Here is a 57,671-nt window from a genome sequence, read left to right as displayed (position 1 = left end):
AACGGTGTCTGTAGGATAGAGGATAATTCCGCCTTGTTGTATAATTTCGAATGCTTTATGGACTTCGTCGTTCATTTTAATTTATGAATTAATGATTAACTTATTACTTTTGCAATGTATAATTATTTACAAATATAAGCATAATGACAAAAATTAAAAAAATAGCAATTATTACGATTCATACTTTTGGATATGTAGATTTTATAGTAGATCGACTGAATTCAATGGAAAACGTTGACTTGACTTATGTTAATATTGACTTAATTCCATTTTCATACAGAAATAAATTTTCTAGAATCAGTAATTTTTTTTTTAAATTATTTTTAAGTCAAGGTTTAAAAGAAAAAAACAAAACCAATTTCATTAAGAAAGTAATTAAAGACAAAAACATAATATTTGATCAGGTAATGATTTTCAGACACGATAAATTCCAAAAGGACGCGCTAATTTATTTGAAGGAAAATACAATTGAGATGACCTGCTTTTTATTTGATGGAATTGAAAATTATAAAGGACAGAAAAAAACACTGTATTTGTTTGATACTGTTTATAGTTATGATAAGAATGATGTTCAAAAATATAATTTTCAATTTTTGACCAATTATATTTATGATGATGAAATTCAAAAGGAAACTAAAGTGCAAACAGTTTTCAATATTTCTTCATTTGACAAAAGAGTCCTGTTTTTAGAAAAACTGGCATATTACTTAAAAGATAAAAATATTTCTTTCCGTTTTATTGTAAAAAGAAAGAAAATATGCAATCGCAATAATATTGAAATTGTTGATCAATACTTGCCATTACATGAAGTTAAAAAAATAATAGCTAAAAGTTCAGTCTTGATCGATATACAAAGAGGAAATCAAAGTGGATTAAGTTTTCGTGTTTTTGAAGCACTGGGATACCAAAAGAAGTTAATTACTAGTAATGCGGATATTGTTAATTATGATTTTTATGATAAAAATAACATTTGGGTTATTTCAGAAACTAATTATGAAATACCAACTGCCTTTTTTGAAACTGATTATCAAGAGATTCAGACTGATATCTTAAATAAATATAAGTTAAGTAATTGGATTTCAGTAGTTTTTAAAATAAATTAATACCTACATTTAGCTTTGGTTTTTAGGTACTTTTTAAGTTGCTTTGTATTGCTAAAAGTGTATTTTTACATAGAAAATATAAGGTAATAAAAAGCAAATGAGATTAATACATTTTACTGCTTCAAAAGTTTGGAGAGGTCACGAACAAATGATAATTGATATTTATGAATCTTTTAGAGATAACGAATTTGCTAAAGATCAATTAATTGTTTGTCCAAATGATTCTGAAATCTACAAAATTGCTAAAGATCGAAATTTAAACGTAAAAGGATTTGATTACAAGTCGGAATATGATTTTAAATTCGCTAAAAAATTCAAGCAAATTGCATTAGAGTTTCAATCTAACATTATTCTAATGCACAATAGTAAATCACATACTTTAGCTGTTTTATCATGCATTTTTTATGGTTTAGATGTTCCATTAGTGTTGTTTCGAACTTTAATTAAAAACGTAGGGACTAATTTTTTCAGAAAATACAAATACAATTATAAAGGGATAAAAAAAATTATCTGTATTTCGGAGCCTGTGGTTGAGATTCTTAAATTATCCATAAAAGATCATTCCAAATTAACAGTTATTGGTAGTGTAGTTGATACCGCTAATTTTCTTCATAATGTAAAAACAGGGTACCTTCACAAAGAATTTAATATTCCAGCAGATTTTAAGATTATAGGCAATGTATCGGCATTTTGTAAAGTAAAAGATCATTATACCTGGGTTAATACTGCCGAAGAACTTTATAAAAGAGGATTAAAAGCTAAGTATTTTTTGATTGGCGATGGTTCAATGGAGCAAGAAATCAAAGAGTACGTGAAATCAAAAGGTTTAGAAAATGAAGTTATATTTACTGGTTTTAGAAATGACATAAATAGGTGTCTACCGGAGTTTGATTTGTTCTTATTTACCTCAAATAATGAAGCTACTGGAGGTGTTATTCTCGAAAGTTATGCCTGTAATGTTCCAGTTGTGGCCTCTAGGGCTGGCGGAATTCCCACAGTGTTAATTGACAATGAAACTGGTTTGTTAGCAGAAGTTGGAAATTCAATCGATTTTGCCAATAAGGCAGAGGCTTTAATTAATGATAAAGTAATGCAGGATCAATTTGTCTTGGCAGGTGCTGCATTTTTATTAGCAACTTCTACAAGATTAATAATTGGGACAAAAATATTGAATGTATTGAATGAAGTTTTAGTTCTTTAATAATTACATTTAGCTCTAATATAATAAAGTATGATTTACGGTATATTTATAGTGGTTTTCATTATTGTTTCCTTTTTGGCTTTTTTAAATTTTCAGTTTAAATTACTTTCTTCCGCTTCAAAAAAAGTAAGAATCCTGGAATATCATTCCATTTCAATTGACGGTTTTGAAGATCAAATTACCATCAGCAAAGAGAAAATAATAGAACAGTTTGACTATTTGAAGAACAACCATTACACGATACTCTCTTTATCAGATTTTGAAGAATTAAATAATAAAAAACAGTCATTGCCACCTAGATCTGTCGTACTTACTTTTGATGACGGCTTTTTAGATAATTACAGTGAGTTATATCCTTTGCTGAAGCAGTATAACTTTAAGGCAGTTTGTTTTATTGTTTTGGGAAGAATAGGACAAAAAGCAGATTGGAATGGAAAATTTGTCTCTGATAATATGATCATGATGAGCAAGCGGCAATTATTAGAAGTAAGTTCTCATATCGAATTAGGCTATCATACTTTTAAACATGATAATTATGCGGACTTAACTTTAGAAGAAATTGAGAAGGATCTTCAATTGTGTCAAGAAGTAATTAAAAAGGAGGGTTTAAATGTGATCCCAGCATTAGCATACACTTATGGCGGATATTATAGAAAGAAAGGAATTAAACAAGATCAGTTCTTTAAGTTGCTTGAAAAATACGGTATAAAATACGGTCTTAGAATCGGCAATAGGATAAATGTATTTCCTTTTAAAAATAAGTATCTCATTCAGCGTATAGACATTAGAGGCAGAGATACAATGGAAGATTTCAAAAAGAAATTGATTTTTGGTAGAAAGAAGATATTTTAACAATTATAAACTTTCATTTTTTTTAGCGTTGCATTCTAATTTAATAGCCGTGTAACGATTTACGTAATTTTTTAATCTTAACTTGTTTTTAAACAGTTCGGTCCTTTAATTTTAATTTACTTCTTAAAGTGGATTTATTTATTATTTCTATTAGGTCGTTTTCAATTTCTTATAATCTCTAACTGTATCTAAAAAGCTAGATTCCTTCGTTAATTATTGCCGCTGTATTTGTGGTTCAATTTCTAAAGGTGATAGAAGAATTTCCCAAGACACTTTTTTTTATCAATTAAAATGCCTTGTGGATTTTTTTTGTTCATTTCCATAAATTACAGATTTATACAGTTCTAAAGTTTTTTTAGCCATGATAGTGCTGGTATAATTAGTAATTAGCTTCTCTCTCGAAATTGCAGTGAATTTTGGAATTAATTCTTCGTTTTCAAACAGATAAAATATTTTTTCTGACACCTTTTTGAAATCGTATACTGGAGCCAAAAGACCATTTACTCCATCTGTAATAATTTCCGAAATTCCACCTACGTTGGTGCTGATAACTGGTTTGCAATGATAAAAACTTTCATAAATAACTAATGGTAATCCTTCACTTTGCGAAGTAATTAGTAGGGCATCAAATTGTGGAATAAAATTAGAAGCATGTGGAGTAAATCCTAAAAAGCAAATGTGGTTTTCTAATTCTAATGCTGCAACCATTTTTAAAAGATTCTCAGTTCTATCTGTAAAAGTGCCGATTTGAACAAAAAAGAAGTCTGTTCTTTTTTGTTCGTTAACAATTTCGTTAACGACCTCAATTAATGTTTCAAAATGTTTTGCTCTGATATGATTACCGATTATACCAATTATTTTTACAGATGGATCAACAGTAAATTTTTCTCTCAACAAAAAAGGAGTTTGCGTATTTTTAGTACTAATATTGGTCCCGTGGTAAATCGTTACTAACTTTTCTTTATCAATTATTGATGCCGCCGTGATTCTTTTAGTCTCTTCTGAAACGCATAAATATTTTTTAATTTTAGAATAATTATATTTATAGAGTGTCCCCTTTTTATTTTTGATAGGAAACGATGTCTTCTTGCTGAAAACAAAAGGAGGTAAACTGGCAAATTTATCAGCAATAATCGCTAAAACAATCGCTGATGGATCATGAAGATGGATAATATCAGCCTTATATTTTTTGCTTAGTTTTATTATTTTTAATACAAAACGGACATCTAGATTAATAGCTAAAGGAGCTGTTTCTGTTGTAATATTGGTTTTAGAAAGGCGCTGATGAAAAAGTTCGTCTTTTACGCATAACACTACATTTTTTACTTCTGGATTTGATGCTGCCAACTCGAAACATAGATTTTCGATGTGGTTTTCACCGCCGCCCCAACTTTTAACTGCTGAAATATGTAAAATTGTCATTCTTTTATTATTATTTAAAACTGCGGTTTTTAGTTATTTGTATATCGATTCTTCACTTAAATTCCCACTCCGTTTGCTGATAAATACGCAACAAAACACCCATTGTATACTCAAAGACCGATGCCAAAAAGCGGAATTAGTAAAAATTTTTGGGTAAAATTACATTAAATTTTTTAAGTGTTGAATTCAATACTTACTTTTGTCATTCAATTCTTCTTTTTATGAAATATATCTTTAATCCTTCTTACCAATCTTCTGAGAAACTAATTAGAACTTGTGTCGCTAATTTTGATGCAGCAGGAAAGCTATTTGGAGATGGTCAAAGAAATAAGATTAAACTGTTTGATTTAGCTGATATAACGATTAATATCAAGTCTTTTAAAATACCAAATCTAATTAATCAGGTGGCGTATAAGTATTTTAGAAAATCAAAGGCCAGACGCTCATTCGAATATGCTATTCGATTGATTGAAAATGGCATTGGAACACCACAACCAATCGCTTACGCTGAAAATTTTAAATTCTCCGGTCTTGAACAAAGCTTTTACATCAGTGAGCATCTTCAGTCCGATCTAACTTTTAGAGAATTAGTGCTGCATCCAGAGTATCCCGATCATGAAAATATTTTGCGGCAGTTTACTAAATTTACGTTTGATTTACATGAAAAAGGCATTGAATTTCTGGATCATTCTCCAGGTAATACTTTGATTAGAAAGGGGATTGGGAATCAATATGAATTTTTCTTGGTGGATCTAAACCGAATGAATTTTCACGGCGCGATGGACTTTGAGCTACGCATGAGAAATTTTAATCGGCTGACGCCAAAAATTGAAATGTTGGCGGTGATGAGTGATGCGTATGCAAAACTATATCATAAAAATTACGATGTTGTTTTTGCTAAAATGTGTTTTTATACCAATGATTTTCAGACCAAATTTCACAAGAAGATTGTGTGTAAAAAGAAATTATTGTTTTGGCGATAGCGAATTTTTATTCCAAAGTTGGTCTAATTCTAGGTATCGAATATAAACGGAATTGGCATTTAGGTAGCAGATAATCAATCCTTTCTTTCCATCAAGAAATCCTAATCGCGCAATATAATTGAACATAAAATTATATGTGGGATGTAAAAAGCGCAATAAAAAGGAAGGCTTTTGATTTTTAAGAAACTTTTCCTGTGCTTTAAGTTTTCCGTAGCGGATGGTTTTTGCTTTATACCCATCATAACTGGAATAGGAATAATGAACGAGTTTGTTTTTCAGAATACCTACTTTTCCCTGTACTTTTAATTTTTCGTGTACAAGTCTATCTTTACTGTATTCAGCATTGTTTTTATTAAAAAGTCTAAATATTTTATCCGTTTGATTTCCGCTGAAATGCAGTACTTTTTCTTGAAACATAAAGGTACGTTGGAAAAGAAATGCCGCAATTGTTTCGTTATTTTTCACAGTCGTTAGTACTTCTTTTTTTAATGCAGGAGTTAGTCGTTCATCTGCATCAAGAAATAAAATCCAATCGTTTTTGGCTTGAGATATAGCAAAATTTCTTTGTGAAGAATAATTTTCAAACTTATGTTGGATAAAAGTCACCTTTTTAAATGATCGACAAATGGCTTCAGTTTGATCTGTGCTGAATGAATCCACGACAATAATTTCAGCAGCAAAATCCAAATCAGCTAATAGAGCCTTGATTTGGTTCTCCTCGTTTAGAGTGATTATTAAAACTGAAATTTCAGTATTGGAATTATGATTCATTGCCTTTTGTCTGTTTTACAAAAATAGATTATTCTCTGGAACTTCAAATTTTAGAGTTACTTGTTATTTTAAATGTGTTTTTAAAAAAGTGCTTAATTTAGGATAAATTAACTCTGGAGTAAACTCTCTGTAAAATTCAGCCGTTTCTTTTTTTATAATTTTAGCAGATTTTCCTCTAAATAGATTGGGTTTAAATTCTTGAAGGTGCAGTGAAATATGATTAATACCATCTTCAAAAGTAGCCCATCCTTTTTTATCAATCCAGGGGGAAAAAACAATAAAGGAAGGTTTTTCTAAAGCTTTTGCCATATTTATAGCGCCACCATCATTACCAATTATTAGGTCACAGGAATCCATTATGGCAATAAACTCACGTATGTTTTTTCCTAAAGCTGTTGGGTAGATCTTAGATTTAGTTGCTTCTGTACATCCATCGTAAATTATTTTTGCTGCTTCATTTTGCTGTGGCATATAATTAAAGAGCAAATTAACATCACCTTTTGCAGCTATAAAATCAATCAGTTTTGACATATAGTCTAGTGGATAGGTTTTATCCAAACTACTTCCAATTATGCTAAGCATGATTGTTTTTTTTGACCTATTTATTGCTTGTGATTCAAAAAGCGAAGTTGCAAATTCTTTTTCCTTTTGTGAAACATAAATTCTAGGGAAAGTGTCTAATTTAATATCGAGATGCAGAGGATCTAGTAAGGACAAACGCTGCTCGATGATCAAACCTAAATTTGTACTTGATGTTTTTTTTCTTTTGACAGTATCGGTGTAAAGGAAGTCTCTTCCTTTTTTCCAATAGGAAATTTTTTGTTTTGCACCCGAAAATAGTACTACCAGCCAGCTTTCTAACTTGGAATAAGCATCGATAACGATATCATATTTTTCGGCACGAATGGATTGTAATAATTTAAAATATTCCCATTTGCTTATTTGATGCTTTTTTTCAAAAAGCACTAAATTATCAAAACTAGAATTGCCTTCTACAACGGCTCTTGTAGATTCATATACCATATAGTCTATTTGAGCATTTGGATACGCTTTGCGCAAATTATCGCATAATAGGGAGCTTACTAAAACATCTCCAATCATCTTTTGCTGAATTACAAGTATTTTCATTTGACGTGAAGTTAGAAAAATTATACTTTTGTTTTCAAGTAATTCATCGCACGAGGACTAATCCATGTTTGGTTTTGCAACACATTGAAATAATAAACAGTTAGGTTTTTAAGCATTAAAGGGTTCACTTTTAACTTTGGTATAAAAAATAGAAACACACTTATAAGGGACAATAATGTTTTCTCAATCAGTACCCCTATAAGCAATGCACTATGTAAATATAGTTGAATTGCTGGTGGAAATTGATTGCTAATATAAACATGTTTCGAAATGATTACTTCTGTTTTTGTGAGTGCTTTTGTCTTAACATTTAATCGGGAAGCACCACCATGTTGATGGAATATCGTTGCTTTTTTAGTGACAGCTACTTTTCCTCCGGAATCAGAAACTTTTTTGCAAAGGTCTACATCCTCAAAATACAGCCAGTAATCTTCATTCCAGCCTTTTATTTTGTCAAACCAGTTTCTACTTATGAACACCACGGCTCCTGTTACCCAATCTGGGTAAAACAAATCCGTTGCAGTGTTGAAACGTTTTTCCAGTTTTGTTTTATTCCACTTTCTGAAAAACGATCGTGAAATACCAAAAAAGCGACCCAAAGCCGGAAATAAATTATTCTGTTTGTAAAAAACATTATTTTCATTTATTTGCAAACAAGATAGAATTCCAATTTCAGGATGTGAAATAGCAGTTTGCAAAAGAACCTCTAAAGCTTCAAGAGTGAGTTTTGTGTCTGGATTCAAAAAAAGGAAATGGTTTCCCTGAGCCATACTTGCACCAAAGTTACAGCCATTAGAGAAACCATTATTACCAGAATTTTCTATAAATGTAAAACCAGAATACTTTTGTTTAAAAACAGGGAATTGCCCATCATTAGAAAAATTATCAACAATTATAACTTCAAAAGATAAAGTGTTAGAATTGATGGCCTCAATAGAGACTAAACAGTCATCTAAGGCTTTCCAACCGCGGTAATTAACTATAATTATTGAAATATCCAATAGGTGTTTTTTATAAGTTTTTTTAAGGAAAAGCGGATTAAACGGCTACGTTATATTCGCGCAATGCATCATTCAAAGAGGTTTTTAAATCAGTTGATGCTTTTCTTTGTCCGATGATCAAAGCACATGGAACTTGAAAATCTCCTGCTGGAAATGATTTAGTGTAACTGCCCGGAATTACTACTGAGCGCGCTGGAACAAAACCTTTCATTTCAACTGGAGTTGCACCAGTAACATCAATAATTTTTGTAGACGCAGTCAAACATACGTTTGCACCGAGAACCGCTTCTTTACCCACATGAACTCCTTCAACAACAATACAACGAGAACCTATAAAAGCACCATCTTCAATAATAACGGGAGCTGCTTGCAACGGTTCTAGAACACCACCAATTCCTACGCCACCGCTTAAGTGAACATGCTTGCCTATTTGTGCGCAACTTCCTACTGTTGCCCATGTGTCCACCATAGTTCCTTCGTCAACATAAGCACCTATGTTTACATAACTTGGCATCAAAATTACACCACTTGATATGTATGCTCCATAACGCGCGACTGCATTGGGAACTACGCGAATTCCTTTTTCGGCAAAGTCTTTTTTTAATAACATTTTGTCGTGATATTCAAAAATACCAGAATGTAACGTTTCCATTTTTTGAATAGGGAAATACATGACAACCGCTTTCTTTACCCATTCGTTTACTTGCCAGCTCTCAGCTACTGGTTCAGCCACACGTAATTTTCCAGTGTCAAGTAATTCAATAACTTCTCTGATAGCATCAGTTGTTGTCGTTTCTTGTAACAAAGCACGGTTTTCCCATGCTTGTTCTATAATCGGTTGTAATGGATTCATGTCTAAAAATTTTTAGCCAAAGATAGGATTTTTAACTAAAAGCAAAAAAGCAAAATGAGTTGAAAATGTTACAGATTTAACTTCTTGTTTGATTGTCTTTATACAAGAAGTAAGTTTAGATTTTACTTTGTAAAAATTTATATCTTTGTATAGTAAACGAAAGTATCATGGAAACAATTATATTAGAATTTCAACCAAGAATAAAAGCTAAAATTTTAGAGTTATTGAGTTCGTTTTCATCTGATGAATTAAAAATTGTTCAGGAAGATCCTAATTTCGATGAGAACAAGGAAAAACTAGATATTGCATATGCTAAACTCAAAAGCGGAAATGAAAAATTGTATACAGTTGAAGAAGCTGATGCAATTTTAGACAAAATATTTTCTGAATATGATAGTTAATATCTCAAATGAATTTTTAAAACTATTGACAGATCAGGTTCGTTACATTTATAAGGATAAGCCTAGAGCAGCTTTGAAATTCAGAAAAGATTTACTTAAAAATATTAAAAAAGATTTAAAACACCCCTTTCATTACAAAAAGTCAATTTATTTTGATAGTGAAAATATAAGAGATTACGTTTTCAAGGGCTATACTTGTGTTTATGAAATTAATGTAGTACAAAACACCATTTTTGTTTTCGGATGTATCAAATATAAAGATTCACTTTAGGTTTTATAAATCATCATTTTTACCTTTGATAAAAAATATAGATAAATGCCAAGAATTCTATCCATAGATTACGGACAAAAGCGAACCGGAATAGCTGTTACGGATGAAATGCAAATCATAGCTTCTGGATTAACAACGATTCCATCTGTAACTGCAATTGCTTTTTTGAAAGATTATTTCTCCAAAGAAAAAGTTGAAGCGGTACTTATTGGGGAGCCTAAACAAATGAATGGAGAACCTTCAGAAAGTGCTTCCATCATTAAGGGTTTTGTAACCCATTTCACTAACCATTTTCCGGATATGAAAGTGATACGGGTAGATGAACGATTTACTTCAAAAATGGCTTTTCAATCTATGATAGATAGCGGACTAAAAAAGAAACAAAGACAAAATAAAGCACTTATCGACGAAATTTCAGCAACGATAATGCTACAAGACTATTTAACCCGAAAAAGGATTTAAAACAGCGAATAAATACCTTGTTTTCTGCTAAAACGGTTTGATAAATGTAACTTTTTAGTCTAATTTTATGCTTTTTTTAGGAATTATATAATTTATCTTTGCACTATAAAACCATGTTATGTCTGATACAACCATACGTACAAATAGTGAAGTAGTTCTTATAGGTGCCGGAATTATGAGCGCCACCTTAGGCTTAATCTTAAAAGAATTACAACCAGATCTAAAAATTGAAATTTACGAAAGATTAGATATTGCTGCTGCCGAAAGTTCTGATGCTTGGAACAATGCAGGAACAGGTCACTCTGCTTTTTGTGAGCTTAATTATACTCCTGAAAGTGCTGATGGCAGTATTGATCCTAAAAAAGCAATTAGTATTGCAGAATCTTTTGAGATTTCTCGACAGTTTTGGGCTTATTTAGTGAAGCAAAATAAAGTTCCATTTCCTGAAAATTTTATTAAAAGTATCCCTCATCTGAGTTTTGTTTGGGGCGAAAAAAATGTAGACTATCTTAAAAAAAGATTTGAAGCTTTACATTCAAATCCTCTTTTTAAACAAATGGTTTTTAGTACTGATTTTTCAGAATTAAGCAAATGGATGCCTTTAGTTATGGAAGGCAGAAAAGATTCAGATAAAGTAGCCGCCACTTCGATGGCAATAGGTACCGATGTGAATTTTGGAGAGTTAACCCGGAGCATTTTTGGTTATTTAACAAAATTAGAAGGCGTAACCATTCATTTCAACCATGAAGTTCAAAAATTAAAACAACGAGAGGATAAATCTTGGAGAATAAAAATTACTGATTTGGCTTCAGGCCAAAAAAGGAAAGCATACACTAAGTTTGTTTTTATTGGAGCTGGTGGAGGCTCTTTACCCTTATTAGAAAAAGCAGATGTTCCTGAAGGAAAAGGGTATGGTGGATTTCCGGTAAGTGGACAATGGCTTAAATGTACTAATCCGGAAGTGATTGCAAAACACCAAGCCAAAGTGTATGGAAAAGCAAGTGTGGGTGCGCCACCAATGTCTGTTCCTCATATTGATTCCCGAATGATAAATGGAGAGAGACAGTTGCTTTTTGGTCCTTTTGCTGGTTTTTCCACTCGATTTTTAAAAAATGGTTCGTATTCTGATTTGCCTTTATCCATAAAAAGTGATAATATTATACCAATGATTGCTGCCGGTATAAAAAATATTCCGCTTACAAAATATTTGATTGAGCAAGTGCGTCAGTCTCCAAAAGACAGGATCAATGCTTTGAGAGAATATGTTCCAGGCGCTAAATCAAAAGACTGGGTTTTAGAACGAGCGGGACAACGGGTACAAGTTATCAAGAAAGATGAAAAAGGAGGTGGGATTCTGGAGTTTGGTACAGAAGTGATTACTACGGCCGATGGATCTTTATCTGTTTTGCTGGGTGCATCTCCCGGTGCATCAACTGCTGTTTCAATTATGGTAGATTTAATTGGAAGGTGTTTTAAGGAGCAATTTGAAACTCCGGAGTGGCAAGAAAAATTAAAAATAATGATTCCTTCTTATGGTCAAAAGTTGAATGATAATCCTATTTTATTAGAAGAAGTTAGGAAAGAAACGGCTGCTGTTTTAAAACTGAATAATTAGAAATTTTACAAAATAAATAAGAGGCGTTGAATGGTAGACTTTATCTACTTTCAGCGCCTTTTTCTTTAATAATTTTTGTCGTTTTGACGATGCTTTGAGATAAATTAATCAACCAAATTAATTGTTCTATTACCAATTGCGCTTCCTGCATTTTCAATTGGAATGCTTCTTCATCAATAGGAAATCCTTCTTTTAGTTCTTTTTCTCGAATGCTCTTTAATTCTGAAAACCGCATCGCTAAATCTTCTTTTGGAAGATTTTCTTGTAGGTTGTGGTTGTCTTTAAGTAATGAAATGGCATTGTCTAGGTTTTTAAGAACAGTATCAACCACTACATTAAACGCTTCAGAAGCGCTTGTGGTTTTATGGGATTGAATGTAAGTGCCTAAAGAAGCTAAAGAGGATAGTAACGAGTGATTTAAAACTGCTAGTTTATAAACTTGTGGCAATTGTTTTTGTTTGGATTTAGGTTCTTGTACCATTCTTTGAAACGAAGCCATCAAATTCCCAATTTCGATGAATGCATTTTTTCTTGCTAAACGATAGGAAGTAGAAATACTACCTTTTTTATTGTAAAAAATAGAAATTTCTTTTAGATAATCTTGATTCGCTTTGATCGCCTTTTCTAAATAAACAGGTACGTTTAAAAACTCCCAGGAAGGCCATAAGAAATGAGTTGCTAAAAAAGCTAATACAGCTCCTACAACGGTATCTAATATGCGGTACTGCACTAAATCGCCTATGTTTGGTGTGATTATTCCATAAATAAAGACAACATACATGGTTATAAAAGTTGCACTTACCTTATAATTTATTTGAGTAAAAGAGAATCCTAATAGCATACAAATTATGGAAAGAATACTAATGACACTGATATCCTTGACGACAAAAAGTATCCCAAAAGCAATTAATCCTCCAAAAAAAGTACCAATTATTCGATGTAAAGAACGGGCTTTTGTTAAGCCATAACCAGGTCTCATAATTACAATTACGGTCAGTAAAATCCAATATACATTGTGAAACGGTAAAAATTTTCCAATAATAAAACCTACCATCAATGTTATTGTTAACCGCAAGGAATGTCTAAAAATTGTTGATGAAAAACTAAAGTTTTCGGTTAGTGTAATCAACGGATAATACTGAGGTGTTAGAAATTTCTCTAAATCCTTATCAAGGCCTTTCAAATCCTGTGAGTTAAAATTAAGCGTGAAGGCACGTTCTACAATTTTTATTTTCTCTACTTGTTTTTCAGCATATTGTAACATGGTTGTTAACATAAAAACACCTTCAGAGGCAGTATTTTTTTTTAAATCATTTTCATAATCTGCAATGGCAAGTTGCAAGGAATTCAAATCACGCAGCAACGTATTTTTTGAAAGATACTTCGTGTGCTTTTTAACACTTTTGGATAATAGCTTTAAACTTGCTGCCAAATTGTAAGCCAAACGTTGATAGCTTAATAAAACATTTGGATGATCATCAAATTTTTGATGTAATTTATCATGATCGAATGCCGTGGATAAAGCGAGTTCAAGAATTTCAACTAATGAAATAAAAACCAAAAGCATTTTACGATTTTGATTAGAAGAGCCGGAAGTAGTATGACTACTAATGAGAACTTCCCTTATGTTTTGATGAATGGCATTTAGTTCAACCTGAAGATGCAATTGTTTTTCTATTATCGATTTTTTATCAGCATTTACAGTCCACAAATCACCCCGAAGTTTCAAGTATTTAGCAGTTAGTTTTATACAATCAGCAATTTGTAATTCGATATAGCGATGTGGTCTTACGTAATGAAAAATAAGGGAAATTAAAAGGTAAAATAAACTACCGGCAAGAATTAAACCTGAATGCACTACCATTGTCCAGCCTGTGTTGATGCTGGCAAAGGCCAATGACACAGAAATTAAGCAAGAGAAAGAAACCATGGTGGCGCGTTGACCATAAACGGATATCATCGATATAAGGAAAATCAATAAAGCTAAAAAAGGATAGAAAATCCACGATAAAGGATAAACAATATTAACTAGTAGATTAATACCAGATACCAGCAAAGCGGTGACAAGAATACCATTTATTTTGTGTTTTAAACTACTTGGGATATCACTTGGATAAGTAAAAAATGCACCAAGAGCCATGGCGAAACCCATCTCAAATTTACCTAAATAGGAAAATACTACAACAGGAATGACTGCCGCTATAGTAACTTTTATAGCATTGGTAAAATAAGTGCTGTCGGTAAATTTTCGTATTTTGTAAAACATATAATCGTATCGATGCAAAGGTAAGATTTGTATGAATTATACAAAGGATAAACGGATGTCTTTTGCCTTAAATTGTAAATATTAGCTAATTATTAACGGAGGATTATTCATTGTCTATTTTTTTACTATTTTTGCAAACTGAATCAAATGGGAATATATTCCAATTTCAGAAGATAATTTTTAATACAACACGATGATTTTACCAATTATAGGATATGGCGATCCAGTTTTAAGAAAGACAGGAGAAGTTGTTTCAAAGGAACATCAAAATTTGAAAGAAACGATTGCTAACATGTACGACACAATGTATAATGCTTACGGTGTTGGACTTGCTGCGCCACAAGTAGGATTAGCGCTTCGTTTATTTGTAATTGATACCACGCCTTTTAGTGATGATGAAGAATTAGAAGACGCGGAACAAAAAGAACTTAAAGGTTTCAAAAAAACGTTTATCAATGCAAAAATGATAAAAGAGGAAGGCGAAGAATGGAGTTTTAATGAAGGCTGTTTGAGTATTCCCGATGTGCGTGAAGATGTTTCTAGAAATCCAACGATAACAATTGAATATTGTGAAGAGGATTTTGTAATGAAAACCGAAGTTTTTGACGGGTTAATTGCTAGAGTAATCCAACATGAATACGATCATATTGAAGGTATTTTATTTACCGATAAGATATCGTCGCTAAAAAAACGATTGATTCAAAAGAAATTAAAAAATATCTTAGAGGGAAAAACGTTCCAAGATTACCGAATGAAATTTTTTGCCAAAAAAGGAAGATAAAAACACAGTATATAGCTTCTCTTGGTATGATTTTTGGTTTTAAACAGAAAAAATAGTAAGTCAAATTCTTAATAATAATTACAAAAAACATGAATTTAGAAAAAATATTAGCCATTTCAGGGAAACCGGGTTTATATGTATTGCAAGTACAAACGCGAACAGGATTTGTAGCCGAGTCATTAGTTGATGGTAAAAAAATCACAGTAAATTTAAAAAGTAATGTAAGCTTACTGTCGGAAATCTCAATTTATACGTATGAAGGTGAAAAACCATTAGCTGAAATTATGCAGAAAATCGCAGATAAAGAAAGCAAAGGGCAAGCAATTTCACATAAAGAAGATAATGCGAAATTAACTGCGTATTTTAAAGAAATTTTGCCGGATTATGATGAAGAAAGAGTGTATCCTTCTGATATCAAGAAAGTTTTAAACTGGTACAATATGCTTCAAGCAAAAGGATTAGTTACAGATGAAGCTCCAGTTGCAGTTGTTACTGAAGAAGTTGCAGCCGTTGCAGAAGAAACTCCTGAAGCTGAGGTGAAAGCTCCTGCTAAAAAAGCAAAAGCAAAAAAAGAGTAATTTTATACTACAATAATATTTAATCCTGTTCAGCTATTTTCTGAACAGGATTTTTTTATTTTTACCAAAAACAATTTCTGATGAATTCAAGACAAACCCAATTGCAAGCTTTCGAGAGATTACTAGATATTATGGATGAATTGCGTGAAAAATGTCCTTGGGACAAAAAGCAAACCATGCAAAGCTTACGTCATTTGACTATTGAAGAAACCTATGAATTAGGCGATGCAATTCTGGATAATGATTTGAATGAAGTCAAAAAAGAATTGGGTGATTTGCTGTTGCATATTGTTTTTTATGCTAAAATTGGAAGTGAAACCAATGATTTTGATATAGCCGATGTTTGCAATGAAATTTGTGACAAACTCATTCATCGTCATCCGCATATTTACAGTGATGTTGTAGTAAAAGATGAAGAAGAAGTAAAACAAAATTGGGAAAAACTTAAACTTAAAGAAGGTAAAAAATCTGTTTTAGAGGGTGTTCCAAGAAGTTTACCAGCTTTAGTGAAAGCAAGTAGAATTCAAGATAAAGTAAAAGGTGTTGGATTTGATTGGGAGGAATCGCATCAGGTTTGGGATAAGGTGCAGGAAGAATTGGAAGAATTGCAAGTTGAGGTTGAAGCAGGTGATCAGGATAAAATTGAAGCCGAATTTGGAGATGTTTTATTTTCGATGATTAACTACGCCCGATTTCTGAATGTAAATCCCGAAGATGCATTGGAACGTACTAATAAAAAATTCATCAAACGCTTTCAATATCTAGAAAGCAAAGCAGGCGAATTAGGAAAACCCCTAATGGACATGACTTTAGCTGAAATGGATATTTTTTGGGAGGAAGCGAAGAAGTTGTAGTATTCAGTGGTCAGTATTCAGTGTTCAGTCCCGATACTTCAGGATTAGTGTTCAGTTTTAAATAATTAAATTACCAATGTCAGAAAATAAAACCGAGTTAAAACGTTCTTTAGGATTAATAGATGCCACCAGCTTAGTTGCCGGTTCCATGATAGGATCTGGGATTTTCATTGTTACCTCCGCTATGGCAAGAGATATTGGTTCTGCCGCTTGGTTATTAGTGATTTGGATTGTAACCGGTTTGATTACGGTTGCTGCAGCATTAAGTTATGGTGAATTGGCAGGAATGATGCCTAATGCTGGTGGACAATTTGTGTACATTCAGCGTGCCTATGGAAGGCTAATTTCGTTCCTTTATGGTTGGACTGTTTTTACGGTGATTCAAACGGGTGTTATTGCCGCCATTGCGGTTACTTTTGCGAATTATGCAGCGATTTTTTTCCCTGTATTGGATAATGTTCTTTTTACTGTTGGCACAGGTTTTGTTTTTTCGTACCAAAAAGTTTTGGCCATATTCAGCATTATTTTGCTTACCTACATCAATACTAAAGGAGTTGAAAGCGGAAAAACGGTTCAATTGATATTCACATCTGCAAAATTGATTGCTCTTTTTGCCTTAATAATTTTAGGATTATATGTGGGTTTAAACACGACTATTTTGTCTGATAATTTTGCAAATATGTGGGAAGCAAGTAAAACAGTGGCTAATCCAGATGGAACGATCACAGTAACAAAACTAGCTGGAATGGCACTTTTAGGAGCTGCAGGGGCCACAATTATCAATTCACTTTTCTCGAGTGATGCTTGGAATAACGTAACTTTTATTGCGGGAGAAATAAAAGATCCCAAAAGAAATATTCCTCGTAGTCTCTTTCTAGGAACTTTAATTGTTACGGTTATTTATGTTTTAGCAAACCTGGCATACTTGGCCCTATTACCGCTTCAAGGAATTCCAGCCGTAGGTGATATCAGTAGTAGTGGAATTATGTTTGCTAGTAACGATAGAGTAGGAGCGGCTGCAGCAAGTATGATTATGGGCAATATAGGCGTTTTTGTAATGGCGGCACTCATTATGGTTTCTACTTTTGGCTGTAATAGTGGATTGATTCTCTCGGGAGGACGATTGTTTTTTGCTATGGCAAAAGATGGATTATTTTTTAAACAAGCCACTGAACTGAATAAAAATCAGGTTCCGGCTAAGGCCTTGTGGGTGCAATGCATTTGGGCTTGTGTATTGTGCGTTTCGGGAAAATTTGGGGATTTGCTAACGTATGCTACTTTTGCATCGTTGTTGTTTTATATCCTAACGATTTTGGGTGTTTTTATTCTAAGGGTAAAAGAACCAAATGCCGAAAGACCGTATAAAGCGTTTGGATATCCAGTTGTACCAGCGATTTATATTATAGTGACCTCGGCAATTTGCTTGACTTTATTGATTTATGATACGTTCAATACGGGATTAGGTTTGTGTATTGTAGCGCTTGGAATTCCGGTGTATTATTTTGTAATGAATAAGAAAGAGTAAAGCAGATTGAGTTAATCTGCTAATTTTTTTAGCGCATTGATATCTTTTAAAACAATTTTTTTACCTGTTAATTCGATTAAACCTGATTTTTTAAAATCAGATAATAAACGGATACAGCTTTCAGTAGCAGTGCCAATAATACTAGCCAATTCGTCTCTGGAAAGTTGAACTTTTAGTGATTCATCTTCGTTTTTTCCAAAAGTATCATGTAAATAAAGAAGTGTTTCCGCTAATCTTTCTTTTACGGTTTTCTGTGCTAAATTAACCATGTGGTCATCGGCTTCTTTTAGATCACCACAAATCGTTTTCATGACATTCATAGAAAACTGATTGTTCTGATCAAAGTATCCCATCACGTCAGCCTTTGGAATAAAACAAACGTGCATGTCTTCAAGCGCAACCGCACTTAAATTGACAGGTTCATCACTAATCATGGAGCGCTGACCTAGTAATTCTCCTTTTGTAACTAATTTTACGATATGATCTTTCCCATTTGCACTGAGTTTTGTCAGTTTACAAATGCCGTCTTTGATGCAATAAATACCATTTACATTTTCCCCTTCTTCAAATATAACTTCCCCTCTCTTAATAATATGCGATGTTTTGCAATCGGAAAGTTTTAGTAGTTCCTCTTTTGTAAGTGCTTTTAGTGAGCTAAATTCTCTGACAATGCATTGTTCACATTTGCTCATAATAATGATTTTTTGGGTTGTACAAAAGTAAGTCTTTAATATGATAAATGTCATGTTTTAATTAACAATCGTTTAGGTTCTTTGTTCTAGGTAAAATGAGCAAAGTTATGGACACACAAAACTGTTTCCATTGTGGATTAAATATTGTAAAAGCAGAAGAAATAATTTTTGATGAAAAGAAATTTTGTTGCAACGGTTGTAAAACGGTGTACGAGATTTTTAGTCTTAATGATTTGACGTGTTATTATGATTTTGAAAAATCCCCTGGAGCAACCCCGCAAGATATTAATGGTAAATATGATTTTTTAGACAATGAGAGCATTGTATCCAAACTTTTGGAATTCAAAGAGAATTCAACCGCTATTATTTCACTTAACATTCCACATATTCATTGCAGCTCGTGTATTTGGATTTTGGAAAATTTACAGCGTCTTCAAAAAGGAATAAGTTCTTCACAAGTTAATTTTCCTGAAAAGAAGGTTCGAATCACCTACAACCCGGAGGAAGTTTCTATCAAAACTATTGTTTATTTGTTGAGTTCCATTGGATATGAACCTTATATTAGTTTAGAAAATTATGAAACTGGTACTAGTAACGTTGATAGAAGTTTAACTTATAAATTAGGCGTTGCTTTTTTTTGTTTTGGGAATATCATGTTACTTTCCTTTCCAGAATATTTTGAAGTTAAAGAATATTGGCTGGATCAATACCGTGGTTTTTTTAGATGGTTGATTTTTGCTTTGGCGCTCCCTAGTTTCTTTTACTCCGCCAGTGGATATTATGTTTCTGCTTTTAAAAGTATTAGATCTAAAATGCTGAATATCGATATTCCCATTGCTTTAGGAATTGTTGTGATGTTTGTGCGCAGTACGTTTGATATTGTTATGGATTATGGCTCTGGTTTTTTCGATAGCTTAACTGGTTTAATTTTCTTTATGCTTTTGGGAAAAATGTTCCAAATAAAAACATACAGTTTCTTGAGTTTTGAAAGAGATTTTAAATCCTATTTCCCAATCGCAATCACTAAGATTAATTCGGATTCTCTAGAAGAAAGTGTTCCTATTTATGAAGTAGAAAAAGGGGATAGACTTTTAATTAGAAACCAAGAGCTAATCCCGGTTGATGGTATTTTAATTTCAGAAAAAGCGGAAATTGATTATAGTTTTGTCACTGGAGAAGCCATTCCAATAACTAAAAAATCAGGAGATAAAGTATTTGCAGGAGGAAAACAAATAGGGAAAGTCATTGAAATGGAAGTGTTGCATTCGGTTTCTCAAAGTTACTTGACACAATTATGGAGCAATGATGTTTTTCAAAAAAATGTCGTACAAAAACACAAGACCATTACCGATAGAATCTCTCGTTATTTTACTCCAATTCTACTGTTAATTGCCTTTTCAGGATTTGGATATTGGATTTTCATAGATGCAAATATCGCTTTTAATGTTTTTACGGCAGTACTTATTGTTGCGTGTCCCTGCGCATTGGCATTAACGGCGCCTTTTACTTTTGGTAATGTCTTACGGATTTTAGGCAAACAGAAATTTTATCTCAAAAATGCTTTGGTGATTGAACAATTAGCTAAAGTCGATACCATCGTTTTTGATAAAACAGGAACAATTACAACTAATAAAAAATCGAATATTTCGTATGAGGGAGAAATACTTTCCGACGAATACTTGCTACTGATAAAAAACGTGTTGAGAGCTTCAAATCATCCGTTAAGCAGAATGTTATATGATTATTTGCCAATTTTAATTTTGCCGAATAAATCAGCAAATGATGCTAAAAAGTGGCGCGTGGATGCTTTTGAAGAAATTACAGGCAAAGGAATGGAAGCTCATATTTTTGGTCACCAAATTCAAATTGGGTCTGCTGCTTTTGTCGAGAAAATCGAAGAAAATAAGCTGCAACAAACGGCGGTTCATATTAAGATTAATAGAATTTATTACGGGAAATTTATTTTCAATAATCAGTACAGAGAAGGACTCGCCTCTCTTTTTAATAACTTAAGTGGTAACTACCAAATTAAGGTTTTGTCTGGTGATAATGAAGGTGAACGAGCCACTCTGGAGCAGCTTTTGCCGAAAGGCACGGAATTAATTTTCAATCAAAAACCAGAACAAAAATTAGAATTTATTAAAAATTTGCAAGATAATGGGAATAACGTAATGATGGTGGGCGATGGATTGAATGATGCTGGAGCTCTGGCACAAAGTAACGTAGGGATTTCGATTTCTGAAAACGTGAATGTTTTTTCGCCAGCCTGTGATGCGATTTTGGATGCGAATGAATTTCAAAAATTAAACTATTTTTTGAAGTTATCCAAGAACTCCATAACCACCATCAAAATGAGTTTTACCCTTTCATTATTATACAATGTAGTGGGATTAGCATTTGCTATTACTGGAAACTTATTGCCTTTAGTTGCGGCTATTATAATGCCTTTAAGCACGATAACAATTGTAAGTTTTGTAACGCTCATGAGTAGTTATTATGCAAGTAAAAAATAGAATTAGATAAGTTTTTGAGTTGCGTTTTCACATATTTTTAACAATTATAACTAAGTATGACAAATGTCATATTTTACTCGGAAACGGAAAAGTAACTTTGTTAACACAAATTAAGGTATGAGTGTCATTTATTTATTAATCTCCATCAGTATACTAATCGCCATTGGGTTCTTTATTGCTTTTATTACAGCAGTAAAAACAGGACAATATGACGATGATTATACGCCATCAGTCAGAATGCTATTTGATGATGAGCTGTTAAAATCAACTAAAAAAGAAAATAGAGTTGAAAATAATGAGGAAAAGGAATTGGATATTTGAATCCAAAACTACTGACCTTGAACATTTAAATTAAAATAAAAACCAATTGAATTATGGAAATGCAGCAGTTTTATTATGACAACAAAATTGTAAAAAAATTCATTTATGCCACGATCCTTTTTGGAGTGGTAGGAATGCTAGTTGGGCTTACATTGGCCTTTATGTTTCTTTTTCCTAACATGACCGATGGTATTTCGTGGTTAAGTTATGGTCGGTTAAGACCGCTACATACAAATGCTGTTATTTTTGCATTTGTAGGAAATGCTTTTTTTGCTGGAATGTATTATTCTATGCAGCGCTTGCTTAAAGCGAGAATGTTCAGTGATTTTTTGAGTAATGTTCACTTTTGGGGCTGGCAGTTAATTATCGTTGCTGCGGCTATAACACTACCTTTAGGCTATAGTTCTTCAAAGGAGTATGCTGAATTAGAGTGGCCAATAGATATTGCAATCACGCTGATTTGGGTGGTAATGGGAATCAATATGATTGGTACCATGATCAAACGAAGAGAACGCCATTTATATGTTGCGATTTGGTTTTACTTGGCAACATTCGTTACGGTAGCAGTTTTGCATATATTCAATAATTTAGAATTACCAGTTTCTGCATTTAAAAGTTACTCTGTTTATGCAGGTGTTCAAGATGCTTTAGTGCAATGGTGGTACGGACATAATGCAGTTGCCTTTTTCTTGACGACTCCTTTCTTAGGACTGATGTATTATTTTGTTCCAAAAGCGGCTAATCGTCCTGTTTATTCTTATAGATTATCTATTGTTCACTTTTGGTCTTTGATTTTTATTTACATCTGGGCTGGACCGCACCACTTATTATATTCTGCTTTGCCTAACTGGGCGCAAAATTTAGGTGTTGCTTTCTCAATAATGTTGCTTGCTCCATCTTGGGGTGGTATGATCAACGGTCTTTTGACGTTAAGAGGTGTTTGGGATAAAGTACGAGTAGATCCTGTTTTAAAATTCTTCGTTGTAGCGATTACAGGTTATGGAATGGCCACTTTTGAAGGACCAATGTTGTCTCTTAAAAATGTTAATGCAATTGCACATTACACGGATTGGATTATTGCTCACGTGCATGTAGGTGCCTTAGCGTGGAATGGATTTATGGCTTTCGGTATGATTTATTGGTTGGTTCCTAGAATGGCCAAAACGAATTTATACTCTTTGAAATTAGCTAACTTTCACTTTTGGATAGGTACTTTAGGAATTATATTGTATACGATTCCAATGTATGTAGCTGGGTTTTTACAAGCTTCAATGTGGAAACAGTTTAACCCAGACGGAACTTTAACTTATGGTAACTTCTTGGAAACTGTCACTCAAATTATGCCTATGTATTGGATGAGAGCGATTGGTGGAACCCTATATTTAACGGGAATGCTTGTTTTAGTCTATAACATTGTTCAAACTTTAAGAGCAGGCTCTAAAATTGAAGATGAATTAGCCGAAGCTCCAGCTTTAATAAGAATTAGCTCTGGAAGAATAAAAGGAGAAAAATTTCATCCTTGGTTAGAAAGAAAACCAATTCAATTGACAATTTTAGCTACAGTAGCGATTTTAATTGGTGGTGTGATTCAAATTGTGCCTACGATTATGGTTAAATCTAATATTCCAACAATTACTAGCGTAAAACCTTATTCTCCTTTAGAACTAGAAGGTCGTGATTTATACATTCGCGAAGGTTGTGTGGGTTGTCACTCTCAATCTGTTCGTCCTTTTAGAAGTGAAGTGGAACGTTATGGACCACAATCTAAAGCAGGTGAGTTTGTTTACGACCATCCATTTTTATGGGGATCTAAACGTACAGGACCAGATTTATTAAGAGTAGGTGGAAAATACAATGACAACTGGCATTTTAACCATTTCTGGAGTCCACAAAGTATTTCTGCAGGTTCAATTATGCCAGGATACAAATGGTTATTTGATAACAAGCCAATGGATATTTCTTTAACTCAAAAGAAAATGCAAGCAATGGTTACACTGGGAGTACCTTATACAGAGGCTCAAGTAGCAAGTGGTTTAGATGATTTGAGAAAACAAGCCGTTTTAATTGAAGAAAACTTGAAAAACGATCCAGACTTTGTTAAAAGTTATGAGGAAAGCAAGAAAAAAGCAGCCGCAAGAGGAGAAAAGTTTGTCCCAATGAATGAAAGAGAAATTGTAGCTCTGATTGCTTACATGCAAAGACTTGGAACAGACATTAAAGTTAAAAATACTGCTAAAAATTAAGAGTCATGTTTGAACAAATAAAACACAATATGGAGACAATCGATGGTGTGTCGATATATCCCATCTTATCATTATTAATTTTTTTCTTCTTCTTTGTAGGATTGGGGATCTGGGTTTTCTCCTATAAGAAAGAAACAATTGATGAATTGAGTGAAATTCCATTGAAAGACAATTAAAAAGTATAATTTTTTAAAATTTAAAGAATGAAAAAATTTATTCCAGCATACGTTAGCGTACCCGTTATTTTCTTTGCTGTATTTGGAGCGATCGAATTCTTTGTAGACTCAGGAGATCGACCTGCTTTTATAAAATTTCCAATGGTTGCAGTATTCTTATTCGTGTTTCTTTTCCTTGTTATAGCAATAGAAATTACCATGAGAGCGGTAGATAATATCACTTATCTTTTATTGACAGAGGAAGAAAAAATCAAATTAAATGAAACAAATAATTTGAGCTTCAAGGATAAAGAATGGTATAAAAAATTAATGGAAAAATTGACTAAAACTGCTCCATTAGCTGATGAGGGTCAATTATTACTGGATCATGACTACGACGGTATCAAAGAGTTAGATAATAACCTTCCACCATGGTGGGTCTATTTATTCTATGCTTCAATTGTTTTTGGCGTTGTTTATATGGTTCGATTTGAAATATTAGGAGCTGATAATCAGGAGATGGAACTTAAAAAAGAAATCGCCCAAGCTAAAATTGAAGTTGCAGAGTATATGAAAACTGCTCCAGATATGATGGATGAAAAAACAGTTACTTTGTTAACAGATCCTGCTGATTTAGCGGCAGGAAAAGTAATCTTTACTACTAATTGCGCTGCTTGTCACAGAGCAGATGGTGGAGGGCAAATTGGACCTAACCTAACCGATGATCAATGGATTTTAGGGGGTGGAATAAAAAATGTTTTTCACACTCTTGTAAATGGAGGACGTGATGGAAAAGGAATGATTTCTTGGAAAGGTACTTTGAAACCTAAAGAAATGCAAAAAGTAGCCAGCTATATTCTATCCTTAAAAGGAAGCAATCCTGTTGATCCTAAAGCGCCGGAAGGTGAGGTTTGGGTAGATGAAAATGCAACAGTTGCAGTTAAATAAAAAGTACAAACACACGTTTTTGTTTAACTTAAAAATAGTACGAATTATTTGAACAGTGTTTTAAATAAAAAAAAATGTCAAAATTACCAGATGAAGCTTTTAGAGATACTATTGGAACAATCGACGAAGAGGGCAACCGAAAATTTATTTTTCCCAAAAAACCTTCCGGAAAGTTTTATGATTACAGGAAATGGGTTAGCTATTTTTTACTGATTGTACTTATTGCAAACCCATTTGTGAAAATCAATGGCAACCAGTTCATGATGTTCAATATTTTGGAGCGACGATTTAATATTTTTGGATTTCCTTTTTGGCCACAAGATTTTTATCTTTTTGTTCTTTTCATGATTGTAGGGGTTGTTTTTGTTATCCTGTTTACCGTTATTTTTGGGCGAATTTTTTGTGGATGGATTTGTCCGCAGACCATCTTTCTAGAAATGGTTTTTCGCAGAATAGAATATTGGATAGAAGGAGATCGAGGCGCTCAAATCCGTTTAGAAAAACAGGAGTGGAATGCAGAGAAAATCAGAAAAAAAGGCCTTAAATGGACTTTGTTTTTAATTATCTCCTTTTTTATAGCCAACGTATTCCTAGCTTATCTTATCAGTAGCGACAAACTACTACTGATGATCGAAGAAGGGCCTGCAAATCATATTAGTACTCTTGTTTCCTTATTGATTTTTACGGGTGTATTTTACTTTATTTTTGCATGGTTTAGAGAGCAGGTTTGTATCATTGCCTGTCCTTATGGTAGATTGCAAGGCGTTTTGTTAGACGATAAATCGATCAATGTTGCCTATGATTTTGTTCGAGGTGAAAAAGAAGCCGGTAGAGCCAAATTTAACAAGCAAGAAGACAGGGCATCAACTGGAAAAGGAGATTGTATTGATTGCAAACAGTGTGTAAATGTTTGTCCAACCGGAATCGACATTCGTAACGGAACGCAGATGGAATGTGTCAATTGTACCGCCTGTATTGATGAATGCGATACAATTATGGAAAATGTGGGTTTGCCCAAAGGCCTTATACGTTATGCCTCTGAAGAAGAAATTGAGAAAAACGCAAAGTTCAAGTTTACTCCAAGAATGAAAGGCTACTCAGCGGTGCTGTTTATTTTGACGGGTATCTTAATTGGACTTTTGTTCTTACGTACTGATGTAGAGGCAACGATCTTAAGATTACCAGGACAATTGTTTCAACACAAAGGAGATAACATTAGTAATATTTATACTTTTAAAATTATAAATAAAACTAACAATGATTTTGATGACATTCATTTTAAATTAGTGGGTATAAAAGGAACTTTAAAAGTAGTTGGAAAACAAGCTTTAAAAGTCCCAAAACAAGGAATGAGCGGTGGAACCTTGTTTGTTGAAATCAATAACAACGTTTTAGACAGTGATAAAACAAAGCTGAAGATTGAAGTCTACAACGGAAAGGAAAAAATAGAAACCAGTACAACTAGCTTTTTAAGTCCACGAAGTTTTGACTGATGTCAAACGAGTTGAAATTTATAAATAGAATAGTATGAAAATTAATTGGGGAACAGCAATAGTCATTGCTTTTGGGTTGTTTATAACCTTCATTTTGTATTTTGTTTTTATGGTTCAGTCGGATTCTAAATACGATAATGATCTAGTAGTGGAGGAATATTATAAACATGATGCTCGTTTTGGCGAGGAAATGGAACGGGTTCAAAATGCCGAGGATTTACAAGAAAAGCCAATAATAACGGCTGGAGCATCTGGAATTACAATTGTTTTTCCAACGGTATTTGTTCCAATAAATATTAAAGGAAAAGTGTCCCTTTATAGACCGTCTAACAAAAAATTAGATTTTGAGATTCCAATTTCATTATCTGATGCTACTACTTTGCTCATACCTAAAAAAAGTTTGGCAGGCGGTCGCTGGGACATTAATATGGAATGGCAATATGAGGGGAAATCTTATTTGTCTAAAGAAACAATTTACATCAATTAGTCAAGCAGGTTTAATCTTTTAAGGTTACAGTACACCTTAAGACTTTCGACTTCTGGACATAAAGCTACAAAAATGCTTTACTCTGCCTTCATTTTCGGTTTAATAAGTAGTTTTCATTGCATTGGCATGTGTGGACCTATTGCTATGATGTTGCCCGTAGATCGCACTAATCAGACCAAGAAAGCAATTCAAATCATCACGTATCATCTAGGAAGATTAACGGCTTACGGTACCATTGGATTTGTTTTTGGACTGCTGGGGAAAGGATTTCTATTGGCTGGTTTGCAGCAGAATTTATCGATATTTATTGGCGTAGCCATGATTAGTATTGTTTTAATTCCAGACAAAATTTTTGCGAAGTACAACTTTTCAAAACCGGTTTTTAAATTAATTTCTAAAATCAAAACTGCATTAGGAAGTCAGTTTAGAAATAAGAGTTTTAAATCATTATTTACTATCGGTCTATTAAATGGATTTTTGCCTTGCGGAATGGTTTATGTCGCCTTATTTGGTGCTATTGCTATGCAAAGTGAAAGCTTGGGTGTTTTATACATGATTTTATTTGGATTAGGAACTGTTCCCTTGATGAGCAGCGTGGTATATATCAACTCTTTTATAACCTTGCCTATTCGCAACAGAATCCAAAAAACGATTCCTTATGTGGCTGTAGCTATTGGGTGTTTATTTATTTTGAGAGGTTTGGGATTGGGGATTCCTTATATTTCCCCATCTAATATGAGCTTGTTTATTCAAGCTGATCCAAATTGTCACTAACCTTTTCGCAATTTTTCATATAAAAAGCACGCTGAATGGCGTGCTTTTTATATGAAAAAGGTTAAAAATTATATGGTCATCGAAAATAATTCTGTTTCCGGCGCTTTTCTTTTCAATCGCAAATCAAATGCCATACAGATATTGCGAACATAAGGTTTTCCATTTTCTGTGACCTCGATGCTGTTTTTAGTAGTAATCAATAAGCCATCGCTTTCCATTTCTTTTAACTGATTTACTATTTCGGGGATTTCATTAAAATAGCCTTCCGTATCATTCCAAGACGTTTTAAATTGGCACATCAAATTCAAAATATGTTTTCGTATGATGAGGTCTTCTGTGGTCAATACGTGTCCTCTAAAAACGGGTAATTTATCCCATTCTAATATTTGATAATAATCTTCTAGATTTTTTACATTTTGAGCAAAACTATACCAACTATCACTAATTGCGGAAACACCTAAGCCAAGCATCAACTTCGTTTTAGAGGAACAGTATCCCATAAAATTACGATGTAGTGTGCCCTTTTGAAATGCTTCATACAAACTGTCTGTTTCTAAGGCAAAATGATCCATTCCAATTTCATGATAGCCATTTTCGAAAAGTAATTTTTTGCCAGTTTCATATAACTTTCTTTTTTTGTCGTCTTGTGGAATGTCCTCGTCTTTAAATCCGCGTTGTCCATTTCCTTTAATCCAAGGAACATGAGCATAACTATAAAATGCCAATCGATCTGGCTGTAATGATTTAGTTTTCTCAATGGTATCAACAATATCCTCGACTTCCTGAAATGGCAAACCAAAAATAATATCGTGACCAATAGAAGTATACCCAATTTCTCTAGCCCAAAACGTCACTTTTGCCACATTATGAAAGGGCTGTTCTCTATGAATTGCTTTTTGAACTTTTACGGAGTAATCCTGTACGCCAAAACTCACTCTTCTAAAACCTAAATCATATAGCTTTTGCAAATGTTCATGAGAGGTATTGTTAGGATGTCCTTCAAAACTAAATTCATGATTTGGCGCTTTCGTGGCATAGGAGAAAATACCGTTTATTAGGTCTTCTAAGTTTTTAGTGGAGAAAAAAGTAGGAGTACCACCGCCTAAATGAATTTCTTTTATACTTGGTTTTTCTCCAAGGATTTTACAATAGATGGCCCATTCTTTCAATACTGCTTCGATGTAAGGATGTTCTACGCTATGATTTTTTGTGATGCGCTTGTTGCAGCCACAAAATGTGCATAAACTTTCGCAGAAAGGCAAATGAATATAAAGACTGATGCCTTCTGGTCCATTACTTTCTATGAATGATTTTCTTAGAGTTGCTGTCCAAACTTCGTATGAAAAATCAACATCATCCCAATAAGGTACGGTAGGATAACTGGTGTATCGAGGTCCGGGAACATTGTATTTTTGAATTAAAGAATTTTTCATAGCAGCGTCATTTAATATTTATCAAAAGTAAAACGACTGCACAACTATTAAAATGATAATTATCATAAAGCGATAAGCTAGAACAAAAAAAAGAGGCTGTCTATAATGAACAGCCTCAAGTTTTTTATACGTAAAAAAATATAATTACTCGATTTTCAAGTTTCGCAATTGTTTTAGTTTCTCTTTCCAAACATCAAGACTTTCTTTGTGAATAGCAATGTTTTTACGAACTTCTAACACAATAGAATTCTCTTTTTTAGCATTGCGAGTATTGGTAAAAAACTGAATGTTGTTTTCCAATTGGAAAATTTCATTCTGAACTTCATCAATTTTGCGCATCAAGAAAATCTTTTCATTATCCAGTTTACGTGTATCATGACTTTCAGATAAATGATCCATTCTATTGGCAAAACGCATCATATCTGTGTCTTTTTTACTCAAACTCAATTTTTCAAACAGAGCATCCAGAATTTTATTGAATTTCCCCTCTATATGTCTTCTTGGGAAAGGGACTTTTCCAAAGTTTTTCCAAGTTTCGATATGCAATTTAATAGCGTCTAAATCAGTTTTATGATCTCCACTCAATTGGAATTCTCTCAACGTTTCTAAATAGGCTTTTTTGTTGTCAAAAGCTTCTACCTCTTCGCTATTTTCTTCGTTTTTTTGTTCTTTTAACTTTTCAAAATAATGATTACAAGCGTCTTTGAATTCCTTCCAGATTTTATCTGAATATTTTCTTGGCACATGTCCAATCTGTTTCCACTCCTCTTGAATTTGCTTCATGATAGGGGTAGTAGCAGCAAAATCTAGGCTTTCTTGTAATTCTTTAGCCTTGAGGACCAAAGCAGTTTTTAGGCTTAAATTATCGTTTTGATCTTTTTTAATGTCTTTGTAAAACGAATTTTTAAACGAATTGAAATTTCTAACGGCAGTTTTAAAACTAGCCCAAGTTTCTTCGTTTACATCCGAAGGGACTTTTCCAGCAGAGAAGAAAGCGGTGCGTAATGCCTCTACTTTTTCAATTTGTGCCAACCATTGCGAGTGTGCATTGACTTTTTCAGTCGCCAAAACTTCAATTTTAGCAATAATCTCTTTTTTCTTTTCTAAATTTTCAAGTTCTGTACCTCTTTGATTTTCAAATAACACTTCGCGTTTGTCATGCATTTGCTTAGTTAAATCACTAAACTTGTTCCATATTTCATCGCGGTGTTCTCTCGAAACCGGTCCAATGTCTTCTTTCCAAATCCTGTGCAAGTCTTGTAATTCTCTAAAAGCCTTGTTAATATCAGCTTCATTTACTAACTCTTCCACTCGGGCCACAATTTTTTGCTTTTGCTCTAAATTGTGCTTGAAATCTAAGTCTCGAGCCTCTCGGTCCAGGTGTAAATAATCGTAGAAATTTTCCACATGAAAATGGAAATTGTTCCATACGTGGTTGTATTTGTCTTTAGGAATTGGACCAGCATTTTTCCATCGTTCTCTTAAATCATTAAAATGTTTCAAGGTGTCTTTGATGTTCTCTTGCGGATTAATTAGCTCTTTTAGTTCTTCAACAATAGCCAATCGATTCTCTAAATTTGTTTTTAGGTTGGTTTGTAAACTCTTGAAATGAGTGTTTTTAGTATCTCTAAATTGAGAGTAGAACTTATCAAATTGAGTTTTTAAAGGCGAGTGATATTGAAAATCTTCAGTAGGATCTTGGTTTTCAGCAATAAATTCCTCTTTCTTCTCTTCTACAAGGTGGTTGTATTTTGCTAAGAATGCTTTTTTTACTTCTTCTATGTGATCCTTAAAAGACATCACTTTTTCATTGGAAACTAAATTTTTCAATTCCTCAACAAGTTGTTCTAATGATAAAGTATCATAATCTTGCATAGAAATTTCATGACGATCTTTAAGCGTCTCGTCCTCACTTTCTTCTGCGTTTGTGTCAGCAATGGCGTCTAGAGCCATCTGGTTGTTTGTGTCCATAGCAGTATCAGTGGGGGAGGCCTCAGCAGGAACAACTAAGTTATCTTCGGCTGGCATATCACTTGGTTCTGTTTCAGGTGTTGCTTCAAGGTGTTCCTTTTGGAATTGATCGGATGCCGTAGCATTGTTTTCTAAGTTTCCATCTGCTTCGTTTTCCTGACGAGACAGGTTATCATTCTTTTCTTCTAACATTTTTTCAATGTATAAGGTTTGTATTTATATCTATTGCGAAAGATACTAAAGCAGTATGAAAGTACAAAATAAAACCATTATTAATAGTCGTTTTATGTTTAAAAATGTTTTCATTTGGAGCCATTTCCTGCTGATCGCTGTATCTTTTTGTTAGCAAAAAAGCAAACTAAAAAGGATGCCGCTGCCATCAGGGCTAGGGTTTTGGTGTGAAATTATGAGTTGTTTTCAAAAAAAAGTCCCACCGAAGCAGGACTAAAGATTTTCATCTACGGCATATAGCCTTATTGTGATAAGATTAAAGATTAGAAATTTTAATCAGTTACAAACCTAAACAAAAAATAGTTAGGTTGCAATGAGGAAAACCGTAAAATGGCTAATTATTTTATATGTATTTTTCAACACTCTTACAAAACACAGATTGAAATGGCAAAAATATTAGGATTAGATTTAGGAACAAACTCGATTGGATGGGCGATTGTGGATAAAGATGGAAATGATTTTTCTCTAGTAGATAAAGGTGTTAGGATATTTTCAGAAGGAGTTAAGTCCGAAAAAGGTATTGAAAGTTCACGTGCTGCTGAACGAACAGGTTACAGAAGTGCGCGAAAAATTAAATATCGCAGAAAATTAAGAAAATACGAAACATTAAAAGTACTATCATTAAATGGAATGTGCCCACTTTCAATTGAAGAAGTAGAGGATTGGAAAAAATCTGGTTTCAGAGATTATCCATTAAATCCTGAATTTTTGAAATGGCTAAGAACTAGTGATGATGAAAACATTAATCCTTATTTTTTTAGAGATATAGCCAGTAAACAAAAAGTTACTTTGTTTGAAGTAGGGCGTGCATTCTATCATATTGCCCAAAGAAGAGGTTTTTTGAGTAATCGTTTAGACCAATCTGCTGAAGGAATTTTAGAAGAACATTGTCCAAAAATTGAAGCACTCGTTGAAGATTTAAATTCTACTGATGAGATTCTTACAAGTTTAAAAGATTATTTTTTTGATACAGGAATTCTTGATGCTAATGAAAAAGGCGGTTTTGCAAAAGATTTAGATGAAGGGGATAAAAAATTAGTTTCTTTATATAGATCAATTCAAGCAATTGTTAAAAAGAATGATACTGATTTTGAAAAAGGCAAAGCAGAAATTATTGAACGATTAAACAAAAAAGATGTTTTAGGTAAAGTAAAAGCTAAAATTAAAGATATATCTCAAGCTATGCTTGAAGGAAATTTTAAAACTTTAGGACAATATTTTTTCAGCTTATATAACAAAGAAAGAATTAGAAATCAATACACTTCAAGAGAAGATCACTATCTTGAAGAATTTAAAATAATTTGTAAATTTCAAGGAATTGGTTCAATTAATCAAAATGAAAAACTACCAGAAAAGAAGTTTGAGGGTTTGGCTAAAGAGTTATACAAAGCAATCTTTTTTCAACGTCCTTTAAAATCTCAAAAAGGATTAATAGGGAAATGTTCCTTTGAAAAAAGCAAATCTCGTTGTGCTATTTCACATCCTGATTTTGAAGAAAAAAGAATGTGGGAATATTTAAATACCATTAAAATAGGTACTCAGTCTGAAAAAGTGTTGAGATTTTTAAGTCAAGAAGAAAAATTAAATTTAATTCCTAAATTTTTAAGAAAAAAAGACAACTTCAATTTTGAAGATTTAGCTAAAGAATTGATTGAGAAAGGAGCAACTTTTGGATTTTATAAATCTTCAAAAAGAGATAGTTTTCATTATTGGTTTAATTATAAGCCAACAGATACAGTTTCGGGTTGTCCAGTTTCAGCTTCATTAAAGAGTGTAGTTGGTGAAGATTGGAAGACAAAATCATTTATCTATAAAACGACTAATTCAAAAGGTATTGAAGTTTCCAGAACCGTTAATTATAAGGATTTATGGCATTTGTTATCTGTTTCCACTTCAGATATTTATTTGTACGAATATGCAAAAAATAAATTAGGATTGGAGGATAAAAATGCCAAGGCTTTCAGCAAGATTAAATTGAAAAAGGATTTTGGAAATTTGAGTCTAAATGCGATAAACAAGATTCTTCCTTATATGAGAGAAGGATTATTGTATTCACACGCTGTATTTATGGCAAATATTGAAAGTATTGTGGATGAGGTAATTTGGAATGATTTAGGACAAAGAAAATATATTCAAGACAAGATTGCTGAAATTATAGCCAATAATATTTTTGATAATGGACTTCTGGAAGTTGTAAACGGATTAATTAAAGAATGCAAAGTTGATGGAGCCTACTACTCTAAAGAAGCAGAAGATACTTATAGAAAGGATTTAAGTAAAAAACTCGTTTCTTTTTTTAAATTTCATCACATCGATGATGGTATAAAGCAAGAAACTATTTTAAACGAATTATTTCCTGTTTTTATTGAACAATTAAAGGCTTATAAATTCATAAAAGTAAAGCGTTTAGATGAAAAAGTTTTAGAATTTCTAAAAGGAGAAAATGAAGATGGAGAGGTTTTTTGCAGTAATGCCAAACAGTTAAAAAAACTATATCATCCATCAGACATTGAAGTTTTTAAAAAACAAATAGTGAAAGATAAAGATGGAACAGAAACAGGGCAACTTATTTTAGGAAGTCCGTTAACTTCATCTATTAAAAATCCAATGGCAATGCGTGCTTTGCATCAATTGCGTAAAGTTTTGAATACATTGATAGTTGAAGAACAAGTAGATTCATCTACTCGAATTCATATTGAAATGGCTCGTGAATTGAACGATGCCAATAAACGAAAAGGAATTCAGGATTATCAAAATGAGAATAAAAAAGAGCGTGAAAAGTATAGAGATGAAATTAAGAAACTCTATTTAGCAGAATGTAATAAAGAAATCGAGCCAACGGTTGATGATTTATTACGTTATCAACTATGGATTGAGCAAGACAGGAAAGAGATTTATGAGAATGGAAACAGTATTAGCATATGCGATATTATTGGAGATAATCCTGCCTACGATATAGAACACACGGTTCCAAGAAGTATCTCGCAAGATAATTCGCAAATGAATAAAACGCTTTGTAGTCAGAAGTTTAACAGAGATGTTAAAAAGCAAAAAATGCCTTTTGAATTAGGCAATCATTTAGAAATTTTACCAAGAATTGCATATTGGAAAGAAGAAGCTAATAATTTGAGCAGAGAAATAGAAATGATTATTCGCTCGACAAAAACCGCGGCAACCAAAGAAGCTAAAGACAAAAAAATAAGAAGAAGGCACTATTTGACTTTGAAGCGAGATTATATTCAAGGAAAATACGATCGTTTTGTGTGGACAGAGCCGAAAGTAGGTTTTAAAAACAGTCAAATTCCAGATACAGGAATAATTACGAGATATGCGCAAGCCTATTTGAAGTCGTATTTTAGTAGAGTAGAAAGTGTAAAAGGCGGAATGGTTGCCGAGTTTAGAAAAATGTGGGGAATTCAGGAAAGCTATCAAAAAGATGGCAAAAAGTATTTTGAAGAAAAAGACAGAAGCAAGCACACACATCACACTATAGATGCAATTACCATCGCGTGTATGACCAAAGACAAATATGATGTGTTGGCACATGCTTGGACTTTAGAGGATAAAGAGCAAATCACCGAAGCTAGAAAAATTCTTGCCGACTCGAAACCTTGGAAAACCTTTAAAGAGGATTTAAAAAAAATTGAAGAAGAAATTTTGGTCTCGCATTATACGCCTGACAATGTTAAGAAGCAATCTAAAAAGATTGTGAGAATTAGAGGTAAGAAGCAATATGTTGCTGAAATTGAAAGAGATTTTAATGGAAGAGCTATTCCTAAAAAAGATGTTCAGGGAAAGATTATTTACAAATTAGATAAGGACGGTAAAAAACTCCCAAGATTGCAGCAAGGTGACACTATACGGGGTTCTTTGCATCAAGATAGTATTTACGGAGCAATTAAAAATCCTTTAAATATAGAAGAAATTAGATACGTAATTCGTAAAGATTTGGAAAGTATAAAATCTTCAGATATCGAAAGTATTGTGGATGAAAGTGTAAAAGAAAAAGTAAAAAAAGCTGTAGCAAATAAAGTTTTGATGCTTTCTTCTAATCCGCAACAGAAAAACAAAGTCGATGGGCAAGTTTGGATGAATGAAGAAAAACAGATTCCAATTAATAAAGTTCGTCTATACGCCAGTTCAGTCAAAAATCCATTAGAAATAAAAGAACATAGTTTATTATCAAAATCTCGTCACGAACACAAACAAAAAGTTTATGGGCAGAATGATGAAAATTATTGCATGGCGATTTATGAATTGGATGGGAAGAGGGAATTTGAATTAATTAATAATTTTAATTTAGCGAAGTTAATTAAGGATAAACAAGGCTTCTATCCACTATTTAAGGAAAAGGATGTAAAAGGAAAAATAGTTCAGGTTCCAATTGCTAAAAGGAATGGTATGGACTTAATTTTGAAGAGAGGGCAACAAGTTGTTTTTTATGATAAAGATGTTGAGAATCCCGATGATGTTTTTGAATTAGTAGATTTAAAAGGAAGAATTTACATTATTGAAGGACTGTCTATTCAGAGAATTGTAAGGCCTTCAGCGAAAATTGATGAATATGGTGCTATTATGTTTCGTTATTTTAAAGAAGCAAGGAAAGCAGATGAAATTAAAAAAGATAATTTCAAGCCAGATGGTGGTTTCAAATTAGGAGAAATAAAACCAACAAGAAAAATGAACCATAATCAGTTTACCGCTTTTATAGAAGGAATTGATTTTAAGGTGTTGCCATCGGGTAAGTTTGTCAAAATTTAAAAATTTAATTATGGATGAATCAAAATTAACAAAAGAGCAAATTCAAAAGATACAAGCAAAAATTGATATCGCGGTGAAAAGTAGTTTTAGCACTAAGACAAAAGAAGAGCTATTAGTACACATCAAGAAAAAATTAAATATTTAGTTTTGTCATTCCGACGAAGGAGGAATCACATAACGAGAGTCTTGTGTGAAATTTAAACCAAAAATGTAGTTATGAATAACAATATGATAGAGTATAACGAAGGGTATCATGCATATTATGTTTACATAATTACTAATAAATACTGTTCAACTTATTATATAGGTATGACCAATAATTTAGGAATACGGCTAAAACAGCATCGAGAAAATATATCAAAAGGAACAAAAACTTTTGCATCAAAATATAATATTGAGTTTTTGGTATTTTACGAAAAGTTCATTTGGGTTCAAAAGGCAATCGAAAGAGAAAAAGAATTAAAAGGGTGGAGAAGAGAAAAGAAATTAGCATTAATCAAAACGTTTAATCCTCAATTTAAATTTTTAAACGATCGATTTATGAATAAAAATAATCTATAATTTTGTCATTCCGACGAAGGAGGAATCACATAACGATAGGAATTTGGTTCTTTTGCATTAAACCAAAATAAAACAATATATTGAATTTACTGGTAAAATGGAAAAATATTTAGTGGTTTGTCATTCAGACGAAGGAGGAATCACATAACGATAGGAGTTTAGATCTTTTGCATTAAACTAAAAAAAGACACTATGCTAAATTTACTGTTGAAATAGAAAATTATCTAGTGGTTTGTCATTCCGACGAAGGAGGAATCACATAACGTGAGCAACTGATGTGATTCCTCTTTTGGTCGGAATGACAAAAAAAGAAAAGTTCTTTGACATACAGTTTTTCAACGTCTTAAACATCTCAAACCACAACTGAAAGTTATGGCGTCCGCCCAGCAGGGACGCGAGAACTTTCAGGTTGTGGTTTGATTAAAGATTAGAAAACACGATATTTTCTGCTGATATGATTCTTGCCTCTACACAGTTGTGGTTTGATTAAAGATTAGAAAACACGATATTCGTTATCGACAACATCGCCAAGACGCATAAGTTGTGGTTTGATTAAAGATTAGAAAACACGATATTAAATGGGCTTCCCCAGATTTTAAACCCCTCGTTGTGGTTTGATTAAAGATTAGAAAACACGATATTAATAACCTTGTATTTATTTGTCGTTTCCTTGTTGTGGTTTGATTAAAGATTAGAAAACACGATATTAGCAGCATTAAAACTATTCCCATTTGAAGTGTTGTGGTTTGATTAAAGATTAGAAAACACGATATTGTCGATGTGTTTAGTCTCTACCATCGTAATGTTGTGGTTTGATTAAAGATTAGAAAACACGATATTGTTTGCTTTTTATAGCAGTGTATTTCGCTTGTTGTGGTTTGATTAAAGATTAGAAAACACGATATTTCAGTTCCTTTTCTGCCTTCTTTAATTCGTGTTGTGGTTTGATTAAAGATTAGAAAACACGATATTCTGTACTGTTAAGGGAATATTGAAATCTTGGTTGTGGTTTGATTAAAGATTAGAAAACACGATATTCCAACTAAAATAAACCAAACCATCGTTTGTGTTGTGGTTTGATTAAAGATTAGAAAACACGATATTGAGTGTTAGCGGTAGTGCTAAAGTTACATTGTTGTGGTTTGATTAAAGATTAGAAAACACGATATTCAAAGGCCCTTCGTAATAACTTGTAAAGAAGTTGTGGTTTGATTAAAGATTAGAAAACACGATATTTCAACGCTGGCATCAAAGAAGTAGCTACTGGTTGTGGTTTGATTAAAGATTAGAAAACACGATATTAGATTGCTTCTTGAGGATAATAGAAACGTGGTTGTGGTTTGATTAAAGATTAGAAAACACGATATTTTTGCCTTTTCCGTATTCTTCAATCGGTAGGTTGTGGTTTGATTAAAGATTAGAAAACACGATATTCCGTACATGTTCGCTGTGAATCCGTGTCCAGTTGTGGTTTGATTAAAGATTAGAAAACACGATATTTTTCAAGAAAAGAGAGTTGAAGAATGTGGGTTGTGGTTTGATTAAAGATTAGAAAACACGATATTTGATCCAAAATTTGATAGTTTAGGCTCGTTGTTGTGGTTTGATTAAAGATTAGAAAACACGATATTGATTACATACTTTATAAAGGTGTGAATTATGTTGTGGTTTGATTAAAGATTAGAAAACACGATATTAACGTAAAAGAATCTAGTTTAGTCGTGTTTGTTGTGGTTTGATTAAAGATTAGAAAACACGATATTTCTATCTATCTATCATCTATCTATCATCTGTTGTGGTTTGATTAAAGATTAGAAAACACGATATTCTCTAAATTATTAAAATCAGTTACTAGGTGTTGTGGTTTGATTAAAGATTAGAAAACACGATATTCGTCATCACAAACAAGGCTTGCTAATAGTGTTGTGGTTTGATTAAAGATTAGAAAACACGATATTTAAGTTGGCGTATTTGCCGTAGGGTGGATTGTTGTGGTTTGATTAAAGATTAGAAAACACGATATTAACAGTTGAAGATTTACTTTACCTAAACATGTTGTGGTTTGATTAAAGATTAGAAAACACGATATTCTGATTCTGGTGCTAGTTCCGCAATGACTTGTTGTGGTTTGATTAAAGATTAGAAAACACGATATTAGTTGGGTTGTTACCTTCTGATTTTCATAGTATTAAAAGTAAATATCGTATAAAGAAATGCCTCTTTATTGGTTTGATAACCCAATATTGAGGCATTTTTTTGTTTGTAGTGGTAATTTTTCTAAAGGTTTTATAACTTTTGTAAAAAAGTAAAAAATGGTGTATTCGCACATGCGACTCTATTTGTCAACTTGGAAATGGCACAAAACAAGAGAGCAACATAATTGAGACGCTTCCAGCGTGACAAATAGCAAGAGAACAAAATAGTTTGCGATAATTCGGAATTAATAGTAATGAAAATTTGTGCCAAAATAGCAAGATAAAAAAGAGTTTACAATACTATTTTATAAATATTTAGCATTCAAAATGACTATAAGTGATATTGTTTTAAAACAATTCCAATTGTGTGGGTTGCGGTGCTTTTGGGACTTCAGCTTTGCCCCAAAAGTTTAAAATATTTCCAAATTGCTTATCCGTAATTCGTAAAACACTCACTTTACCTAAAGGTGGTAAAAGTCGGTGAATGCGTTTTTCGTGTACATCAGCACTTTCACTGCTCGCACAATGGCGCACATAAACAGAATATTGCATCATGCTAAAACCATCTTTCAAGAGATTACCTCGAAATTGTGAGGCATTTCTTTTATCTTTTTTGGTTTCTGTCGGTAGATCAAAAAATACGAACAACCACATTATTCGATATCCGTTAAGTTCCATAATTTAGGATATTTAATTTTTTTACGGTCACCGGTATAACACTGTTGGAGCGAGCTTGCTGTTTTTTGTAATCCTACCATCAACGGACTTTTCTCCTCTTTGAAATAAACAGTTTGTGTAAGTAATTGCAATAGTTCTGCTTTGATTGCCGTGTTGAGTTCTTGCTCTTGATAACGTTTCATAATATCAAAAACTTTTTCATCAACAATAGGTCTAAAAGGTTCCATAATATCATCTGCAAGAGCAAAAGCATTATACTTACTTTTGTGATGAATCCCCAAAGTATTCAATAATCCGCTTCCAGAAAGTGCTCGTGCGGTCGCAGCTCTCAAGATAGCATAACCATAATTCAAAAAATTGTTTGGATAATCGCCATAACGCTCTCTTTTTATACCATCTTTTTCATGATTGGGTAGTGGGAAATGTTTCCAATACTGTTGTGCCGCAACACCTTCCATATTTGATGTGTCTCCGCTCAGAACCTTACTAGCTAGAAATTCAAAAGTGTTTTTGCTAGCCGTTATTTTGGCTAATAATTCTCCTTGATTTTTAATTTTTTCAACAATAGTTTGCTGCCATAATTGTTTTTTAAGTGGAATGGAAGCTTCAATTTGATTTTTGAATATTTCTTGCTGGATGTGGTGGCTGTTGAGGTTGAGAAACATTCCATTGGGAAGATGGTTGCTACCGCAAATAATAATAGCGGTATTATGTTCAACAACTAGATTCATGGCAGGAATACTCAAGTAGATTTCAGCATGATCAAGTACTAGAAAGCCAATGTCTTCTATTGGAATAGCACTTTCTCTTATTTCTGATTTGATTACTAATTGTTGATTTTTTGTAGTGATTGAAGATTTGCTTTCGATGAGAATTGTTCTTTTGATCATAATTTAAGTTGTTAAATTAATGGCAAATATTTGATTATCAATCAAATTAAAGCATTAAATAAGCAACTCCTTTACGGCAAACCTCAATCTGTCTTTTATTTAGTTATAAAAAAAACGTCTTGTTTTAAAAATGTAGTACCATAATAGGAGTATTACAATTTTAAAACAAGACAATTTGTATATTCTTTGAGTAGCTTTTTTCTACTTATTCCAAATCTTCCATGCTTTTTCGGCTTGAAAAATCAGCATGTCTAAGCCGTTTTTAGTTTTGGCTCCTTGTGTTGCTGCTTTTTGTAGAAATTGCGTTTCGGCAGGATTGTATATCAAATCATAAGCAATGTGCTTCGCTGTGAAAAAATCATACGGAAGTAAAGGGAAGGCAGCTACATTTGGACTCGTTCCCACCGGTGTAGCATTTATTATGATTTGGTAATTATCAAATGTTGTTGCGTTGATGCGGCTGTAATCAATTGCCGTTTCACTGGCTTCTCTCGAAACAAATGTGTAGGGAATGTCTAGTTCGTCTAAAGCAAAAGCAACGCCTTTAGATGCGCCTCCGGTACCCAAAATCAGTGCTTTTTTATGATGTGGTTCCAGTAACGGTTGTAATGATTTTTTAAAACCGTAATAATCCGTATTGTACCCTTTTAACTTTCCTTTTTTGGTAATTCTAATCGTATTAACAGCTCCAATTAATAGCGCTTTTTTCGAAAGTTTATGCAAAAATGGAATTACTGCTTCCTTATACGGAATAGTAACACTCATTCCCTTGAGGTCGGGCGTGTTTTTAACAACTTCGAGAAAGGCATTTATTTCTGGAATATCAAAATTCTCATACGTGCAACCTTCAAAGTTTTCGCTATTAAATTTATCTGTAAAATATCCTTTCGAAAAGGAATAACTTATATTGCGACCTACTAATCCAAAGCGCTTTCTAACGATATCAACCATTATAATTTTTTGTGTTTTGCAATATAATTTTGCACCATTTTTTTTGCCCAAACTACTGGAAATAAATCTTCCAAAAGAATATAATTCTCAAAATTCAGTCGCAAGGCATTGCTTAAATGGAATTTTGCTTTTGTAGTATCCGTTAGCATAAAGTACAACCCTGCTAAACGGTATTCTACTTCATTCTCTTCTGGAAAATATTCGGTTGCTTGCAATAAAGTCTGAATAGCACTTTCGAATTCTCCTAAAAATTGTAATATGTCTACCCAGAACAACCAAGTTTCTAAGGAATGATCCCCAAATTCTACTGCTTTTCTATAGCCAAACTCCGCTTCTTCAAAGAAATTCATTTGTTTGTTTATGGAAGCAAAACGTTTCCAATACAACCTATTTTGATTGTCAATTGCTAATGCTTTATTGACATAAAATAGTGCTTTTTGAAAGTTTTTTTGGCGAACATAAAAATCAGTTATGGCAATCCAACCCTTGTCTAAAAGTGGATCTTCATGTACTGTTTCATTAAAGTATTTTAAGGCTAAAACGGAATTACCTAGCTTTTCATAGCATTTTCCCATTCGCAGTAGCGCATACGAAGTTGCATCATCCAATTCAATTGTTCTACTATAGCTTTCAATAGCTTCTTCATATTTTTTTAATCGTTCAAAAGCTTTTGCTTTTTCCATGAATGCACCTAGGAATTCATCGTCAATTAACGTAGCGTAATCAAAGGCACGAATGGCATTCTCATATTCTTTTACTCCATAATGCAACCTACCCAGCTGGTGCCAAGCGATTTCGCTATACGGATTTTTGTCGATGTATTTTATTAGATAGCTGATAGCCTCTTGGTTTTGATCTAAAAATTCAAAACAATACACTACGTTATACAGTGCTGATTGGTCTTCTAGATCTTCTTCTAAACACTTGATGAAGCTTTCTTTTGCCATTTCAAGGTTGTCCATAAATAGATATTCCATGCCTATTAAGTTATAGACATCAGCATTATCATCCGTATATTTTAAAGCGATTCTTAATAATTCAACTGCTTTTTCGTGTTGGTCTCTTTTTGAATAGATATTGGCTTTTTGAATGTAAATTTCTTCGTTCGTTGGCTCAATAGCATACAATTCATTCAATAATTTTTCGGCTAATTCTAGTTTGTCATCAAAGACTAACATCTCCACTTGAACTAATTTTAGTCCAGTTGATTTTGGGTGTTGTTCTAATGCTAGTTTTAGCGCTTTTTTTGCCAATGCGGCCTTACCCATATCGAGATAATGAAGAATAATTTCTTCAAATTCTTCAGAGTCAAAAAAGAGCACTTTGTTGGTTTTCAACATCGACTCAAATTTAGACAGGGATAAGTTATAGTCTTCTTCTTCGTTGCTTAATTGCATCTTTGTTTTTTTAGAATTTGGCCTTATTAAATGTAGGCATCCTTACTGTTAATGTGAGGAGCAGCAGGAATTGTTTTAAACAATTTAATTAACAAAATCCAGGCTGTTTTTGTACTAATTTCCATGCTTGATACAGGTGGAAATCTTTTTTACTGTCCTTCTCTAAACGAAGGTGAAAAATGGCAATTTTGCTTTAGGATGGGATAAGAGTCCGCACGTATGTTGGCAGGATTCTCCTAAAGAAACTAATTTTTATTCAAAATCGAATCCATTACTTCTAGCATGATTGCACAACCTTCTCGAATTTCTTCATTAGAAATGGTCAGCGGTGGCGTGATTCGGATGGCGCATCCTTCAAATAGCAACCAGAATAAAATGAGCCCTTTGTCTTGACATTGCAGAATCACTTCATTTGTTATGTCGGCACTTTTAGTCATTGCGGCAAGCATTAATCCTTTTCCTCTAATCTCCTCTATCAAAGGATGTACCAAAAGTGATCGGAATAGATTTTCTTTCTCTAAGGCTTCAGGCATTAGATTGGTCTCAGTGATTTCTTGCAAAGTAGCTAAACAGGCTGACGCAATGACAGGATGACCCCCAAAGGTGGTGATGTGTCCTAGTTTTGGATTATCACTAAGGAGATCCATCATTTTAGCCGAAGCGGTAAAAGCACCTACGGGCATGCCGCCACCCATTCCTTTTCCCATTACTACAATATCAGGAACGACATCGTAATTTTGGAATCCAAAAAGCTTTCCAGTTCTTCCAAAACCAGGTTGAATTTCATCCAGAATCATTATCGCGCCTACTTCGTCACAGCGTTGACGTACTTTTTTAAGAAAATCATCATGGGGTTGAATAAATCCTGCACCACCTTGAATGGTTTCTAATATGATTCCTGCAGTTTTGGTAGTGATTTTTTGTAAATCATCTTCGTTATTAAAAGTGATAAAATCGACATCTGGCACTAAGGGGCGGAAAACTTGCTTGCGCTCTTCAAAACCCATCACGCTCATCGATCCCATGGTATTTCCATGATAAGCGTTGTGACATGAAATTAGTTGGCTTCTTCCTGTAGTTCGTCTGGCGAGTTTTAGAGCGCCTTCGATCGCTTCTGTGCCAGAATTTACCAAATAGGTTTTGTCTAAAGGAGCGGGTAGCAGTGATGCTAATAATTTGCAATATTCAACTGCTGGACTTTGTGAATATTCGCCATAAACCATCACGTGTGAATATTTGTCTAGTTGCTGCTTTATGGCATTATTGACTCTTGGATGTTGATGTCCCAGTGCACAAGCAGAAACTCCAGCAACAAAATCTAAATATTTTTTATTAGTGGTATCGAAGATGTAAGAACCTATAGCATGCGAGATTTCCATACCCAATGGATAAGGAGTTGTTTGTGCTTGGTATTTTAGAAAATCACTATTCAATTTTTTATAAATTTAACCGCCAACTTTGAAAAATTTGTAAAGTTCGCGTAGTTTTTAAAGATGCTTATTTGTTTATGTGTCTTAAATTGAAAAGCAATACTTTTCACTTTTTATTCACTTTCTTCTTATCGTAATTCAGAGTTTCCTTCCTAATTTTCATAGGAATATCCTCTTTAGCTTCGGCTGATGTAGTTGCTTTTGCTATTTTTTCATTATCTTCATTTTCTTCGGGTGGAAAGAGGTCGTCTTTCGATTTTATTCGCTCGTCTCCGCGCCAGACTAGCCCTCTTAGCTTTCTTGCATTTTCAGGTAAATCTTTTTCGGGGTAAATATCGCCATCTACTTGCTGAAAGAAAGTAATGGTTTCTATCTCATTTTTTTCTAAAAGGAGATTAATTTTGCTACTTACATTTTTATTGATGCCTATGAGTTCTTGCGCTTCATTTCGCATATAATAGATAACTTCGGCATTTTTGACAATGTCCACGTCTCGTAGTTTTCCTTCCTCAAATTTACCATAGAGATTTTGTCCCTTGACTTGATTATATCCTGTTCCTATGGTGTCTTTGGAGACTATAAAGGTATTTTCAAGGACTTTTAGTGAATCTAGCTTTTGGGTGGTGTTATTGCCTATAAGGTGCATGATGTCACCTGTTATTTGACTTTCTCCATTCCAAAGTATTGGATTTCCAATCATTTTTGTCAAAGCAGTTTTTGAACTGGAATGTATTGAATCACATTTGCCGCTCATATCCGTTTTATAAAATCGAACGTTATTGAATGCTCTAATGATTCGATTTCCTTCTTTACCGGTTACCATTAATTTCCTCCCATGGATGTAAACGGAGTCATTTTCGACAAAATTCACTGCAACGGCTCTTTTAGTAACATACATGGAATCCAGTTTTTTATATACTTCGGCATAATGTCCTTTTACAATGCCTCGATTGATAGAATCTGTTATCTTGACATTACGCGTGGCTGATGCAAATTCCCGATTTCTGTCATAATACAAACTGTCGCCTTTAATCACTCGATCATCGTATTTGATGTAGGATTTATTCAGGAAATGGGCCAGATTTTTTTTGGTGTCATAAAACCCTTTTTCGGTGTAAATAAAATTGGCTTTACTGGTTATCGTGGAAGGTCCAAAAAGATATGAATGCCCAGAATTACTGAAATAATCCAAGTGATTTGATTTTATGACATACGTTGGATTTGTGATGGTAACGGCCGTAAGGAATTGAAATTTTTTTTGTTTCACATAATATCTTCCAGAATTACTTTTAAGGGTATTGTCTTTGTTTGTAATTGTTCCAGGAGTATCGTAAAATACTTCTTGAATATTTCGGTCAAAATTGATTATTTCGGTTACCAAAGTTGCGTCTGGCGAACTCATCACTGCATCTCCAGAAGCATAGGCTTTTTTTACATTTCCGTTGTATTCTGCATATTTGCTGTTCAAAAATAAGGTATCGCCTTGCACCATTTGTACATTTCCAAAAGCCTTGATGTAATTTTCCTTCTGGAAATAATACGCTTTGTTGCATGTCATTACAACGCCATCATGATTCACGCGAACGTTCCCTATAAGCAATAATGCATCAGGAATTTCTACTTGATTTACATCAGCAAAATCAGAGTTTTCTACAATAATTTTTTTCGGAGCTTGCGCCAAAACTAAATTAGTAATTAGCAATAGGAGACAATAACGAAGGAAAAACAGCGATTTCTTCAATGGATTTAATTTTTGTCAAATTTATGAAAAAGGAAACAATCCTAATCCATATTAGGATTTATTTATAATTAGTCCAAAGGGACATAATAGCGAATGTTTCATCTTTTGAAAGTTATTAACAAATTATGGAACTCCTTCGTTGTAGTTTCCGTCTCAATTAAATACAAATCTTAAATTTTAATGCGTATCGACTGGGATTATTTAAAAAACAGTAAATTTAAAAATTGATATTTAGTTTACGATAAAGGAATTGAAATCAGCATAAATATTTTTATACAATGAAAAAAATAACTATTGTTGCAGGGATAAGTGCGGTACTTTTAGCATCGGCTTGTAAAACGAAAGATTTAAAAATGAATGTAGAAAAGAAAGAGGACGTCTCTACTAAAAAAGAAGTGGTTTATCAGGTCTTTACTCGATTATTTGGGAATAAAAATACCGCTAATAAACCATGGGGAACTATTGAAGAAAACGGAGTAGGGAAGTTTAACGATTTTACAGATAAAGCGCTACATGAAATTAAGGACTTAGGCGTTACTTATGTTTGGTATACTGGAGTTCCACATCATGCTTTAATTCGCGATTACACTGCAATAGGAATTTCAAATGATGATCCAGAAGTAGTAAAAGGTAGAGCAGGGTCTCCTTATGCTGTGAAGGATTATTACAATGTAAACCCAGATTTAGCAGTAAATCCGTCGAATCGTTTAGAGGAGTTTGAGTCCTTAATTGCCCGAACCCATAAAGCCGGATTAAAAGTGATTATAGATATTGTTCCTAATCATATAGCGCGCCAATACGAGGGTAAGACTAATCCTTTGGGCGTTAAAGATTTTGGTGCGGAGGACGATGTAACGGTAGATTACAAAAGAAATAATAACTTCTATTATATTCCGAATACTACTTTTGAAATACCGGACATGGCAAAACCATTAAATGGAGAAAGTAATCCCTTAATTGATGGGAAGTTTGAAGAAAATCCAGCTAAATGGACCGGAAATGGTTCTCGTATGGCTAAACCGGATAAAAATGACTGGTACGAAACCGTCAAAATAAATTATGGGATTCGTCCGGATGGGTCCAAAGATTTTCCCGAGCTTCCTAGTGGTTTTGATACGAAATCCTATCAGGAACATGATGCTTTTTGGAAGGGAAAAGATGTTCCAGATTCTTGGGATAAATTTAAAGATATTGCTTTGTATTGGACCGCTAAAGGTGTTGATGGTTTTAGATTTGACATGGCCGAAATGGTGCCGTACGAATTTTGGAGCTACATGGATTCAGCTATCAAAGTAAAAAATCCAGACGCCTTTTTGTTGGCGGAAGTCTACAATCCTAAAGAATATCGCAATTACATTCAATTGGGTAAAATGGATTATTTGTATGATAAAGTGGAAACCTACGATAAATTGAAAGATATCATACAGGGAAGAGCACTGCCTGATGGTTTATCAGCTATTCAAAACGGATTATCAGATATAGAGCATCACATGTTGCATTTTCTGGACAACCATGATGAGCAACGTTTGGCTAGCCCAGAATTTGCAGGAACACCACAAAAAGGAAAGCCTTTGATGGTCGTTTCAACAACAATAAGTAGTTCTCCCACGATGGTTTATTTTGGACAAGAAGTAGGAGAGGCCGGAAATGAAAATGCAGGATTTGGAACGCATTCCAGAACATCAATTTTTGATTATATAGGAGTTCCTAGTCATCAACGTTGGATGAATGGAGGTGCATTTGATGGCGGTCTCTTGACTAAAGAGGAAAAAGAATTACGTGATTTTTATAAAAGAATATTGAATTTCTCTTTGAATAGTTCGGCTTTAATGGGAAAATTTCAAGAAATTCAAGAGGTAAATCGGCAAACTACTGCGGGATATGATTCAGGAATTTATGCTTTTACTCGATGGTCAGCTACTCAAAAATTAATTGTTGTTACTAATTTTTCGTGGCTTAGCACTAGCAATTTCGAATTAAAAATCCCTGCTGATATCATTGAAAAATGGAATCTAAAGGATGGAAATTATACTATAAAAGACCAATTATACAATAAAAGTTCTACGCTGCTGCAGGTAGTGAATGGAGAAGGAAAAGTACAAATTACAATTGCTCCATCAGAATCCTTTATTTATCAATTGTAAAAAAAGCGTTTGACAATCAAAAAAAAGGCTGATAAATATTTATCAGCCTTTTTTTGTGAACAAGAAGAAGTTATTTTTTTGGGACAGCATCGTAATTTTCTTGTACTTTTTTCCAATTAATCACATTGAAAAAGCCATCGATATAATTTTTTCGTCGGTATTGGTAGTCTAAATAATAGGCATGCTCCCATAAATCTAAAGCTAATATTGGAGTGCCAGGAACAAGTGCATTTCGCATCAAAGGATTGTCCTGATTTGATGTACTGGTCACCTGAAGTTTTCCTGCGCGATCAACTAATAACCAGGCCCAACCAGAACCAAATTGTTTTGTAGCTTCGTCTTTGAATAAAGTTGTAAAGTTTTCAAACGAGCCAAAATCCCTAGTAATTGCCTCTGCCAATGAGTTTGTAGGTTGACCACCCGCTTTTGGTGCCATGCATTTCCAATACAAGGAATGATTGTAAAAGCCACCCGCATTGTTGCGAAGTGCCGCCTCATTAGGATCCAATTTAGTTAATACTTCTTCTATGGTTAGGTTCTCTAGTGGAGTTCCTAACACTGCTTGATTCAAATTATTAGTATAGGTTAAATAATGCTTAGAATAATGCATTTCTAAAGTGGTTGACGATATACTGGGAGCTAAAGCATCGTAGGTGTAGGGTAGTTTTTCCATTTGAAATGACCCTTCGTTTGCTCTTACGTCATCAGGAGATCCAATAATAGTAGTCGCTTGTTCAGCAGTATTGGGCAACGGTACTTCAACTACTTCTATTAATTTTTTGTTATTACAGGAAAAAGAAATAATTAATAAAAAGGAAATGAGAATTAAAAGAAATTTGTTTTTCATAGTGAACTATTTTTTTAACAGCGATTCAATCATGTCGATGTACTGCTGTTTTGCTTCATCTGCAGTCAGGTGGCTTATTTGCATCCACGCATTTGTTTTGAAGGCATCTCTTAAATGATAAGAAGAAGTTTGTTTTAGATCTAAGATTCCCAGAGTAGCTTGCTTGTAAGAGGCATACAGCCGCAACTGTACATCTTGCGGTAAGGAAGCTTGAGTCATATCAGAAGCTATTTTAACTGCTTCCTGAAATCGAGTATCTAAATCTTTTTTAATCATTATGCTTTGGTCGCAATAACTGTTTTTCCTCCTATTGCTTTTTCATTTAAACTGACATTAATGGGGGTACCTAAAGGCAAAAAGATATCTACTCTTGATCCAAATTTTATAAAACCAGCATCAGTTCCCTGAATAACCTGCATACCTTCTTCGGCATAATTTACAATTCTTCTAGCAAGTGCACCTGCAATTTGACGATAAAGGACTTCTCCGAAAGTTTTATTTTCGATTACAATTGTTGTTCTTTCGTTTTCCTCACTTGCCTTTGGGTGCCAAGCAACTAAAAATTTACCGGGATGGTATTTGCTAAATTTTACAAGTCCACTTAAACCATAACGCGTAACATGTACGTTTATTGGGGACATAAAAATGGATATTTGCAAGCGTTTGTCTTTGAAATACTCACCTTCATAAACTTCTTCAATAACTACTACTTTGCCATCTACAGGAGCAAGGATTTGATTTTCATTTTCAATAGCTACTCTTTTAGGATTTCTAAAAAACTGCAAGATGATAATCAAAAGTAGAAGTGCTGCTATTTGAATAGCCATTTTAAGCCAAATGATGTCTATAAAATTATCAGACAATAAAAGGACAATAGCTGTAAAAATTGTACCTAATAAAATAGATTGGGTTCCTTCTTTATGAAACATAGTTTAAGATTTGATAAAATAAAAAAATTATTGGTGCTACAAATATAACACTATCTAAACGATCTAGGATACCTCCGTGACCGGGCATTATACTTCCGCTATCTTTTACACCGGCGATACGTTTGAATTTGGATTCGATTAAGTCTCCTATAGTTCCAGCAATTCCGACAATAACTGCAATAGAAGTCCAGATGAGGATGGATCTATCACTAAACTCAGGATTGGCTTTGATGTAATATTTTGATATTAAATATCCTGCTAAAACCGCAAAAAGTATTCCGCCTAAAAATCCTTCAATGGTTTTTTTAGGTGATATTTTTTCGAATAACTTAGTTCGTCCTATTGATTTTCCCACAATATAAGCAAATGTATCGTTGGTCCAAATTAGAATAAATAAACCAATTATAATTTTAGGATTATAATCATTTATCCCAAAAGAAATTTTAGTGATAAACACAAAGGGTAGCATGATATACCCTAATAAATACAAATATTTAGAGGAAGTACTTATTTTTTGAATGTTATCATAAAATAAGAAAAGAATGCATTTTATGGAAACTACTAATGCAATAACCAATAAGACAATGTCTAATTGTTGAATATTGATTGAAATTTCTACATTGGTATTGAATAGTTGATTAATAGTTTCAGTTGTGGTCTTGTTGTAATGACTTACTAGCGTTACGGTAGTATACAATAGGACTCCAAAAATAACTGGAAATACTTTAGGTATTTGAATGAGATTGCAAAATTCATAAATTGCAATTATTAGAAAAATTCCAAATAAAATAAAAAAGGTTTCAGTTGAATATAAAATAGAGACGAGCAATAATATGATATAAACAGCTCCTGATATACCTCGTTTTAGAGTTTCATTCATCTTAAAGATCTTCTAAAAGCAGTAAGTAAAGGTTTTTGGCAGAACTTCCGTATTGAGTGAAGTCTTCTTCTTTGGCTTTTTCGAAATATTTTATAGTGGTAATGTTCGTTGGGTAATCTCTTTCGTATTTCTTTTTAATGGCGCTTAACCCATCGCTTTTAGTGCCAAGAATTTGACTTGTTTTAGCTAAAACGATTATGTTTACAGGTAATTCGTTTGGTTTGTTTTGTTTGATTTGTTTTGATGAAAATAGTATGGAACCTTCATCTGCTATTAAGTTCTCACAACTGGCAAGAATGAATTTGGGATTAGCAGGTTTAGTATATTGTAATTTATTGTCATCCAACATTGAGAATAGGTCGGGATCATAACATAAAACGTCACTTTCGAACCAGTCATTTTCCTCTAATATATTTTCAAATTGCTCTTTAATTTCATCAGTGTTTTCACAGTATAAAAATTTCCCTCCATTTTTTTTAAAATTAAAGATAAATTGTTCATCTATTGAGGTCGTGTTTTCAGTATTTGAGTTACTAAATTCACTTTCTTTATCTTCCTCAGAAGTAGGATTACTAGAACCAAAAATTTTTCTAAAAAGACTCATATTTCTGTAAACTGCTATAATTTATTATTTGAAAACGTCCAAAGATAAAAAAATCTTAATTCAAAAGTAGTTTTTGAATTAAGATTTTAAAAATAAATGAATAATGATGTGTTTTTAGGACACGACTTCTTCTAGATTTTTGTCGAAAGTTCTTTTTCCGAAAATAGCTTCTAAATCATCTTTGAAAATAACTTCTTTCTCAATTAGAATATTCGCAAGTTGATTTAGTTTGTCTTTATTCTCTTCTAGAATTTCAATTGCTCTTTGGTACTGACTTTCAATCAGTATTGAAATTTCTTCGTCGATTACTCTGGCTGTTTCTTCAGAATAAGGTTTGGAAAAATTGTATTCGCTTTGTCCTGTTGAATCATAATAGGTAACATTACCTATTTTTTCATTCAAACCGTAAATAGTTACCATAGCCCGTGCTTGTTTAGTGACTTTTTCTAAATCACTTAACGCACCAGTTGAAATCCTGTTGAAAGTTACTTTCTCAGCAGCTCTTCCACCCATGGTAGCACACATTTCATCCAACATTTGATCTGGTCGAACAATTAAACGCTCTTCTGGCAAGTACCAAGCAGCGCCTAGACTTTGTCCTCTAGGAACTATTGTTACTTTAATTAATGGAGCAGCATGTTCAAGCATCCAGCTTACCGTTGCATGTCCTGCTTCATGAATAGCAATCGCTTTCTTTTCATCAGGAGTAACAATTTTATTTTTCTTTTCAAGACCACCAACGATTCTATCAACCGCATCTAGAAAATCTTGTTTATCTACCGCAGTTTTGTTATGTCTAGCCGCTATTAAAGCAGCTTCATTACATACGTTGGCAATATCAGCACCCGAAAAACCTGGAGTTTGCTTGGCTAAAAATTCAGTGTCGAGTCCTTCCACTTTTTTCAAAGGCGCAAGATGTACTTTGAATATTTCAGCTCTTTCGCGAATGTCTGGCAAGTCAACAAAAATTTGTCTGTCAAAACGACCTGCACGCATTAATGCTTTATCCAATACATCAGCTCTGTTGGTCGCAGCTAAAACAATTACGTTTGAGTTTGTTCCAAAACCGTCCATTTCAGTTAACAACTGGTTTAAAGTATTCTCACGTTCATCATTTCCGCCTGACATATTGCTTTTTCCTCTTGCTCGTCCTACCGCATCAATTTCGTCAATGAATATAATTGCTGGAGATTTTTCCTTGGCTTGTTTGAATAAATCACGAACACGGGAGGCCCCTACGCCAACAAACATTTCCACAAAATCAGATCCTGATAAAGAGAAGAATGGTACTTGAGCTTCACCAGCTACGGCTTTAGCTAATAAGGTTTTACCAGTTCCAGGAGGTCCTACTAATAAGGCTCCTTTTGGAATCTTACCTCCTAAATTAGTATATTTTTCAGGATTTTTTAAGAATTCAACAATCTCTTGAATTTCTTCTTTCGCTCCTTCTAAACCAGCTACATCTTTAAAAGTAGTTTTGATATCTGTTTTTTCGTCAAAAAGTTTTGCTTTTGATTTTCCAATGTTGAAAATCTGTCCGCCACCACCTGCGCCACCACCAGACATTTTTCTCATGATAAATATCCAAACAGCAATGATGATAATTATGGGTAAAAGGCTAATTAAAATGTCTGACCAATTATTTTTTGGTAAGAAATTAAAGTCCTTCAATTTACCTTCAGCAACTGCTTTTTCTAGTTTGTTTTGGAATATTTGATCATTACCAATGTCAAAGGTATAATGTGGTCCTTTGTTAGGTCTGTCAAAAACATCTTTAGAAACTTTCTTGTGTACTGCATCTTTCATTGCAGCAGCATTTAAAAATACTTCCGCTTCTGTTTTGTTGTAAACAATAACTTTTTCAATTTGTCCTTTTTCTAAAAAGTCGTTAAACTTTGAAGAGGTTAACTGCCCAGGTTCGTTTAAGCTCGAACCACCAGTTATGAAACTTATAAATAAGAAAATTAATAATATTGCAGCGTAAATTAGCCAAGGGCTTACTTTAAACTTATTCGGATTGGGATTATTTTCTTTAGCCATTACTAGGGATTATGTGTCTTTAGTATTTATTTTCTATGGTTGTTATTTTAGCATCGCCCCACAAACTTTCGATGTTGTAATATTCTCTAATGTGTTTTTGAAATACATGTACAACAATATTTACATAGTCCATTAATACCCATTCTGCATTATCCGTTCCTTCAACATGCCATGGCTTGTCTTTCAATTCTTTTGAAACTGTTTTTTGGATGGAGTTTACGATGGCGTTAACTTGTGTATTTGAATTACCGTTGCAAATAATGAAATAGTCGCAAACTGCCGTATCTATCTCTCTTAAATCTAGTATTGTAATATCATTACCTTTTACTTCTTCTATTCCCTTAATGATATTCGCCAATAGGACGTCATTATTTATAGTCTTTTTCGCCATGAATTATTTTTATATAAGTTTGTAAAGTTACCATTTTTTGTGATTATTTTTGAACCTTAACACAATATTAAATTCTGTTCCACAAAAAAACGTAAAATGAAAGTTATCAAACTCGATGCCATAGATTCTACAAACGCATTCCTTAAAGGCTTATCTAGTAAACAGGACCTGGAGAACTTCACGGTTGTGACTGCAGAGTGTCAAACAAAAGGAAAGGGTCAAATGGGCGCCGTTTGGGCTTCTGAGGCGAGTAAAAACTTAATAATGAGTATTTTGGTCAAAGATTTTTTGTCTGATATTTGTCAGATATTCAATCTAAATGTAGCCGTTTCTCTTGCTGTAATTGAAGTATTAGAAACGATGAAGATTCCTGATCTTAGTATTAAATGGCCGAACGACATAATGTCATACAACAAAAAAATAGGTGGCATTTTGATAGAAAATAGTATCAAAAGTGACGGAACGATTATTTCTGTAGTAGGGTTGGGACTCAATGTGAATCAAACTAATTTTGAAAATTTACCAAAAGCTTCCTCATTAGCGGTTATTTCTGGAGCAACTTTCGACCCAGAAGAGCTTCTCATGTTAATTGGTACTGGAATAGAACAAATGATCGCATTGTGGAAACAGTTTCCCACTACTCTATGGGACAGCTACATCAATAATTTGTACAAAAAGGGAATTCCAATGGCTTTTTCAGCTCAAAATGGCACCAATTTTATGGGAATTATTCAAGGTGTTTCTGATATTGGTAAATTGCAAATTATGCTAGAAGATGATTCAGTTGTAGCATTTGACATTAAAGAAATTCAAATGTTGTACTAAAATTCTATTTTTATAGACTAAAATTCTCCCCTAAATAAAATTTGATGAGGGCATAATTATACATTAATTCATATTTAGAGGTAATTAGCTCTGCTTGGGCATTGTTAAAATTCATTTTAGTAACGTTTAGTTCATTGATATTGATTTTTCCTAGTCCAAATTTCAATAAGTCAGCTTCATAACTTTTACTCGAAAATTCAAAGGCAATGGTAGCGGATTCCTTTTTTTTGATTGCTGTTTTGGTGTCAGTTATTGCTTTTAATATTTCTTTGGAAAGTCGGTTCTGTTCTATTTGAGTTTCGGCTATGGATTGATTATAATTGAGTTTACTTATTTTTATTTTGGCGAAATTCTCAAATTGGCTAAAAATAGGAATTGTTAAATTTAATCGAAGTCCTTTTGATAAATTAGTATCAAACTGCTCCTGGAAGGGAACCAAAGGCTCTTTAATATTGTAATTAGTTCCAATCATAAACCGCATACTTAAGGAAGGGTATAAGGAGGCTTTAGCAATTGAAATTTAAGTTTGCATTTGTTGTACCTTTATGATTTGCATCAAATAAGAAGGATGTATTTCGACTGCTCTTTTCGTTAAATAGTATTGATCTTCATTCATTTCAATAGCGACATTCATTTCTAAATCAAGCTTAACTAAAGTGATATCACTTTCTAAAGGAATATTCATTAATTGTTTGATACTGATTAAATTGTCCGTTAAATGATTTTGATTCGTTAATAAAGTCAATTCTTCCGTTGCTTTTTGGGATTTAATTTTAAACACTTCGCTCTCACTAATTACACCAGATTCGTACTTTAAAACGGCTAACTCCAATTGTTCTTCACTTGATTTAATTTGTTCCTGATTCGAAATAATAATTTCCTGCAGGTATAAAATCGTAATGTATTTCTGAGCCAAATTGATGGTAATTTCATTTTCTATTTTTTGAATATTGGCATCGTTTATTTTTACGTCTTGCTTTGCTGATTTAATGGTGTTTATAGTCGAAAAGCCAGAAAATAAATTATACTCAGCTTCAAGGTCTCCTGAATAATTTTCAATTTTTTTATTGACAAATAAATTAGTGTCTGGATCTATTTCTCTACCCCAGGATTTTTTGTTTTCAACCGTTCCATTTACAAAGGGTAAAAATTTCCCATAACTAGATCTGTATTTGTAATTGCTTATTTCCCTGCTTAGATGCGCATTTTTTAGTGCTAGATTATTTTGTAATGCTAACTCTAGACAGTTGGTAAAGGACAAATAATCTTGTCCCAAAATTACATTTGAGAAGAGAAAAAGTACAATAACACTAAGTCTGGTTTTCATGGCAGTTAATTCAAATTAGAGTCTATTTTATTAAATAGTTTTTTCATGATGTATTGATACAGTTTCATTTTTTCGATAATTACTTCTCCTTTCAGTTTGTAGCCCGCTTTAAGATTAATATTTGGATTGTATTTTTGAATAGTTGCTAAACAATAAAAGGTTTTCTCTACATCCGAAGCCGATACGTAGGTGATTTTTCCTTTAACAGCTCCAAAACGGTAGTAGTTGTACGCATCCAGTTTTAAGTTTATTTCTTGTCCCTTTTTAATATAAGCAAGGTCCTTCTCATCTAAAATTACCTTGGCATAAAAGGCCTCTTTTTTAGGCGCAATAATGGTAAGAATATCGCCTTTATTTACGATTTCAAGATTTTGTCGTGCGTTAAAAAGAGTCGATATAGTGCCGTTTATGGGCGCAATTATTAGCAGTTTTCCTAACTCGTCTGAAATGTAAATCAGATTGGATTTTCCATCCTTGATAAGGGTTTCTAGTTCTATAATGTCTTGCTGATAATTATGAATTTGGTTTTCTACATCAATTATATTGCGAAGTAAATCATTATTTGTTTTTTGATAATTATTGGACAAATTTTCAAAATCATAATTTTTCACCTCGTAACTTGACTTAATATCTACTTGTCCTTTCTTATCATCGAGATTTTTGTTTTTAGTTTCAATCAATTCGTATTTTGATATGGCACCTTTAGCGTATAATACGGAATCAGTTTGAAATTTATCGGTTAGAATCGACGTTTGTTGCGATGATAGATTGATTTTACTATTCAAGGATGTGATTTCTTGCTCGACTTTTTTACGATCTGTTTGGTAAATATTAGATTGGATATTTAATAATTGTTTTAAAGAATTTTTACGATTTTGAGTATTATGAATCAATTTTTTTATAATATTTATTTTATGCTTCATACCAGTAACATCCGTATTTATGATTTCAAAATCGGATCTGGTTTTTTTGTTTTCAAGTAGGAAGAGCGTATCTCCTTTTTTAATTTCCTCTCCCTCTTTTACCAAAACTTTGATGACTTTAGCTTCATTGGGGGCATTGATTTTTAGTTGTGGTGTGTCAGAAAAGATTTGGCCTTCTTTAAAACTCACTGTGTCATTCATTTTAATGGTAAAAATTAAAATTACTGTGATGATAAGGAATGCCACTAAAAACCTGTTTAAAATTTTAATAAACCGGATTGACTTCGTGTTGTAGTATAAAGAGTTCTCCATTAGTTATTTTATATTTTTTATTAAAATTGATGTTGGTTATTGGTTCATGTGATATGATGATGTAGGTTCTGGCTTGGTCTTCATCGATCATGGTTTCTACTTTATTCCTTGATTCTAGATCCATTCCTGATAATACTTCATCTAAAATAATGAGCTCAGCCTCAGCAAACAAAGCGCGAAGTAGGAGGATTTTTTTACGCTGTCCAGTAGAAAGATTTTTTCCGTTTTCATTGATTATAAAATCCAGTCCATCATCTTTTGAGGCGATATAATCATAAAAATTGATCTTTTTTGCCATATCTAAAATAGCGATGACTGAAATGTCCTTTCCTAAAATAATGTTGTTTTGAATGGTATCATTGAATAAAGTATCTTCATTGGTCACTAGCAAAATTTTATCTCGCATAGCATCATCATTATAGAATTTTTGAGGTGTTCGGATAATTACTTATACTTTTTATGTAAATTTAAAGAATGGAAAAATTTACAGGAGAAAGTATTTTAGAATTCACCGATA

52 protein-coding genes and 1 CRISPR repeat array (1 of these 53 running past the window's edge) are annotated in these 57,671 nt (G+C 33.1%); of the genes, 25 read left to right on the top strand and 27 right to left on the bottom strand.

What is annotated here, in order from left to right; translation table 11 throughout:
• Positions 1-75, bottom strand: partial view of an L-threonylcarbamoyladenylate synthase gene (locus tag IWX83_RS06185; RefSeq protein WP_196828390.1) — the 5' portion only. Its footprint begins 513 nt before the window's first position; only the first 75 of its 588 coding nucleotides appear in the window; its start codon is at positions 73-75; its stop codon lies off the left edge, out of view.
• A gap of 68 nt (positions 76-143) precedes the next feature.
• Here IWX83_RS06185 and IWX83_RS06180 point away from each other — a divergent pair, with 68 nt between their 5' ends.
• The 3 genes from IWX83_RS06180 (at position 144) to IWX83_RS06170 (ending at position 3,156) form a co-directional block, all read left to right on the top strand.
• On the top strand, positions 144-1,103 hold the full coding sequence (locus IWX83_RS06180) for a hypothetical protein (RefSeq protein WP_196828388.1): 960 nt from the start codon (positions 144-146) through the stop codon (positions 1,101-1,103).
• Between the two features lie 97 nt (positions 1,104-1,200).
• Entirely contained in the window at positions 1,201-2,304 is a 1,104-nt protein-coding gene (locus IWX83_RS06175; RefSeq protein ID WP_196828386.1) for a glycosyltransferase, read from the top strand.
• A 30-nt stretch (positions 2,305-2,334) separates the two neighbouring features.
• A complete protein-coding gene (locus IWX83_RS06170) occupies positions 2,335-3,156 on the top strand; it encodes a polysaccharide deacetylase family protein (protein WP_196828384.1) in 822 nt (273 codons plus the stop codon).
• Positions 3,157-3,438: 282 nt separating this feature from the next.
• Here the strand turns inward: IWX83_RS06170 and IWX83_RS06165 are convergent, their stop codons facing one another.
• A complete protein-coding gene (locus IWX83_RS06165; protein WP_196828382.1) occupies positions 3,439-4,578 on the bottom strand; it encodes a glycosyltransferase family 4 protein in 1,140 nt (379 codons plus the stop codon).
• Between the two features lie 221 nt (positions 4,579-4,799).
• Here IWX83_RS06165 and IWX83_RS06160 point away from each other — a divergent pair, with 221 nt between their 5' ends.
• Positions 4,800-5,561, top strand: coding sequence for a lipopolysaccharide kinase InaA family protein (locus tag IWX83_RS06160; RefSeq protein WP_196828380.1), 762 nt, complete (start codon positions 4,800-4,802; stop codon positions 5,559-5,561).
• Here the strand turns inward: IWX83_RS06160 and IWX83_RS06155 are convergent.
• From IWX83_RS06155 to IWX83_RS06140, 4 genes are all read right to left on the bottom strand, one after another.
• Positions 5,544-6,332: a glycosyltransferase family 2 protein gene (locus IWX83_RS06155; protein WP_196828378.1), complete on the bottom strand. Its 789-nt coding sequence runs from the start codon at positions 6,330-6,332 to the stop codon at positions 5,544-5,546. The two genes, IWX83_RS06160 and IWX83_RS06155, sit on opposite strands and share 18 nt — an antisense overlap.
• Positions 6,333-6,395: 63 nt before the next feature.
• Positions 6,396-7,460 (bottom strand): glycosyltransferase family 9 protein, encoded by a 1,065-nt coding sequence (locus tag IWX83_RS06150; RefSeq protein WP_231379838.1) that lies wholly within the window; start codon positions 7,458-7,460, stop codon positions 6,396-6,398.
• Between the two features lie 20 nt (positions 7,461-7,480).
• Complete coding sequence (locus tag IWX83_RS06145; protein WP_196828376.1) at positions 7,481-8,461, bottom strand: glycosyltransferase family 2 protein; 981 nt, start codon at positions 8,459-8,461, stop codon at positions 7,481-7,483.
• A gap of 37 nt (positions 8,462-8,498) precedes the next feature.
• Positions 8,499-9,314, bottom strand: a complete 816-nt coding sequence (locus IWX83_RS06140; RefSeq protein WP_196828374.1) for a 2,3,4,5-tetrahydropyridine-2,6-dicarboxylate N-succinyltransferase — start codon at positions 9,312-9,314, stop codon at positions 8,499-8,501.
• Between the two features lie 167 nt (positions 9,315-9,481).
• On the opposite strand from IWX83_RS06140, the gene IWX83_RS06135 reads away from it, so the two are divergent.
• The 4 genes from IWX83_RS06135 (at position 9,482) to IWX83_RS06120 (ending at position 12,063) form a co-directional block, all read left to right on the top strand.
• Entirely contained in the window at positions 9,482-9,715 is a 234-nt protein-coding gene (locus IWX83_RS06135; protein WP_073021492.1) for a hypothetical protein, read from the top strand.
• Positions 9,705-9,986: a type II toxin-antitoxin system RelE/ParE family toxin gene (locus IWX83_RS06130; RefSeq protein ID WP_196828373.1), complete on the top strand. Its 282-nt coding sequence runs from the start codon at positions 9,705-9,707 to the stop codon at positions 9,984-9,986. The genes IWX83_RS06135 and IWX83_RS06130 overlap by 11 nt, the downstream gene beginning before the upstream one ends.
• A 45-nt stretch (positions 9,987-10,031) precedes the next feature.
• On the top strand, positions 10,032-10,448 hold the full coding sequence (gene ruvX / locus IWX83_RS06125; RefSeq protein WP_073353750.1) for a Holliday junction resolvase RuvX: 417 nt from the start codon (positions 10,032-10,034) through the stop codon (positions 10,446-10,448).
• A gap of 118 nt (positions 10,449-10,566) precedes the next feature.
• The gene (locus IWX83_RS06120; RefSeq protein ID WP_196828371.1) at positions 10,567-12,063 is read left to right on the top strand and encodes a malate:quinone oxidoreductase; all 1,497 of its coding nucleotides are present in this window, start codon (positions 10,567-10,569) and stop codon (positions 12,061-12,063) included.
• A 40-nt stretch (positions 12,064-12,103) separates the two neighbouring features.
• Here the strand turns inward: IWX83_RS06120 and IWX83_RS06115 are convergent, their stop codons facing one another.
• Positions 12,104-14,329, bottom strand: coding sequence for an FUSC family membrane protein (locus tag IWX83_RS06115; RefSeq protein WP_196828369.1), 2,226 nt, complete (start codon positions 14,327-14,329; stop codon positions 12,104-12,106).
• 193 nt (positions 14,330-14,522) lie between these two features.
• Between IWX83_RS06115 and def the strand changes: the two genes are divergently transcribed.
• The 4 genes from def (at position 14,523) to IWX83_RS06095 (ending at position 18,067) form a co-directional block, all read left to right on the top strand.
• The gene (gene def / locus IWX83_RS06110) at positions 14,523-15,110 is read left to right on the top strand and encodes a peptide deformylase (RefSeq protein WP_073353741.1); all 588 of its coding nucleotides are present in this window, start codon (positions 14,523-14,525) and stop codon (positions 15,108-15,110) included.
• An 89-nt stretch (positions 15,111-15,199) separates the two neighbouring features.
• On the top strand, positions 15,200-15,688 hold the full coding sequence (locus IWX83_RS06105; protein WP_073353737.1) for a DUF5606 domain-containing protein: 489 nt from the start codon (positions 15,200-15,202) through the stop codon (positions 15,686-15,688).
• 80 nt (positions 15,689-15,768) lie between these two features.
• Positions 15,769-16,542: a nucleoside triphosphate pyrophosphohydrolase gene (mazG, locus tag IWX83_RS06100; RefSeq protein ID WP_196828367.1), complete on the top strand. Its 774-nt coding sequence runs from the start codon at positions 15,769-15,771 to the stop codon at positions 16,540-16,542.
• Between the two features lie 76 nt (positions 16,543-16,618).
• Entirely contained in the window at positions 16,619-18,067 is a 1,449-nt protein-coding gene (locus IWX83_RS06095; protein WP_196828365.1) for an APC family permease, read from the top strand.
• 11 nt (positions 18,068-18,078) lie between these two features.
• Here the strand turns inward: IWX83_RS06095 and IWX83_RS06090 are convergent, their stop codons facing one another.
• A complete protein-coding gene (locus IWX83_RS06090) occupies positions 18,079-18,759 on the bottom strand; it encodes a Crp/Fnr family transcriptional regulator (protein ID WP_196828363.1) in 681 nt (226 codons plus the stop codon).
• 107 nt (positions 18,760-18,866) lie between these two features.
• Here IWX83_RS06090 and IWX83_RS06085 point away from each other — a divergent pair, with 107 nt between their 5' ends.
• The 8 genes from IWX83_RS06085 (at position 18,867) to IWX83_RS06050 (ending at position 27,693) form a co-directional block, all read left to right on the top strand.
• Entirely contained in the window at positions 18,867-21,272 is a 2,406-nt protein-coding gene (locus IWX83_RS06085) for a heavy metal translocating P-type ATPase metal-binding domain-containing protein (RefSeq protein ID WP_196828361.1), read from the top strand.
• A 117-nt stretch (positions 21,273-21,389) separates the two neighbouring features.
• A complete protein-coding gene (gene ccoS, locus IWX83_RS06080; RefSeq protein WP_073353730.1) occupies positions 21,390-21,593 on the top strand; it encodes a cbb3-type cytochrome oxidase assembly protein CcoS in 204 nt (67 codons plus the stop codon).
• A gap of 53 nt (positions 21,594-21,646) precedes the next feature.
• Positions 21,647-23,836 carry a cytochrome-c oxidase, cbb3-type subunit I gene (ccoN, locus tag IWX83_RS06075; RefSeq protein ID WP_073353728.1) on the top strand — a complete coding sequence of 730 codons (2,190 nt, stop codon included), beginning with the start codon at positions 21,647-21,649 and terminating at the stop codon, positions 23,834-23,836.
• Positions 23,837-23,841: 5 nt separating this feature from the next.
• Positions 23,842-24,012 carry a CcoQ/FixQ family Cbb3-type cytochrome c oxidase assembly chaperone gene (locus IWX83_RS06070; protein WP_072675714.1) on the top strand — a complete coding sequence of 57 codons (171 nt, stop codon included), beginning with the start codon at positions 23,842-23,844 and terminating at the stop codon, positions 24,010-24,012.
• Positions 24,013-24,039: 27 nt separating this feature from the next.
• The gene (locus IWX83_RS06065) at positions 24,040-24,939 is read left to right on the top strand and encodes a cbb3-type cytochrome c oxidase N-terminal domain-containing protein (protein WP_073353727.1); all 900 of its coding nucleotides are present in this window, start codon (positions 24,040-24,042) and stop codon (positions 24,937-24,939) included.
• A gap of 74 nt (positions 24,940-25,013) precedes the next feature.
• Positions 25,014-26,432 (top strand): cytochrome c oxidase accessory protein CcoG, encoded by a 1,419-nt coding sequence (ccoG, locus tag IWX83_RS06060; RefSeq protein ID WP_196828359.1) that lies wholly within the window; start codon positions 25,014-25,016, stop codon positions 26,430-26,432.
• 34 nt (positions 26,433-26,466) lie between these two features.
• Positions 26,467-26,919: a FixH family protein gene (locus IWX83_RS06055; RefSeq protein WP_196828357.1), complete on the top strand. Its 453-nt coding sequence runs from the start codon at positions 26,467-26,469 to the stop codon at positions 26,917-26,919.
• A gap of 72 nt (positions 26,920-26,991) precedes the next feature.
• On the top strand, positions 26,992-27,693 hold the full coding sequence (locus tag IWX83_RS06050; protein ID WP_073353722.1) for a sulfite exporter TauE/SafE family protein: 702 nt from the start codon (positions 26,992-26,994) through the stop codon (positions 27,691-27,693).
• 68 nt (positions 27,694-27,761) lie between these two features.
• Here the strand turns inward: IWX83_RS06050 and hemN are convergent, their stop codons facing one another.
• Positions 27,762-29,126 (bottom strand): oxygen-independent coproporphyrinogen III oxidase, encoded by a 1,365-nt coding sequence (gene hemN, locus IWX83_RS06045; protein WP_196828355.1) that lies wholly within the window; start codon positions 29,124-29,126, stop codon positions 27,762-27,764.
• Positions 29,127-29,270: 144 nt separating this feature from the next.
• Positions 29,271-31,289 (bottom strand): DUF349 domain-containing protein, encoded by a 2,019-nt coding sequence (locus IWX83_RS06040; protein ID WP_196828353.1) that lies wholly within the window; start codon positions 31,287-31,289, stop codon positions 29,271-29,273.
• 423 nt (positions 31,290-31,712) lie between these two features.
• Between IWX83_RS06040 and cas9 the strand changes: the two genes are divergently transcribed.
• The 3 genes from cas9 to IWX83_RS06030 all read left to right on the top strand — a co-directional run bounded on the left by cas9 (position 31,713) and on the right by IWX83_RS06030 (position 36,650).
• Positions 31,713-36,089: a type II CRISPR RNA-guided endonuclease Cas9 gene (gene cas9 / locus IWX83_RS06035; protein WP_196828351.1), complete on the top strand. Its 4,377-nt coding sequence runs from the start codon at positions 31,713-31,715 to the stop codon at positions 36,087-36,089.
• A 10-nt stretch (positions 36,090-36,099) separates the two neighbouring features.
• The gene (locus IWX83_RS17375; RefSeq protein ID WP_255546270.1) at positions 36,100-36,234 is read left to right on the top strand and encodes a hypothetical protein; all 135 of its coding nucleotides are present in this window, start codon (positions 36,100-36,102) and stop codon (positions 36,232-36,234) included.
• 71 nt (positions 36,235-36,305) lie between these two features.
• Complete coding sequence (locus IWX83_RS06030) at positions 36,306-36,650, top strand: GIY-YIG nuclease family protein (protein ID WP_196828349.1); 345 nt, start codon at positions 36,306-36,308, stop codon at positions 36,648-36,650.
• 408 nt (positions 36,651-37,058) lie between these two features.
• Positions 37,059-38,806: a CRISPR direct-repeat array (repeat unit 36 nt; unit sequence GTTGTGGTTTGATTAAAGATTAGAAAACACGATATT).
• Between the two features lie 387 nt (positions 38,807-39,193).
• Here IWX83_RS06030 and cas2 read toward each other — a convergent pair.
• The 6 genes from cas2 to IWX83_RS06000 form a co-directional block, all read right to left on the bottom strand.
• On the bottom strand, positions 39,194-39,523 hold the full coding sequence (gene cas2, locus IWX83_RS06025) for a CRISPR-associated endonuclease Cas2 (RefSeq protein WP_132064414.1): 330 nt from the start codon (positions 39,521-39,523) through the stop codon (positions 39,194-39,196).
• Entirely contained in the window at positions 39,499-40,413 is a 915-nt protein-coding gene (gene cas1 / locus IWX83_RS06020; protein ID WP_196828347.1) for a type II CRISPR-associated endonuclease Cas1, read from the bottom strand. The genes cas2 and cas1 overlap by 25 nt, the downstream gene beginning before the upstream one ends.
• A 201-nt stretch (positions 40,414-40,614) precedes the next feature.
• Positions 40,615-41,364: a shikimate dehydrogenase gene (locus IWX83_RS06015; RefSeq protein WP_196828345.1), complete on the bottom strand. Its 750-nt coding sequence runs from the start codon at positions 41,362-41,364 to the stop codon at positions 40,615-40,617.
• The gene (locus IWX83_RS06010; RefSeq protein WP_073353713.1) at positions 41,364-42,761 is read right to left on the bottom strand and encodes a tetratricopeptide repeat protein; all 1,398 of its coding nucleotides are present in this window, start codon (positions 42,759-42,761) and stop codon (positions 41,364-41,366) included. Before IWX83_RS06010 ends, IWX83_RS06015 begins: the two co-directional genes overlap by 1 nt.
• Before the next feature lie 245 nt (positions 42,762-43,006).
• On the bottom strand, positions 43,007-44,194 hold the full coding sequence (locus IWX83_RS06005) for an aspartate aminotransferase family protein (RefSeq protein ID WP_196828343.1): 1,188 nt from the start codon (positions 44,192-44,194) through the stop codon (positions 43,007-43,009).
• Between the two features lie 103 nt (positions 44,195-44,297).
• The gene (locus tag IWX83_RS06000) at positions 44,298-45,932 is read right to left on the bottom strand and encodes an OstA-like protein (RefSeq protein ID WP_196828342.1); all 1,635 of its coding nucleotides are present in this window, start codon (positions 45,930-45,932) and stop codon (positions 44,298-44,300) included.
• A gap of 278 nt (positions 45,933-46,210) precedes the next feature.
• On the opposite strand from IWX83_RS06000, the gene IWX83_RS05995 reads away from it, so the two are divergent.
• Entirely contained in the window at positions 46,211-48,076 is a 1,866-nt protein-coding gene (locus tag IWX83_RS05995; RefSeq protein ID WP_196828340.1) for an alpha-amylase family protein, read from the top strand.
• 70 nt (positions 48,077-48,146) lie between these two features.
• Here the strand turns inward: IWX83_RS05995 and IWX83_RS05990 are convergent, their stop codons facing one another.
• The 7 genes from IWX83_RS05990 to rsfS all read right to left on the bottom strand — a co-directional run bounded on the left by IWX83_RS05990 (position 48,147) and on the right by rsfS (position 53,767).
• Positions 48,147-48,923 (bottom strand): superoxide dismutase, encoded by a 777-nt coding sequence (locus IWX83_RS05990; RefSeq protein WP_196828338.1) that lies wholly within the window; start codon positions 48,921-48,923, stop codon positions 48,147-48,149.
• Positions 48,924-48,929: 6 nt separating this feature from the next.
• Entirely contained in the window at positions 48,930-49,199 is a 270-nt protein-coding gene (locus IWX83_RS05985) for an acyl-CoA-binding protein (RefSeq protein WP_073353703.1), read from the bottom strand.
• The gene (locus IWX83_RS05980) at positions 49,199-49,852 is read right to left on the bottom strand and encodes a phosphatidylserine decarboxylase family protein (RefSeq protein WP_196828336.1); all 654 of its coding nucleotides are present in this window, start codon (positions 49,850-49,852) and stop codon (positions 49,199-49,201) included. The genes IWX83_RS05985 and IWX83_RS05980 overlap by 1 nt, the downstream gene beginning before the upstream one ends.
• Positions 49,842-50,732: a phosphatidate cytidylyltransferase gene (locus tag IWX83_RS05975; RefSeq protein ID WP_196828334.1), complete on the bottom strand. Its 891-nt coding sequence runs from the start codon at positions 50,730-50,732 to the stop codon at positions 49,842-49,844. Before IWX83_RS05975 ends, IWX83_RS05980 begins: the two co-directional genes overlap by 11 nt.
• A gap of 1 nt (position 50,733) precedes the next feature.
• Complete coding sequence (locus IWX83_RS05970; RefSeq protein WP_073353697.1) at positions 50,734-51,336, bottom strand: lactate utilization protein B/C; 603 nt, start codon at positions 51,334-51,336, stop codon at positions 50,734-50,736.
• A gap of 114 nt (positions 51,337-51,450) precedes the next feature.
• Complete coding sequence (ftsH, locus tag IWX83_RS05965; protein WP_073353694.1) at positions 51,451-53,376, bottom strand: ATP-dependent zinc metalloprotease FtsH; 1,926 nt, start codon at positions 53,374-53,376, stop codon at positions 51,451-51,453.
• 19 nt (positions 53,377-53,395) lie between these two features.
• Positions 53,396-53,767 carry a ribosome silencing factor gene (gene rsfS / locus IWX83_RS05960; protein ID WP_066078331.1) on the bottom strand — a complete coding sequence of 124 codons (372 nt, stop codon included), beginning with the start codon at positions 53,765-53,767 and terminating at the stop codon, positions 53,396-53,398.
• Positions 53,768-53,863: 96 nt separating this feature from the next.
• Here rsfS and IWX83_RS05955 point away from each other — a divergent pair, with 96 nt between their 5' ends.
• Positions 53,864-54,592 carry a biotin--[acetyl-CoA-carboxylase] ligase gene (locus IWX83_RS05955; RefSeq protein ID WP_196828332.1) on the top strand — a complete coding sequence of 243 codons (729 nt, stop codon included), beginning with the start codon at positions 53,864-53,866 and terminating at the stop codon, positions 54,590-54,592.
• A 10-nt stretch (positions 54,593-54,602) separates the two neighbouring features.
• Here the strand turns inward: IWX83_RS05955 and IWX83_RS05950 are convergent, their stop codons facing one another.
• Genes IWX83_RS05950 through IWX83_RS05935 form a run of 4 tightly spaced genes read right to left on the bottom strand, consistent with a single transcriptional unit; the run spans position 54,603 to position 57,560 of the window.
• Complete coding sequence (locus IWX83_RS05950) at positions 54,603-55,106, bottom strand: TolC family protein (protein ID WP_370568390.1); 504 nt, start codon at positions 55,104-55,106, stop codon at positions 54,603-54,605.
• A 6-nt stretch (positions 55,107-55,112) separates the two neighbouring features.
• Positions 55,113-55,919, bottom strand: a complete 807-nt coding sequence (locus IWX83_RS05945) for a TolC family protein (protein ID WP_196828329.1) — start codon at positions 55,917-55,919, stop codon at positions 55,113-55,115.
• A 5-nt stretch (positions 55,920-55,924) separates the two neighbouring features.
• Positions 55,925-57,088, bottom strand: a complete 1,164-nt coding sequence (locus IWX83_RS05940; RefSeq protein WP_175547742.1) for an HlyD family efflux transporter periplasmic adaptor subunit — start codon at positions 57,086-57,088, stop codon at positions 55,925-55,927.
• A gap of 19 nt (positions 57,089-57,107) precedes the next feature.
• Positions 57,108-57,560, bottom strand: coding sequence for an ATP-binding cassette domain-containing protein (locus IWX83_RS05935; protein WP_196828327.1), 453 nt, complete (start codon positions 57,558-57,560; stop codon positions 57,108-57,110).
• Between the last annotated feature and the right edge of the window lie 111 nt (positions 57,561-57,671).

Source organism: Flavobacterium sp. CG_9.1, assembly GCF_015751645.1.
In the GTDB taxonomy this organism is placed as follows: domain Bacteria; phylum Bacteroidota; class Bacteroidia; order Flavobacteriales; family Flavobacteriaceae; genus Flavobacterium; species Flavobacterium xanthum.
The sequence above is the reverse complement of the archived record's forward strand: the minus strand, read 5'-3'. Positions and strand labels throughout refer to the sequence as shown.

Coding starts and splice junctions, on each gene's coding strand:
- IWX83_RS06050 (WP_073353722.1), top strand. CDS start 26,992: ATGCTTTACTCTGCCTTCATTTTCGGTTTAATAAGTAGTTTTCATTGC.
- cas1 (WP_196828347.1), bottom strand. CDS start 40,413: ATGATCAAAAGAACAATTCTCATCGAAAGCAAATCTTCAATCACTACA.
- ccoG (WP_196828359.1), top strand. CDS start 25,014: ATGTCAAAATTACCAGATGAAGCTTTTAGAGATACTATTGGAACAATC.
- IWX83_RS06085 (WP_196828361.1), top strand. CDS start 18,867: ATGGACACACAAAACTGTTTCCATTGTGGATTAAATATTGTAAAAGCA.
- IWX83_RS05955 (WP_196828332.1), top strand. CDS start 53,864: ATGAAAGTTATCAAACTCGATGCCATAGATTCTACAAACGCATTCCTT.
- cas2 (WP_132064414.1), bottom strand. CDS start 39,523: ATGGAACTTAACGGATATCGAATAATGTGGTTGTTCGTATTTTTTGAT.
- cas9 (WP_196828351.1), top strand. CDS start 31,713: ATGGCAAAAATATTAGGATTAGATTTAGGAACAAACTCGATTGGATGG.
- IWX83_RS06175 (WP_196828386.1), top strand. CDS start 1,201: ATGAGATTAATACATTTTACTGCTTCAAAAGTTTGGAGAGGTCACGAA.
- IWX83_RS06115 (WP_196828369.1), bottom strand. CDS start 14,329: ATGTTTTACAAAATACGAAAATTTACCGACAGCACTTATTTTACCAAT.
- IWX83_RS05935 (WP_196828327.1), bottom strand. CDS start 57,560: ATGCGAGATAAAATTTTGCTAGTGACCAATGAAGATACTTTATTCAAT.
- mazG (WP_196828367.1), top strand. CDS start 15,769: ATGAATTCAAGACAAACCCAATTGCAAGCTTTCGAGAGATTACTAGAT.
- IWX83_RS05975 (WP_196828334.1), bottom strand. CDS start 50,732: ATGAATGAAACTCTAAAACGAGGTATATCAGGAGCTGTTTATATCATA.
- ftsH (WP_073353694.1), bottom strand. CDS start 53,376: ATGGCTAAAGAAAATAATCCCAATCCGAATAAGTTTAAAGTAAGCCCT.
- ccoS (WP_073353730.1), top strand. CDS start 21,390: ATGAGTGTCATTTATTTATTAATCTCCATCAGTATACTAATCGCCATT.
- hemN (WP_196828355.1), bottom strand. CDS start 29,126: ATGAAAAATTCTTTAATTCAAAAATACAATGTTCCCGGACCTCGATAC.
- IWX83_RS06150 (WP_231379838.1), bottom strand. CDS start 7,460: ATGAAAATACTTGTAATTCAGCAAAAGATGATTGGAGATGTTTTAGTA.
- ccoN (WP_073353728.1), top strand. CDS start 21,647: ATGGAAATGCAGCAGTTTTATTATGACAACAAAATTGTAAAAAAATTC.
- IWX83_RS05980 (WP_196828336.1), bottom strand. CDS start 49,852: ATGTTTCATAAAGAAGGAACCCAATCTATTTTATTAGGTACAATTTTT.
- IWX83_RS06170 (WP_196828384.1), top strand. CDS start 2,335: ATGATTTACGGTATATTTATAGTGGTTTTCATTATTGTTTCCTTTTTG.
- IWX83_RS06015 (WP_196828345.1), bottom strand. CDS start 41,364: ATGGTTGATATCGTTAGAAAGCGCTTTGGATTAGTAGGTCGCAATATA.
- IWX83_RS06030 (WP_196828349.1), top strand. CDS start 36,306: ATGAATAACAATATGATAGAGTATAACGAAGGGTATCATGCATATTAT.
- IWX83_RS06160 (WP_196828380.1), top strand. CDS start 4,800: ATGAAATATATCTTTAATCCTTCTTACCAATCTTCTGAGAAACTAATT.
- IWX83_RS05970 (WP_073353697.1), bottom strand. CDS start 51,336: ATGAGTCTTTTTAGAAAAATTTTTGGTTCTAGTAATCCTACTTCTGAG.
- IWX83_RS05995 (WP_196828340.1), top strand. CDS start 46,211: ATGAAAAAAATAACTATTGTTGCAGGGATAAGTGCGGTACTTTTAGCA.
- IWX83_RS06040 (WP_196828353.1), bottom strand. CDS start 31,289: ATGTTAGAAGAAAAGAATGATAACCTGTCTCGTCAGGAAAACGAAGCA.
- IWX83_RS06120 (WP_196828371.1), top strand. CDS start 10,567: ATGTCTGATACAACCATACGTACAAATAGTGAAGTAGTTCTTATAGGT.
- IWX83_RS05985 (WP_073353703.1), bottom strand. CDS start 49,199: ATGATTAAAAAAGATTTAGATACTCGATTTCAGGAAGCAGTTAAAATA.
- rsfS (WP_066078331.1), bottom strand. CDS start 53,767: ATGGCGAAAAAGACTATAAATAATGACGTCCTATTGGCGAATATCATT.
- IWX83_RS06070 (WP_072675714.1), top strand. CDS start 23,842: ATGTTTGAACAAATAAAACACAATATGGAGACAATCGATGGTGTGTCG.
- IWX83_RS06010 (WP_073353713.1), bottom strand. CDS start 42,761: ATGCAATTAAGCAACGAAGAAGAAGACTATAACTTATCCCTGTCTAAA.
- IWX83_RS06090 (WP_196828363.1), bottom strand. CDS start 18,759: ATGAGCAAATGTGAACAATGCATTGTCAGAGAATTTAGCTCACTAAAA.
- IWX83_RS06180 (WP_196828388.1), top strand. CDS start 144: ATGACAAAAATTAAAAAAATAGCAATTATTACGATTCATACTTTTGGA.
- ruvX (WP_073353750.1), top strand. CDS start 10,032: ATGCCAAGAATTCTATCCATAGATTACGGACAAAAGCGAACCGGAATA.
- IWX83_RS06135 (WP_073021492.1), top strand. CDS start 9,482: ATGGAAACAATTATATTAGAATTTCAACCAAGAATAAAAGCTAAAATT.
- IWX83_RS06095 (WP_196828365.1), top strand. CDS start 16,619: ATGTCAGAAAATAAAACCGAGTTAAAACGTTCTTTAGGATTAATAGAT.
- IWX83_RS06055 (WP_196828357.1), top strand. CDS start 26,467: ATGAAAATTAATTGGGGAACAGCAATAGTCATTGCTTTTGGGTTGTTT.
- IWX83_RS05990 (WP_196828338.1), bottom strand. CDS start 48,923: ATGAAAAACAAATTTCTTTTAATTCTCATTTCCTTTTTATTAATTATT.
- IWX83_RS05945 (WP_196828329.1), bottom strand. CDS start 55,919: ATGAAAACCAGACTTAGTGTTATTGTACTTTTTCTCTTCTCAAATGTA.
- IWX83_RS06105 (WP_073353737.1), top strand. CDS start 15,200: ATGAATTTAGAAAAAATATTAGCCATTTCAGGGAAACCGGGTTTATAT.
- IWX83_RS06140 (WP_196828374.1), bottom strand. CDS start 9,314: ATGAATCCATTACAACCGATTATAGAACAAGCATGGGAAAACCGTGCT.
- def (WP_073353741.1), top strand. CDS start 14,523: ATGATTTTACCAATTATAGGATATGGCGATCCAGTTTTAAGAAAGACA.
- IWX83_RS06165 (WP_196828382.1), bottom strand. CDS start 4,578: ATGACAATTTTACATATTTCAGCAGTTAAAAGTTGGGGCGGCGGTGAA.
- IWX83_RS06155 (WP_196828378.1), bottom strand. CDS start 6,332: ATGAATCATAATTCCAATACTGAAATTTCAGTTTTAATAATCACTCTA.
- IWX83_RS17375 (WP_255546270.1), top strand. CDS start 36,100: ATGGATGAATCAAAATTAACAAAAGAGCAAATTCAAAAGATACAAGCA.
- IWX83_RS06130 (WP_196828373.1), top strand. CDS start 9,705: ATGATAGTTAATATCTCAAATGAATTTTTAAAACTATTGACAGATCAG.
- IWX83_RS06065 (WP_073353727.1), top strand. CDS start 24,040: ATGAAAAAATTTATTCCAGCATACGTTAGCGTACCCGTTATTTTCTTT.